The organism is Sphingobium sp. R-21 (assembly GCF_049913335.1).
Lineage (GTDB): Bacteria > Pseudomonadota > Alphaproteobacteria > Sphingomonadales > Sphingomonadaceae > Sphingobium.
Window position 1 is genome coordinate 115,344 of record NZ_CP184376.1, and the last position, 55,645, is coordinate 170,988.

At 61.2% G+C, this 55,645-nt stretch carries 55 protein-coding genes and 4 pseudogenes (2 of these 59 only partly in view); 43 read left to right on the forward strand and 16 right to left on the reverse strand.

The genetic code is table 11. The features are described 5' to 3' along the window. The 7 genes and pseudogenes from ACN9MX_RS22095 to ACN9MX_RS22125 all read left to right on the forward strand — a co-directional run. A protein-coding gene (locus tag ACN9MX_RS22095; protein ID WP_426387760.1) for a branched-chain amino acid ABC transporter permease crosses the window boundary here: on the forward strand, window positions 1-249 show its end. It extends 633 nt beyond the left edge of the window; the window shows 249 of its 882 coding nt (coding positions 634-882); its start codon lies off the left edge, out of view; it ends in the stop codon at window positions 247-249. Between the two features lie 5 nt (window positions 250-254). Further along, entirely contained in the window at window positions 255-1,331 is a 1,077-nt protein-coding gene (locus tag ACN9MX_RS22100) for a branched-chain amino acid ABC transporter permease (RefSeq protein WP_426387761.1), read from the forward strand. 4 nt (window positions 1,332-1,335) lie between these two features. Beyond that, window positions 1,336-2,706, forward strand: coding sequence for an ABC transporter substrate-binding protein (locus ACN9MX_RS22105; RefSeq protein ID WP_426387762.1), 1,371 nt, complete (start codon window positions 1,336-1,338; stop codon window positions 2,704-2,706). Between the two features lie 7 nt (window positions 2,707-2,713). After that, entirely contained in the window at window positions 2,714-3,502 is a 789-nt protein-coding gene (locus tag ACN9MX_RS22110; RefSeq protein WP_426387763.1) for an ABC transporter ATP-binding protein, read from the forward strand. A gap of 54 nt (window positions 3,503-3,556) precedes the next feature. Beyond that, window positions 3,557-3,799 (forward strand): annotated as a pseudogene (locus ACN9MX_RS22115) (transposase); the annotation flags it as partial. A gap of 221 nt (window positions 3,800-4,020) precedes the next feature. Next, window positions 4,021-5,388 (forward strand): IS110 family transposase, encoded by a 1,368-nt coding sequence (locus tag ACN9MX_RS22120; protein ID WP_363829835.1) that lies wholly within the window; start codon window positions 4,021-4,023, stop codon window positions 5,386-5,388. 226 nt (window positions 5,389-5,614) lie between these two features. Next, the gene (locus ACN9MX_RS22125) at window positions 5,615-7,030 is read left to right on the forward strand and encodes an ISNCY family transposase (protein WP_426387469.1); all 1,416 of its coding nucleotides are present in this window, start codon (window positions 5,615-5,617) and stop codon (window positions 7,028-7,030) included. Window positions 7,031-7,400: 370 nt separating this feature from the next. Here ACN9MX_RS22125 and ACN9MX_RS22130 read toward each other — a convergent pair whose 3' ends face one another. Further along, window positions 7,401-8,603, reverse strand: coding sequence for an ATP-binding protein (locus ACN9MX_RS22130; RefSeq protein ID WP_426387764.1), 1,203 nt, complete (start codon window positions 8,601-8,603; stop codon window positions 7,401-7,403). Between the two features lie 150 nt (window positions 8,604-8,753). Between ACN9MX_RS22130 and ACN9MX_RS22135 the strand changes: the two genes are divergently transcribed. Then, window positions 8,754-8,930, forward strand: coding sequence for a DUF6771 family protein (locus ACN9MX_RS22135; protein WP_426387765.1), 177 nt, complete (start codon window positions 8,754-8,756; stop codon window positions 8,928-8,930). A gap of 102 nt (window positions 8,931-9,032) precedes the next feature. On the opposite strand, the gene ACN9MX_RS22140 is transcribed toward ACN9MX_RS22135, so the two are convergent. Beyond that, the gene (locus tag ACN9MX_RS22140) at window positions 9,033-9,239 is read right to left on the reverse strand and encodes a hypothetical protein (protein ID WP_426387766.1); all 207 of its coding nucleotides are present in this window, start codon (window positions 9,237-9,239) and stop codon (window positions 9,033-9,035) included. A gap of 190 nt (window positions 9,240-9,429) precedes the next feature. On the opposite strand from ACN9MX_RS22140, the gene ACN9MX_RS22145 reads away from it, so the two are divergent. The 4 genes from ACN9MX_RS22145 to ACN9MX_RS22160 all read left to right on the forward strand — a co-directional run bounded on the left by ACN9MX_RS22145 (window position 9,430) and on the right by ACN9MX_RS22160 (window position 11,762). Next, a complete protein-coding gene (locus ACN9MX_RS22145) occupies window positions 9,430-9,687 on the forward strand; it encodes a type II toxin-antitoxin system ParD family antitoxin (protein WP_426387767.1) in 258 nt (85 codons plus the stop codon). After that, window positions 9,684-9,980 (forward strand): type II toxin-antitoxin system RelE/ParE family toxin, encoded by a 297-nt coding sequence (locus ACN9MX_RS22150; protein WP_426387768.1) that lies wholly within the window; start codon window positions 9,684-9,686, stop codon window positions 9,978-9,980. The genes ACN9MX_RS22145 and ACN9MX_RS22150 overlap by 4 nt, the downstream gene beginning before the upstream one ends. 118 nt (window positions 9,981-10,098) lie before the next feature. Next, window positions 10,099-11,436, forward strand: coding sequence for an anti-phage deoxyguanosine triphosphatase (locus ACN9MX_RS22155; protein WP_426387769.1), 1,338 nt, complete (start codon window positions 10,099-10,101; stop codon window positions 11,434-11,436). Window positions 11,437-11,525: 89 nt separating this feature from the next. After that, window positions 11,526-11,762 (forward strand): DUF5818 domain-containing protein, encoded by a 237-nt coding sequence (locus ACN9MX_RS22160; RefSeq protein WP_426387770.1) that lies wholly within the window; start codon window positions 11,526-11,528, stop codon window positions 11,760-11,762. Window positions 11,763-11,771: 9 nt separating this feature from the next. Here ACN9MX_RS22160 and ACN9MX_RS22165 read toward each other — a convergent pair whose 3' ends face one another. Continuing rightward, window positions 11,772-12,335 (reverse strand): hypothetical protein, encoded by a 564-nt coding sequence (locus ACN9MX_RS22165; protein WP_426387771.1) that lies wholly within the window; start codon window positions 12,333-12,335, stop codon window positions 11,772-11,774. A 173-nt stretch (window positions 12,336-12,508) separates the two neighbouring features. Here ACN9MX_RS22165 and ACN9MX_RS22170 point away from each other — a divergent pair, with 173 nt between their 5' ends. From ACN9MX_RS22170 to ACN9MX_RS22185, 4 genes are all read left to right on the forward strand, one after another. Further along, window positions 12,509-12,784: an HU family DNA-binding protein gene (locus tag ACN9MX_RS22170; RefSeq protein ID WP_426387772.1), complete on the forward strand. Its 276-nt coding sequence runs from the start codon at window positions 12,509-12,511 to the stop codon at window positions 12,782-12,784. Window positions 12,785-13,181: 397 nt separating this feature from the next. Beyond that, window positions 13,182-14,018 (forward strand): MucR family transcriptional regulator, encoded by an 837-nt coding sequence (locus ACN9MX_RS22175; protein ID WP_426387773.1) that lies wholly within the window; start codon window positions 13,182-13,184, stop codon window positions 14,016-14,018. Between the two features lie 124 nt (window positions 14,019-14,142). Further along, window positions 14,143-14,286: a hypothetical protein gene (locus ACN9MX_RS22180; RefSeq protein WP_426387774.1), complete on the forward strand. Its 144-nt coding sequence runs from the start codon at window positions 14,143-14,145 to the stop codon at window positions 14,284-14,286. Window positions 14,287-14,323: 37 nt separating this feature from the next. Next, window positions 14,324-14,854 carry a hypothetical protein gene (locus ACN9MX_RS22185; RefSeq protein WP_426387775.1) on the forward strand — a complete coding sequence of 177 codons (531 nt, stop codon included), beginning with the start codon at window positions 14,324-14,326 and terminating at the stop codon, window positions 14,852-14,854. Between the two features lie 28 nt (window positions 14,855-14,882). Here the strand turns inward: ACN9MX_RS22185 and ACN9MX_RS22190 are convergent, their stop codons facing one another. Beyond that, window positions 14,883-15,476: a thermonuclease family protein gene (locus ACN9MX_RS22190; protein WP_426387776.1), complete on the reverse strand. Its 594-nt coding sequence runs from the start codon at window positions 15,474-15,476 to the stop codon at window positions 14,883-14,885. Further along, window positions 15,473-16,204, reverse strand: a complete 732-nt coding sequence (locus ACN9MX_RS22195) for a DUF7146 domain-containing protein (protein ID WP_426387777.1) — start codon at window positions 16,202-16,204, stop codon at window positions 15,473-15,475. The genes ACN9MX_RS22190 and ACN9MX_RS22195 overlap by 4 nt, the downstream gene beginning before the upstream one ends. A 241-nt stretch (window positions 16,205-16,445) precedes the next feature. Here ACN9MX_RS22195 and ACN9MX_RS22200 point away from each other — a divergent pair, with 241 nt between their 5' ends. The 20 genes and pseudogenes from ACN9MX_RS22200 to ACN9MX_RS22295 all read left to right on the forward strand — a co-directional run. Then, window positions 16,446-16,736, forward strand: coding sequence for a hypothetical protein (locus ACN9MX_RS22200; protein ID WP_426387778.1), 291 nt, complete (start codon window positions 16,446-16,448; stop codon window positions 16,734-16,736). Window positions 16,737-16,842: 106 nt separating this feature from the next. Next, on the forward strand, window positions 16,843-17,220 hold the full coding sequence (locus tag ACN9MX_RS22205) for a hypothetical protein (RefSeq protein ID WP_426387779.1): 378 nt from the start codon (window positions 16,843-16,845) through the stop codon (window positions 17,218-17,220). Beyond that, window positions 17,220-17,900, forward strand: a complete 681-nt coding sequence (locus tag ACN9MX_RS22210; protein WP_426387780.1) for a lytic transglycosylase domain-containing protein — start codon at window positions 17,220-17,222, stop codon at window positions 17,898-17,900. The genes ACN9MX_RS22205 and ACN9MX_RS22210 overlap by 1 nt, the downstream gene beginning before the upstream one ends. Before the next feature lie 71 nt (window positions 17,901-17,971). Then, on the forward strand, window positions 17,972-18,277 hold the full coding sequence (locus tag ACN9MX_RS22215; protein WP_426387905.1) for a TrbC/VirB2 family protein: 306 nt from the start codon (window positions 17,972-17,974) through the stop codon (window positions 18,275-18,277). Window positions 18,278-18,310: 33 nt separating this feature from the next. Next, window positions 18,311-18,679 (forward strand): type IV secretion system protein VirB3, encoded by a 369-nt coding sequence (locus ACN9MX_RS22220; RefSeq protein WP_426387781.1) that lies wholly within the window; start codon window positions 18,311-18,313, stop codon window positions 18,677-18,679. After that, window positions 18,672-21,062, forward strand: coding sequence for a VirB4 family type IV secretion/conjugal transfer ATPase (locus tag ACN9MX_RS22225; protein WP_426387782.1), 2,391 nt, complete (start codon window positions 18,672-18,674; stop codon window positions 21,060-21,062). The genes ACN9MX_RS22220 and ACN9MX_RS22225 overlap by 8 nt, the downstream gene beginning before the upstream one ends. Before the next feature lie 11 nt (window positions 21,063-21,073). Next, window positions 21,074-21,784, forward strand: coding sequence for a type IV secretion system protein (locus tag ACN9MX_RS22230; RefSeq protein WP_426387783.1), 711 nt, complete (start codon window positions 21,074-21,076; stop codon window positions 21,782-21,784). Further along, a complete protein-coding gene (locus ACN9MX_RS22235) occupies window positions 21,784-22,092 on the forward strand; it encodes a hypothetical protein (protein WP_426387784.1) in 309 nt (102 codons plus the stop codon). The genes ACN9MX_RS22230 and ACN9MX_RS22235 overlap by 1 nt, the downstream gene beginning before the upstream one ends. Before the next feature lie 19 nt (window positions 22,093-22,111). Further along, complete coding sequence (locus tag ACN9MX_RS22240) at window positions 22,112-23,122, forward strand: type IV secretion system protein (RefSeq protein WP_426387785.1); 1,011 nt, start codon at window positions 22,112-22,114, stop codon at window positions 23,120-23,122. Between the two features lie 12 nt (window positions 23,123-23,134). After that, window positions 23,135-23,464 carry a hypothetical protein gene (locus tag ACN9MX_RS22245; RefSeq protein ID WP_426387786.1) on the forward strand — a complete coding sequence of 110 codons (330 nt, stop codon included), beginning with the start codon at window positions 23,135-23,137 and terminating at the stop codon, window positions 23,462-23,464. A 2-nt stretch (window positions 23,465-23,466) separates the two neighbouring features. Then, on the forward strand, window positions 23,467-24,159 hold the full coding sequence (locus ACN9MX_RS22250) for a virB8 family protein (protein ID WP_426387787.1): 693 nt from the start codon (window positions 23,467-23,469) through the stop codon (window positions 24,157-24,159). Continuing rightward, window positions 24,156-25,001 (forward strand): P-type conjugative transfer protein VirB9, encoded by an 846-nt coding sequence (virB9, locus tag ACN9MX_RS22255; RefSeq protein ID WP_426387788.1) that lies wholly within the window; start codon window positions 24,156-24,158, stop codon window positions 24,999-25,001. Before ACN9MX_RS22250 ends, virB9 begins: the two co-directional genes overlap by 4 nt. Continuing rightward, window positions 24,998-26,179 carry a type IV secretion system protein VirB10 gene (virB10, locus tag ACN9MX_RS22260; RefSeq protein ID WP_426387789.1) on the forward strand — a complete coding sequence of 394 codons (1,182 nt, stop codon included), beginning with the start codon at window positions 24,998-25,000 and terminating at the stop codon, window positions 26,177-26,179. The genes virB9 and virB10 overlap by 4 nt, the downstream gene beginning before the upstream one ends. Further along, window positions 26,176-27,189, forward strand: a complete 1,014-nt coding sequence (gene virB11, locus ACN9MX_RS22265) for a P-type DNA transfer ATPase VirB11 (RefSeq protein WP_426387790.1) — start codon at window positions 26,176-26,178, stop codon at window positions 27,187-27,189. The genes virB10 and virB11 overlap by 4 nt, the downstream gene beginning before the upstream one ends. Beyond that, window positions 27,161-28,981, forward strand: coding sequence for a type IV secretory system conjugative DNA transfer family protein (locus ACN9MX_RS22270; RefSeq protein WP_426387791.1), 1,821 nt, complete (start codon window positions 27,161-27,163; stop codon window positions 28,979-28,981). Before virB11 ends, ACN9MX_RS22270 begins: the two co-directional genes overlap by 29 nt. Window position 28,982: 1 nt before the next feature. Next, window positions 28,983-29,747, forward strand: a complete 765-nt coding sequence (locus ACN9MX_RS22275) for an LPD7 domain-containing protein (RefSeq protein WP_426387792.1) — start codon at window positions 28,983-28,985, stop codon at window positions 29,745-29,747. 66 nt (window positions 29,748-29,813) lie between these two features. Further along, a pseudogene (locus ACN9MX_RS22280) lies at window positions 29,814-30,243 on the forward strand (IS481 family transposase); the annotation flags it as partial. A gap of 64 nt (window positions 30,244-30,307) precedes the next feature. After that, window positions 30,308-30,550: pseudogene (locus ACN9MX_RS22285) on the forward strand (transposase); the annotation flags it as partial. 221 nt (window positions 30,551-30,771) lie between these two features. Then, window positions 30,772-32,139, forward strand: a complete 1,368-nt coding sequence (locus tag ACN9MX_RS22290; RefSeq protein WP_363829835.1) for an IS110 family transposase — start codon at window positions 30,772-30,774, stop codon at window positions 32,137-32,139. Beyond that, window positions 32,140-33,030 (forward strand): annotated as a pseudogene (locus ACN9MX_RS22295) (IS3 family transposase); the annotation flags it as partial. Between the two features lie 176 nt (window positions 33,031-33,206). On the opposite strand, the gene ACN9MX_RS22300 reads toward ACN9MX_RS22295, so the two are convergent. Both ACN9MX_RS22300 and ACN9MX_RS22305 read right to left on the reverse strand, forming a co-directional pair. Continuing rightward, the gene (locus ACN9MX_RS22300; RefSeq protein ID WP_426387793.1) at window positions 33,207-35,585 is read right to left on the reverse strand and encodes a TonB-dependent receptor; all 2,379 of its coding nucleotides are present in this window, start codon (window positions 35,583-35,585) and stop codon (window positions 33,207-33,209) included. Window positions 35,586-35,901: 316 nt separating this feature from the next. Then, window positions 35,902-36,321: a nuclear transport factor 2 family protein gene (locus ACN9MX_RS22305; RefSeq protein WP_426387794.1), complete on the reverse strand. Its 420-nt coding sequence runs from the start codon at window positions 36,319-36,321 to the stop codon at window positions 35,902-35,904. A gap of 320 nt (window positions 36,322-36,641) precedes the next feature. Between ACN9MX_RS22305 and ACN9MX_RS22310 the strand changes: the two genes are divergently transcribed. Beyond that, complete coding sequence (locus tag ACN9MX_RS22310) at window positions 36,642-37,649, forward strand: zinc-binding alcohol dehydrogenase family protein (RefSeq protein WP_426387795.1); 1,008 nt, start codon at window positions 36,642-36,644, stop codon at window positions 37,647-37,649. Window positions 37,650-37,804: 155 nt separating this feature from the next. Here ACN9MX_RS22310 and ACN9MX_RS22315 read toward each other — a convergent pair whose 3' ends face one another. Next, window positions 37,805-40,249 (reverse strand): TonB-dependent receptor, encoded by a 2,445-nt coding sequence (locus tag ACN9MX_RS22315; RefSeq protein WP_426387796.1) that lies wholly within the window; start codon window positions 40,247-40,249, stop codon window positions 37,805-37,807. 197 nt (window positions 40,250-40,446) lie between these two features. Between ACN9MX_RS22315 and ACN9MX_RS22320 the strand changes: the two genes are divergently transcribed. Next, entirely contained in the window at window positions 40,447-41,301 is an 855-nt protein-coding gene (locus tag ACN9MX_RS22320) for an enoyl-CoA hydratase (protein WP_426387906.1), read from the forward strand. Between the two features lie 5 nt (window positions 41,302-41,306). Continuing rightward, on the forward strand, window positions 41,307-42,164 hold the full coding sequence (locus ACN9MX_RS22325; protein WP_426387797.1) for an SDR family oxidoreductase: 858 nt from the start codon (window positions 41,307-41,309) through the stop codon (window positions 42,162-42,164). Between the two features lie 58 nt (window positions 42,165-42,222). Here ACN9MX_RS22325 and ACN9MX_RS22330 read toward each other — a convergent pair whose 3' ends face one another. Both ACN9MX_RS22330 and ACN9MX_RS22335 read right to left on the reverse strand, forming a co-directional pair. Next, window positions 42,223-43,443 (reverse strand): acyl-CoA dehydrogenase family protein, encoded by a 1,221-nt coding sequence (locus ACN9MX_RS22330; protein ID WP_426387798.1) that lies wholly within the window; start codon window positions 43,441-43,443, stop codon window positions 42,223-42,225. A 27-nt stretch (window positions 43,444-43,470) separates the two neighbouring features. After that, window positions 43,471-44,517: a phosphotransferase family protein gene (locus tag ACN9MX_RS22335; protein ID WP_426387799.1), complete on the reverse strand. Its 1,047-nt coding sequence runs from the start codon at window positions 44,515-44,517 to the stop codon at window positions 43,471-43,473. Between the two features lie 398 nt (window positions 44,518-44,915). Here ACN9MX_RS22335 and ACN9MX_RS22340 point away from each other — a divergent pair, with 398 nt between their 5' ends. The 3 genes from ACN9MX_RS22340 to ACN9MX_RS22350 are packed head-to-tail and all read left to right on the forward strand — an operon-like array spanning window position 44,916 to window position 47,248. Next, complete coding sequence (locus tag ACN9MX_RS22340; protein ID WP_426387800.1) at window positions 44,916-45,323, forward strand: Zn-ribbon domain-containing OB-fold protein; 408 nt, start codon at window positions 44,916-44,918, stop codon at window positions 45,321-45,323. Window positions 45,324-45,344: 21 nt separating this feature from the next. Then, complete coding sequence (locus ACN9MX_RS22345; protein WP_426387801.1) at window positions 45,345-46,511, forward strand: lipid-transfer protein; 1,167 nt, start codon at window positions 45,345-45,347, stop codon at window positions 46,509-46,511. Beyond that, a complete protein-coding gene (locus ACN9MX_RS22350; protein WP_426387802.1) occupies window positions 46,511-47,248 on the forward strand; it encodes a nitroreductase in 738 nt (245 codons plus the stop codon). The genes ACN9MX_RS22345 and ACN9MX_RS22350 overlap by 1 nt, the downstream gene beginning before the upstream one ends. Before the next feature lie 78 nt (window positions 47,249-47,326). On the opposite strand, the gene ACN9MX_RS22355 is transcribed toward ACN9MX_RS22350, so the two are convergent. From ACN9MX_RS22355 to ACN9MX_RS22370, 4 genes are read right to left on the reverse strand one after another with little or no spacing between them, the layout of a single operon-like run. After that, window positions 47,327-47,842, reverse strand: coding sequence for a nuclear transport factor 2 family protein (locus ACN9MX_RS22355; RefSeq protein WP_426387803.1), 516 nt, complete (start codon window positions 47,840-47,842; stop codon window positions 47,327-47,329). A gap of 24 nt (window positions 47,843-47,866) precedes the next feature. Beyond that, window positions 47,867-48,664: an SDR family oxidoreductase gene (locus tag ACN9MX_RS22360; RefSeq protein ID WP_426387804.1), complete on the reverse strand. Its 798-nt coding sequence runs from the start codon at window positions 48,662-48,664 to the stop codon at window positions 47,867-47,869. A gap of 44 nt (window positions 48,665-48,708) precedes the next feature. Then, a complete protein-coding gene (locus tag ACN9MX_RS22365) occupies window positions 48,709-49,011 on the reverse strand; it encodes a hypothetical protein (RefSeq protein ID WP_426387805.1) in 303 nt (100 codons plus the stop codon). Between the two features lie 19 nt (window positions 49,012-49,030). After that, entirely contained in the window at window positions 49,031-52,528 is a 3,498-nt protein-coding gene (locus tag ACN9MX_RS22370) for an indolepyruvate ferredoxin oxidoreductase family protein (protein WP_426387806.1), read from the reverse strand. Between the two features lie 231 nt (window positions 52,529-52,759). Between ACN9MX_RS22370 and ACN9MX_RS22375 the strand changes: the two genes are divergently transcribed. After that, complete coding sequence (locus tag ACN9MX_RS22375) at window positions 52,760-53,854, forward strand: CaiB/BaiF CoA transferase family protein (protein WP_426387807.1); 1,095 nt, start codon at window positions 52,760-52,762, stop codon at window positions 53,852-53,854. Window positions 53,855-53,879: 25 nt separating this feature from the next. Here the strand turns inward: ACN9MX_RS22375 and ACN9MX_RS22380 are convergent, their stop codons facing one another. Next, window positions 53,880-54,629: an IclR family transcriptional regulator gene (locus ACN9MX_RS22380; protein WP_426387808.1), complete on the reverse strand. Its 750-nt coding sequence runs from the start codon at window positions 54,627-54,629 to the stop codon at window positions 53,880-53,882. A gap of 266 nt (window positions 54,630-54,895) precedes the next feature. Further along, window positions 54,896-55,645, reverse strand: partial view of a zinc-dependent alcohol dehydrogenase family protein gene (locus tag ACN9MX_RS22385; RefSeq protein WP_426387809.1) — the 3' portion only. It continues 258 nt past the right edge of the window; the window shows 750 of its 1,008 coding nt (coding positions 259-1,008); its start codon lies off the right edge, out of view; it ends in the stop codon at window positions 54,896-54,898.

The following is a 55,645-nucleotide window of genomic DNA, read 5'->3' on the forward strand; positions in this document are numbered from 1 at the left end:
GTGCAATTCTCGCTCGCACTTATCGTGCTGAAAGCCCTGCCTGTCCTCATCATCGGTGGGTTCACCTCCGTAGGCGGCGTGATCGTCGCTGGGATCGTGGTCGGCGCAGGGGAGAAGCTTGCCGAGATATTCCTCGGACCAGTCATCGGTAGCGGGATCGAGAACTGGTTCGCCTATGTCCTTGCGCTCCTGTTCCTGATGATCCGTCCCACGGGCCTGTTCGGCCAGCGCGACCTCGCGAGGATCTGACCGGCATGGCGGCGATACTTCCCTCCGATCCGGCAGCAACGCAGGTCGCACCCGTCAGGACGGGCCGACGCTGGCCTTTGTGGCTGCTGGCCTTGTTCACCGTCGCGCTCCTGCCTTTCGCCATCGGCTCGGATTACCTGTTCAGTGCAATCTTGGTGCCGCTGCTGATCCTGTCGTTGGCGGGATTGGGGCTCAATGTCCTGACTGGCTACGCGGGGCAGCTCTCGCTCGGTTCCGCGGCTTTCATGGCGGTGGGTGCCTTTGCGACGTACAATCTGCAGCTGCGCTTGCCAGGACTGCCGATGCCGCTTGCAATGGCGGGGGGCGGCATCGTGGCGGCGGGCACAGGGCTGGTGTTCGGCTTGCCGAGCCTTCGGGTCAAAGGCTTTTATCTGATCGCCTCGACGCTTGCGGCGCAGTTCTTCATCCCCTGGCTTCTGTCCCAATATTCCTGGTTCTCCAACGGCAACGATTCTGGTGTCGTCACGGCGCCCCCGTTAAAGCTTGGGCCGTTGGATCTCGATAGCCCTGCGGGCCGCTATGCCCTGACCCTGACCATCGTCGCACTTGTCACCTGGGGAGCGTCCAACCTGGTGCGCGGGCCGGCGGGCCGGGCGTGGATCGCTGTGCGCGACATGGACTTGGCGGCCGCGGCTATCGGCATCGCGCCCGGTCGCGCCAAGCTGTTCGCCTTCGCCGTGAGTTCCTTCATCCTTGGTGTCGCTGGCGGGCTTTGGGCCTTCACCTATCTCGGGACGGTGGAGCCGGCCGGATTCGATCTCGACCGCTCCTTCCAGATCCTCTTCATCGTCATCATCGGTGGACTGGGAAGTATCCGTGGTAATTTTCTCGGGGCAGCCTTCATCGTTCTTCTGCCGGTCGGATTAAGTATCGCCGCCGGCGTGCTCGCGGGTTCGCAAGTCGATCCTGCCCTGATCGAGAACATTCAGAAGGTCATCTTCGGAATACTCATCATTTTCTTTCTCATCGTCGAACCGGACGGTCTGACAACATTGGTCGACCGAGCGCTCCGTACCCAGTTCCGCTGGATCGGTTCCAGGAAGTCCGGGAACCAGGAGTAACTGCATGAATAATTCTCGTTCGAAGCCCCTGTTGCTGCTGGCCGCCGCCGGCACGCTGCTGACCCTTTCGGCCTGCGGCAAGAAAGCGGAGCCCACCCAGGAGGGCTTGGCGCCCGCGGCGCAGGGCAAGGCGCAATATTTCCCGCTTCAGAGCTATCGCGTCGGTCCCTATGCCGCTGGCGGCAGCGGGTTCTTCGGCGGCTTCATCGACTATATGCAGCTCGTCAATGCGCGTGGCGGCGTTAACGGCGTTCCGCTCAGCTGGGCGGAATGCGAGACCGAATATGATGTCGAGAAGGGCGTTGAATGCTATGAGCGACTGAAGAAGAGCTCGGACGGATCGCCGACGGCGGCGACCAACCCGCTGTCGGTGGGGATCGCCTATGCGACGCTCGATCGTTCGACGTCAGACAAGATCCCGCTGATCACGATCAATCACGGCCGGACGGATTCCACCGACGGCAGCATCTTCCCCTATGTCTTTCCGCTGCAACTCAACCCCTACAGCGAAGTCTCGGCAATCTTCAATTTCATCGGCACCCGTAGCGGCGGGCTCGATCATCTGCGCGGCAAGAAGATCGCCGTGCTCTACCATGGTTCGCCCTATGGCAAGGAGACCAACGGGGTCATCGACAGGCTTGCCAGTCGCTATGGCGTGACGGTCGAGAAGATCGAGGTGCCGCATCCCGGCAACGAGCAGCAGTCGCAGTGGCTCAAGATCAAGCAGTTCGCTCCGGAATGGGTGATCCTGCGCGGCTGGGGGGTGATGAATCCGGTGGCGATCAGGACCGCGCGAAAGGTCGGCTTCCCCACCGATCGCATCATCGGCAACATCTGGAGCAATTCGGAAGAAGACGTCGTTCCAGCTGGCGCGACGGCGAAGGGCTATATCGCCATCACCACCCACCCTTCGGGAACCAACTTCCCCGTTCTCCAGCAGATCAAGGCCGAGGTCATTGAGAAGGGGCAGGGTAACCTCGCGGATCCCAAGCGCTTCGGTACCGTTTACTATAATCTCGGTGTCGTGAACGGCATTCTCAATGTGGAAGCGGTTCGCGTCGCGCAGGAGAAGTTCGGCCACCGACCGCTTACCGGCGAGGAAGTGCGCTGGGGCTTCGAACATCTGAACATCGACGCGGTCCGCCTCCAGGCTCTCGGTGCGGTCGGGCTTGTTCAGCCCCTGAAGCTGAGCTGTGCCGACCATGAAGGCGGCGGCGCCGTGCGCTTCCAGCAATGGGACGGCGCGAAATGGAACCTCATCAGCGACTGGGTGCAGGCCGACCGTCCGTTTCTGCGGCCCATCATCGAGGAGTCCGCACGAAAATATGCCCGCGAGAAGGGCATCAACCCGCGCAACTGCGCGAAGGAGTCGTGAGGCCAGCATGACCGGCGCGCCGATCATCCAAGTGCGGAACCTGGAGGTCTGCTACGGCGAGACCGTCCAGGCCGTGCGCGGCATTTCGCTTGCCGTGCCGGCCGGCGCCTTCGTCGCGCTGATCGGCGCCAACGGGGCGGGCAAGACCACCTTGCTGCGCAGCCTCTCCGGCCTCGTGGCGCTCCAGCGCGGCCGGGTAACCGCCGGCCATGTCCTGTTCGACGGCGCAGACATCGCCGGGCGCTCTCCCAGCATGCTCACGACAGGAGGAATCGGTCAGGTGCTGGAAGGCCGGCGCTGCTTCCTCCCGATGACTGTGGAGGAAAATCTGCGGGTCGCGACCTTCGCTCAGGGCCTGTCGCGGCGCCGGACACGCGACGCGATCGATGGCGCGTATGTGCTGTTCCCGCGGCTCGCCGAGCGCCGCCGGACGCCCGCTGCACTACTGTCGGGCGGCGAGCAGCAGATGCTGGCGGTGGCGCGAGCGCTGGTGGGGTCACCGCGGCTTCTGTTGCTCGACGAGCCGACCATGGGACTGGCTCCGCAGACCGCCGAGGAGATCATCGCGGGTGTCGCCAGGCTCAATCGTGATCAAGGTGTCGCAGTGATCCTCGCCGAGCAGAATGCCGGCCTAGCGCTGGTCCATGCCGATACGGCCCATGTCATCGAAAACGGTGCGATCCGCCTCTCGGGGACCGGCGCCGAACTCGCCGGCCACGGCGAACTCTGGGCGGCCTATTTGGGTCTGCCTGACGCTCCATCTCCAATGCCCTATCATCACGAGTTGGACTTGTAACGGTTTTGTGCCGGTCACCTGAGCGATTAGAGCTCGCAACAGGAGACCGACGAGATGATCAAGCATACAGAAGAGTTCAAGCAGGAGGCGGTGCGGATTGCACTGACCAGCGGGTTACCCCGCGACCGGGTTGCATCGGATTTGGGGATAGGGAAGTCGACGCTGGGCAAATGGGTGTCGCAGTATCGGCCACCTGACCTGGTGGCAGCGCCGCAGGCAGATCTGGCGCGTGAGAATGAGCGCCTTCGCCTTGAGAACCGTGTGCTCCGGGAGGAGAGGGAAGTGCTAAAAAACGGTCCCCGGCTGAGCCCGCCTGTGCAGGGTAGAAACGGGCCGTGCTATGGTGTTGGCTAGGAGGGTCGCGGCCGTTCGCTTATTGGAGGCATGATACCCCGTTAAAAAACGTGGCCCGTGGGCATTTGCGTACTTGAGAGTGGTGACGCCGTGCTGCGGCGATCCCGATTAGGAAGATGACGGTTGGCATAGCCCATACCCTCCGCTTTGAAGGAGGACATGGAATGACAGGAGCAAAATCCCCAGGTTCAGACGCTTTGTCCATGGTCAACCCTGGCGCCGCCGCCATCGATATCGGCTCGACCATGCACTTGGCGGCCATTAATCCGCAGGCGGACGACAATCCCGTGCGGGCATTTGGCACGTTCACCGGCGAGCTGCATGATATGGCCCGTTGGTTCAAGGCGAGTGGTGTCACCAGCGTGGCGATGGAATCCACCGGCGTTTACTGGATCCCGGCCTATGAAGTGCTGGAGGAGCACGGCTTTCACGTCATTCTCGTCAACGCCCGATACGCCAAGAACGTCCCGGGCCGAAAGACCGATGTCAGCGATGCGGCCTGGCTGCAACGCCTTCACAGCTATGGGCTATTGCGAGGGAGCTTCCGTCCTGAGGCGGGCGTGGCGACCATGCGTTCTTACCTCCGGCAGCGCGAGCGTCTGATCGAATATGCAGCGTCCCATATCCAGCACATGCAGAAGGCGCTGATGGAGATGAACGTGCAGCTTCATCACGTCGTTTCCGATATCACCGGGGTTACGGGCATGCGGATCATCAGGGCCATTGTGGCCGGCGAACGCACGCCCATCACGCTGGCGGAAATGCGCGACGTCCGTTGCCACGCGTCCGTGGAGACCATTTGCGCCGCCTTGTCGGGAAACTGGCGGGATGAGCACATCTTTGCACTCTGCCAGTCGCTGGCCTTGTACGACTTTTATCAGACCAAAATCCTCGAATGCGATCGTAAGCTAGAGGTCGCGCTCAAGGCGCTCGAAATCGACAAGGGGCACGATATCCGCCGCCTCCCCAAAGTCCGGACTAAAAGACGGCAGGTGAACGCGCCTGACTTCGAGGTCCGGTCCGCGCTTTATCGCGTGCTGGGCGTGGACCTGACACAGATCCATGGAATCGGACCGTCTCTGGCGCTCAAGCTCGTCGGCGAGTGCGGCACCGACCTTTCGGCTTGGCCCAGTTCAAAGCATTTTACGTCCTGGCTATGCCTGGCGCCGGGTAACAAGATATCGGGCGGCAAGCTGCTGTCATCAAAGACACGGCGATCGTCGAGCCGCGCGGCGGCACTTTTGCGCTTGGCTGCAACCACGATCGGCCGCAGCGACACCGCGCTGGGCGCGTTTTACCGGCGGTTATCTGCCCGAGCGGGAAAGGCGAAAGCCGTGACCGCAACGGCGCGAAAGATCGCTGTCCTTTTTTATAACAGCCTGCGCTTCGGGATGGCGTATCATGATCCCGGCGCCACCCAATATGAAGAGCGGTATCGCAGCCGGGTGATCGGCAACCTCCAGCGCCGCGCCAAGGCCTTTGGCTTCTCGCTTCAGGAACTGACACCGGAGCCTGATATGGCTGTTTCTTAGGAAGGCCACGCAGTTCTTCGCGAGCCAAAGGCCGTGAGGTTCAGTTTTCTGCCATTTGCACATCCAATGGCTCGCTCGAAAGTTAACATAATACTTATTATCGTACTTCAATAGTGTAAGCGCCGGATAGAAATGACACCCCTCTGCTAGATAGAAATGACACCCTCGGGCGTCCTTAGCAGAGTCCGGTGGCATGGTCCTCCTGGCAGTTCGGGAGGACGCGCTTATGACGGTGGTGGCGATGAGCCATGGCGAGCTTTCGCGGTTTGACACATTGTCGCGCGTGGACCGCGGCGAACTTCGGGTTGAGGATGCGGCGATGTTGCTGGGCTTGAAGCGCCGGCAGATTTTCCGGTTGCTTGAACGTCTCCGAGTTGAAGGCGCTTCAGGCCTGGTGTCGCGCAAACGTGGTCGGCCGAGCAACCGACGTCACAGCAATGCCTTTCGCGAGCGGATCCTGTCACTGGTCCGCGAGCATTATGCGGATTTTGGACCGACCCTGGCGCGTGAGTATCTGGCGGAGCGCCACGATATCGCGGTGGGCTGTGAGACATTGCGGCAGATGATGATTGAGGCTGGTCTGTGGCAGGATCGCGCAGCTCGCCGGTCTCGCCCATATCAACCGCGCCACCGCAGGGAGTGTCGTGGCGAGCTGATCCAGATCGACGGCTCGGATCATGACTGGTTTGAGGACCGCGGACCGCGATGCACGCTGCTCGTCTACATAGACGACGCGACCAGCGAGTTGATGCACCTCAAGATGGTCGAGAGCGAAAGCACCTTTTCCTACATGGAAGCGACGCGCGAATATATCGAGCGGCACGGCAAGCCGGTGGCCCTTTATTCCGACAAGCACACAGTCTTCCGCAACGCTAAAGCGACCGCCAAGGGTGACGGCATGACGCATTTCGGGCGCGCGCTCGATGCGCTGAACATCGAGATCATTTGCGCCAACTCACCCCAAGCCAAGGGCCGGGTCGAGCGGGCGAACGGCACATTGCAGGACCGCCTGATCAAAGCGATGCGCCTGGAAGGTATCTCGTCGATCGAAGAAGCGAACGTCTTTCTGCCGAGCTACATGGTTGGGCACAATGCGCGCTTCGCTCGTCCGGCCGCAGACAGTCGTGATCTACACCGCCCTCTGGCACTGCGGGATGATCTGCACTCCGTCATGGTCTGGCGCGAACAGCGGACGGTCACGGCCGCGCTGACGCTGCACTATAACAAAGTGCTGTTCCTTCTGGAGCCGAACCCGATCAGCAAGGAACTGGTGCGCAAGCGCGTGGATGTCTGTGAATATCCTGACGGCACAGTCGAGATCCGCCACGAGGGGCGCTCCCTTCCCTATAGCCTGTTCGACAAGATGCCCCGGATCAATCAACCTGCCATCGTCGATAACAAGCATCTCGACGCGGCACTGGCGCTAGCAAAAGAGATCCAAGCGATCGCGCCGCATCACCGGCAGCGGAACAACTATGCCCCTGCTCGCCGCGACCAGCCCGCGCATCTGTTCCCCGAACCGGAGGCGCCGGTGAAGATCGACGGACGCCGGTTGGGCGGGGCAAAGCTCAAACGTCGTCCCCGGCTCAGCCCGGCGGAGTTACGGGCGCGCGGCACGCTCGAGTTCGTGAAGGCGCGCTAAAGCGGTTCTGACCGAGCCCGCTGCCGTCGCAGCGGGTCCGTGCCCTTCCCCACCACTGTTACGCCATCAGCAGGGTCTGCGCTGCGCTATCCCAAGGGCTCCACGCAGCCCCTGCTGATCTCAAGAGTGTCATTTCTATCGGGGACGGAAAGTGTCTTCTCTAACCGGCAGGAACAAATAGCTACTCGGGTGGATTAGCCGAGGCACCTTTATGTCGTGCGTCGGATCAACTCGTCCTATCTGCACGAACCTCAACTCATGCACCCGGCCAATGTGCAGGCGCGCACCGGGTATCTCCATGCCGTCGAACAACTTTGTCGGATCTTCGAGATTGTGCCGATGCGTCCGCAGTCGGCGTTATGGATGAGTTTCATGAAGGATCCTGCCCCACGGCGATTTCCCTGACCGGCATAGCCCTGCGCATGAAAGCGCCGAACATCGGAACGGTGAAGGCAGTCTCCCCGTAGCCCGGTGTGAAAATCATGCCCTTTGCGATCAGCGATGCGCGCACCGGCCCGAAGCTGGAAGGTTTGCGGCCGATGTGATCGGCGATGGCGGTCGAGGCGAAAGGCCCTTCCCCTAAATCCGCCATGCCGCGCAAATAGCGCTTCTCCGAAGGTGTCAGGCGGTCGAAGCGAACGCGGAAGAAACTGTCGTCGAGCGCAGCGATTGCCGTAGGATGAGCGAGATCGACGTCGGCAGCAGTTATCGGGCAACCGTCGGCAGCATCCCAGCATTGCTTGCCCCATTCCTGCAGGAAATAAGGGTAGCCTTGGGTCACGGCGATGATCTTTGCAACGGCGTCCGGCTCGATGCTGCATTCCTCCGCCTCGATCGGATGAACAATGGCAGAGGTCGCCGCATCGGCCCCAAGCGGACCGATGCTGGTGAAGAGGAACAACCGTTCGGCGTAGGATTTGGCTTTCCCCATTTGCCCCGCCAATTGCGGGAGGCCAGCTGCGACCAGTGTTATCGGGCGGTCGTTCTGGCGGGCACGGTGAAGCGCCGTGATCAGAGCGGCCAGCTCGCGTTCGGCCACATATTGCAATTCATCAATGAACAGTACAAGCGCTGTCCCACGCTCAGCTGCTGCGGCCCCAGCCAGATCGATCAGATCGATGAGATCGGCTTCGAGATCACCGTTATCTGCGATCCCTATCTCTCCCAAGTCAAGCGAGGCTTCGAGTTCGCCATAGCTCAGCTTGAACGCTTTCACGAACCGGGCCAACGCGCCCAACCCGCGTTTAGCCAATGTCATTGCTGCCTGTCCGCGATCAAGCTTCAACATTGCGGTTCTGAGCGCCGGGACCAGCATGGCAGGTAGTGATTGCCCCTCGGGCGCCTCGATCGGCACGCTCACGATGCCTTCGCCCTCGGCGGCCCGTCGCATCGCATTGAGCAGCACTGTCTTGCCTACCCCGCGAAGACCTAGCAGGATCATGCTTTGTGCATGACGGCTATTGCGGATGCGGTCGAGCGCTATGGCGACGGTTTCGAGCACGTCCTCTCGGCCGGCGAGTTCGGGGGGTCGGCTACCTGCACCAGGCGCGAAGGGATTGCGGCGTGGATCCATTCTAGTTCATTTATATGGTTCTAATTGATTCGTATAGAACTATGTAACTTTCCTATAATCTGGACAGTTTGGCCAGTCCGCAGGAGAGACAGGCTGGCCTTAGATATATGCACATTGCATCGCGGCCCCTGCCCGGCCATAGGCCATGGAATGGATGAACAAGCATTGGCGATAATCGCGCATGTTCTTGATCGCGCCCCTCAATGGCTGCGACATGACTTGGCCGCAAAGCATGCGGCCACACGCCAACGCGCTGAAGAAACCCTGGCAGCGATGATCGCCGACGCGCTCGGCAAGGGAAACGCGGAAGCTGCCAAACAGGCTTAACAGGCGCGCCCCTCAGTTCCGCCATCAGTGACGCGAAAGCGCCAGCCGAACCTCAGGCAAAACAGTGTACACAGCTTCACGCTGAGCCCCACGATTGGGATTTCACTGACCAAGCTCATCAAAGAGGCCTTCGATCGTAAGGGCATCGAGATGCCCCACTCCCATACCGTCGAAATCAGCAAAGGCGAGGTGGATCAGCGCGATCCTCCGATCAAATCGTCGTCGGCCTCCGACCGAGGCCGAGGATAATTGGTTGCTCGAGATCAACTCGTCAGGAACGCCGCTGTCCGGCTGTGCGCTGGATCGCATGATTCCCACCTTTTCTCGTTCCTCGGAACCTCATACTCGATCGCCATGCTCCGTTTGCCAGAGAGCTGTGATTCTCTCGCATGGCGGTATTTTTTCGCCGGGCCGTGAAAGCGGGAGCTATGCGCTGCCATCGAAGAGGGCTTTATCAACTGTTGATAAGATACTATTGGCTGGATCAGGAGGTATCCATATGATCAGCGCGGATCTTGGACAGCAGCTTGAAACGTTCGTGGCCAGGTTGGTCGCAACAGGCCGTTACAACTCGAAAAGTGAGGTGCTGCGCGAGGGGGTGCGCCTGATTCAAGACCGAGAAACCCGCCTTGCAGCGCTTGATGCGTCGATCGCGCGCGGGCTTGCCGACGCTGATGCAGGGAACATTACGCCCGCGGAAGCAGTGTTTGATCGCCTTGAAGCCAAATATCGCGCCATGGATGCCGGCTCTAAATGATCGTCCATCTTTCGGCCGAGGCCGAGCAGGATCTTGAGACGATCGGCGACTTTATTGCACAGGACAACCCTGGCCGGGCGATAAGCTTCTTGCGCGAGCTACGCGAGAAATGCCTGAGCCTATCCGACCATCCGGAAAGGTTCCCGCTTGTCCCACGCTTCGAAGGGGTGGGCGTCCGGCGTCGCGGGCATGGCAATTATCTGATCTTCTATCGCGTGGAAGCGGACAAGGCCGTCATCATTCATGTCCTGCATGGCGCTCAGGATTACGGTGCGATGCTTTTTCCAGACTGACTGTTAGCAGCTTCAAAGCCCCGCTATTCTACCATCTGTCTTAGAACCCGGACCAGATCATGATCCCATTGATAACGACCATCACCAGCGCCCGAGCGGGCATGGTCTGCCGCCACCCATGAGTTGGTCAGCGCGCCGCGAGGGCTGGAATCCACAAAGTGAAGATGCTCGCGATGACGGGGATGTCGATTATTCCCGCGTCATCCACTCGGCCGCGTTCCGCCGATTGCAAGGCAAGACGCAGATTTTGAATCTGGGCGACAGCGACTTTTACCGAACGCGCCTGACTCACTCGCTCGAAGTCGCGCAGATTGCAGGCGGCATCGCCCGCCAGCTCAGCAAGAGCTTTCCCGATCATCCCGCCGCCTCACTCCTGCCCGACCGTGGCACCATCCATTCGATCGGCTGCACCCATGATTTTGGCCATCCCCCCTTCGGCCATGGCGGCGAGATCGCGCTGAACTATTGCATGCGCGATGCCGGCGGCTTCGAGGGGAATGGCCAGACACTGAGAATATTGGGGCGACTGGAGCATTTCTCCTCCCATGCCGGAGCGAACCTGACGCGCCGAACCATGCTTGGCATCCTGAAATATCCCGTCGCATTCAGCCGGGTGAATAATCCGGGGATCGTCCCTGCCCTCGTCACCGGCCCGACCACCATCAAGATTCTCGACGGCAAGGCATGCAAGCCCCCCAAATGCTATCATGATAGCGAGCAGGACATCGTCGACTGGATCCTGGCGCCGCTGGACAGGGCGGACCGCGAAACATTCCAGGCGTTCGCGACCCAACCTGGCAAACATGGCAGGTCCATCCATAAATCGTTGGATTGCTCCATCATGGATACGGCTGATGACATCGCCTACGGCGTCCATGACCTGGAAGATGCGATCGCCCTTGACCTCGTTACGCGGGAGAGTTTTGCCGCCGCGTTGCAGGATCGCTGCCCGACCTTTCTCGACGCCCTGAAGGAAAAATATCCGGGCGAGAGCGCCAATGACGTCTTTTCGCAGATGATAGATGGTCTGTTCGGAGGCGCTGCCTCGCGCAAACGCTTCATCGGGCGGTTGGTCCACCATTTTCTCACCGCCGTTGAATATGTCGAACTGGACGCCTTTGCCGAGCCATTACTGCGTTACCGCGTCCGGGTACGCGAAGGCGAGCGTCAGTTCCTCGACGTCCTGCAAAATTTCGTCGTGCGCGAGGTCATCACCAGCGCCGCCGTCCAGCATCTGGAGTTCAAGGGTCAGGGGATGGTCATCGCCGCTTTTGAAGCCATGCAGGCCGATCCCGTCCGGCTGCTCCCTCGTGAAGAGCTTTTGAAGTTTGATGCAGCCAGCGGCGACCTGCGCATCATCTGCGACTATGTGGCCGCGATGACCGACACGCATCTGCTCAAAACCTATGAGCGGTTATTTTCCCCGCGCATGGGTTCGGTGTTCGATCGCCTCTAACGAGGCGACGCGCCTCGCTCCGTCTACTTATTTGCACGCGCGGGGGATGCGTCATGGCGATGTCATGAGAGGCAGGCTATCTGCGTCGCATGAATATCGGTTCATATTTCCGCCTGGAAGGCGTCCTCGTCGCGGGTGCGGTCAGCCTCTATGTCCAGGCGCGCAATGGCGCGCTTTGGGAGGTCGGCCTTCTAAAAAACGTCGGTCATCTGCTTCAGTCGAACGTAGTGGTCGAAGGCATCAGGACGGGCGCGGAGGTCATCGCGGTCAACTGGATTGAGGCGAACGGGCCGCCTCAACGAACCCTTTCTTCGGCCGCCATGTAGCGGTATCGCTCAGTGTCGCCGCAGCGTCCGCCTGACCTCGGCAGTGATTGTGTAGACCGCTTCCCGCCCAGCACCGCGGTTGGGATGATCGACACGGTAGCCCTGATAATGCCGGCGCAATAGGCCGGCCTTGACCAAATCCGATACTGCACGGCTAACGCTGGTCCGGCCGGAACGAATGATACGCTCCTGAATCTGCGCCTCGCATGCGCGCTCCAGCTCGGCCGGATCAGCGCCATCCTGCGCCAGGCCCAGCACCTCGCCGCGCACGGCCTCGACCATGGCGATGCGCCGGCAATCACGCTTCGCAAGCGGGGCCAATGCCTGACAGATCCAGTCGCGAACGGGCACCCTTCCCGCCTCAGTCCTGACATAAGGTCCGAGGCTTCCATTTGGCCCTGCTTCCCGAGCGATCAATTCCAGCACGAGGAGCGCGTAGCGCGGCCGGCGTGTAACGGCCGCAATACGATCTACCAAGTCCGGCTGCGTCGCACTCGCTGGCGCTGCGGCCGACCGCGCCTGTTTCTGCGCGGCCGGCAGCGGGTGCTCAAAAAGGTCAGCCTGATAGAACATATCAGGAATCTAGCAGATCATGAGTCGCTGTGAATCCCCTTTTCTGCGCTGGCGGCAGATAAAACCCATGTGTCACTTTACCGGGCTATGCCCTGTGTTTGGGGGCAAATCCTCCCTTCCGGCAGGGGATTTTCCAGTTTATGCCCTGCGCATCACCAACGGGAGAATGCCCAATGAACAACACCGAGCTCGCCGAAGCCCTGGCTGCCGACCATGGCCTCACCAAGACCGATGCCCGTAAATATGTCGACGCCGTCTTCGGCTCGATCGCCGATGCGGCTGCCAGGGGGCAGGAAGTATCGCTGAACGGCTTTGGCAAGTTCAAGGTGAAGGACAGCCCGGCCCGCGAAGGCCGTAACCCGTCGACGGGCGCGACCATCCAGATTGCAGCGTCGAAGAAGCTGACCTTCACGCCTGGCAAGGCGCTCAAGGATCAGGTGAACGGCTAAGCCGCGAAGGGCCGCCGAACGACGATTCAGCGGCCCTTCTCCTATCGCAAGATTGCGTGTCACATTTTCAACGCAGGTAAAGTGACACATGAGACACTTCAGAACCGTCTGGCTCGGCCAATGCCACGGGCTCAAACTGTCCGCACCTGTTCAGTGCGGTTGCGCCCCGCGAATTAACTCATCGCAATCTTGAGTGCGCGCTGTCGTCGTCGGGAACTTCGACAGCAGCGGCAATTATGCGCAATCCATTAGGTAGGAACAGAGGTGTCTTCCGGCACGGAAAGCGTTGCTGGAGACATCAAATCAGATTTCGCCACGGTGCAGACGAAGCACGACATTTACTTTTTGGATCAAACAGATTTAGAAGCCCGTATCTCTTTCAACACGGGTTATCATAATGGCTGAGAACAACTCCTCCGACATCACCGCTCTCACGGTGCAGCTGCTGAGTGCGTTCGTTTCGAAAAACGAGGTGTCGAGCGAGGGTCTTGGCGAACTGATCAAGGCCACGCGTGCGGCATTGACAGAGGATCTTGCTGCACCGGCGTCCCCGCCCGAACCCGAATACGTCCCGGCTGTAACCGTGCGCAAAAGTCTCTCCTCGCCCGATCATATTCTGAGTTTGATCGACGGACAGCCCTATAAGACGTTGAAGCGCCACCTGGCCGCCAATGGTCTGACGGAAAAGGAGTATCGGGAACGCTATAGTCTTTCTGCCACCTACCCAATGGTCGCACCCAATTACTCGCAGATGCGCAGGGCGGTTGCCGAAGCCAGCGGCCTGGGCAAAAAGTCTGCAGCGCCAGACGCTGCATCCGCAGCCGCTATTGAGACAGTCACTGCCGATGCCCCGCCGGCCACGGCGAGGAAAGCGCCTGCGAAGGCCCCCTCCAAGAAGACGAGCGGCAAAGGTGCTGCGGTGAAGACTGATCCTTCCTCCGCCGTTATCGTGGGAGCAACAACAAGCCCGGCCGCAAACGCGCCGGCACCGCGCAAAAAACTCTCGATGTTCGGCGACAAGTCGAAGGACACCCCCTCTTCCTCAACGCCAAAGGACGAGAAAGCCGCTGCCGCAAAAGGCGCCGCTCCGGCGGAGAAGCCAAAGGCCGCCAAAAAGGCACCCGCCAAGGCCAAAAGCGCTGCAAAGTCCAAATCGCTCAAATCAGCGCTGAAGGCCGCCGGTGCGCATCTCGGCAGCTCTGCCGACAAGCAAAGTGACGAGCCCGCGGCATAAGCAGCGCCATGGAGAGCGCGGTCCATCTCGGCCGCGCTCTCCACACTCATGCAACTTGGTTCCAAAGGTCTCAGATTGTCACCGCGCGTCGCCTCGGATATGGGCGCTCGCGAGGAAATTAGCCATGCCGCAAGCCAGTCGTGCCTTCTCCCTCCAGGACCTGTCGGTCCATTCGCCCCTATATAAAGCGGGGGGGACAGCCACGCCTGTCGCAGTGGCGCTCAACTTCCGAGGCGCGTCGCTGTCCGCCTGGATGAAGCTGCGTTGATGTCGGCCTGCTGGTCCTTTGTCGTGGCGGGGGTGTAGTGGCACCCGCCGAGCCGGAGGGCATCGCCTTCCTCCCTCCGCGCGACCCCCCGACCGGTCAGCGTTACCGCCTGTCCCTCACCAAAGTTGGGCAGGAACTGGAAAATTATCTGCCTTCGGCTCGCGCGGAGGCGGCAGGCCGCATCGACAAGCTCTTGAAGGAAGGCGCTCCAGAGAGCCAGATCACATATGCCAGGGGCGAGCTGACGTATCTCGAACACAGCCGCGGCCCGGCCTATCAGACGCAGTTGCTCAAGCAGCTGGGGCAGCGCGACGTCGACGCCGTCGTCACAGCGCAGCAGACGCCGCTCGAGCGCGTGCGCGAAATTGGAGCCGCCTTGGGCACGCGCCTTAAAAGCCAGCAGCCTGCGCTGGTTCAGCGTGCCATCCGCGCGTTGGAACAGGGCATGTCCGAGAGCTCTGGCCCCGACACCGGCTCTCCAATCGGCAAAGGCGTGGAAAGCGGTGCCGTTTCGCGCAAGACGCAGAGCCCTGCGCCTGCACCACGGGATAAAGGCCGCATTCGGTAACGGTGGGCCTGCCGCTCGCCGACAGCGTCTATGTTCGACCCGAACAGCCGCCGCGCGGAAGCTGCGCTCGCGTGACGGCCAGTTGGCGCATGGCATCATAGTCCTGACCCCAAAGACCCAGCCGTTGCCGCGCCGCCTCCTGCATCAGCTTGACATAGGCGCCCCCCGAATAGCGACGAAAATCCACCGCATAACCCTGCGCCACCATGGTCGCCGCGACGCTGGCGTTGTTGGCTCTGAAACGGCAGGAGAGATTCAGTCTTCCAAAACTGGTCGCCGGACTACCGCAACCTCCCCCCTCCGCCACAGTGAAATCATAGAGGCTGCGGGCACATTCCAAACCACCATCTCGCGCAACCAGGGCTTTGAGGGCGAGCGCTGATACGGCTTTGAGCGCGGGTCGATCTTCATCCGGGGCGTCTACCCCAACTATCCTCACCCTGGATCCGCTCACATCGATCGTGTCACCATCCACCACCCTTGGCTTTGGATTGATGAGCCGCAATGACGCGATTTGTTCCACCCGGTTCTTCTGCGCTGCCAGCGCATAGACCGAGACGGTGCCGAACATGACGGCGATCATCACACGTTGATGCTGCGGAAAGTTGCCCAGCAATTTCATCGCTCCCTAATCTCCTGAAGGAGATCGTTCCAGTCCCCCTCATGCGGCGGTAGCTTGACGCCCAGCTCTCGATTATTGGCCGTCAAATGCGGGGTGGCGCGTGCAACGGCCCGTTCCGCCTCTGCCCCGTGCTGGCTGTAGATGATGATTTTGTGGATGCTCTCAGGAATGGAAAGGGTCTGGTAGCGCTCGATGCCGAGTACAGGCCAGACGAAGGTGCCTGGTTCAGACAAGTTCATGACGCTGGCGGCATCTTCAACGCCTTCCGCCAACCGCAGCACGCCATCGCTGGGAATGCCACCCCACCGCACGGCACCGCCGCCAGGATTACCGAGCATGCGCTTCGGCCTGGAAATCGCGGCCTTGCCGCTTCCATCTGCTGTTAAAAACGTACGGTGGATGGCAACGACGCCGGCATCCTCCTCGACGGGAACCAGCAGCGCCGGCGCGAAGCGCTTTTCCTTGCCGGCTCCATATTGGCAGTGCGGATCGTAGCGCGCTGTGATGCCATCAGGTACAATGGACCGGCCGCGCAAATAGCGTTCGCCCAGACTGCCGTCAAAAGGGTCAGCAAATCGCCACAGGGACAGGGCGAGCTTGTTGAAGTCGCCCTTCCCTTGGCTGCTCCGGCGCCCTGGATCGTGATCGCGGCCAGCGAAGGACGGGATCGTGCGCAGAGCATCGATAATCGCGTCGGATGTGCAGCCGGCAAAGCAATGGAACAGCACCGCTCTTGTCCCCACTCGGACCGAGAGACTTGGATCGCCATCGGCATGCGCGGGACAGCGGCACATCGCATAGTCGCCCTGCCACTTGCCCCCAAGCTGGCGAACAAGACGGTCGGCATCGCGCGCGACAGCGTCAGATTTGCATCCGCTCACTGGACCTCCTCCCACTTGCCACTTACCCTAGGGACAAGAACACAAACAAAGAAAACAGTGAAATCAGTATAAATCACTTTGGGGTGAAATGGAACTTGAACTGATCCTTGAACGCGAGCTGACCTCTCTGCGTCCGGTAGCAGGCGTCATCACCGACGTTCAGGTGCATCAAAGGGAAAGCGACGGCAAGTGGTACATCAACGTTCGCGCGAGCTGGCGCGGGGCGGCCGCTTACCATGTCGGCCATTATGATAAAAAGAAATTGCGTTTATATTCAAGGGTTTCATCTGCCATCCGGCATATCATCCTTTGCTATGATCACCATGCTCTAATCTCGATCAACCCGTCGCCTCTGTGGAACGACCCATCGCGTTTTTGAGAATGAATCTCAATAAATCCGTGACTTGGTCCAAACCGGTCCGGAATGTGGGCTAGGCAACCAAGTGATTGCGATTTAAGGTTGTTTTCACTTGAGAGGTGAAAACATGCGAAATCGCTTGTGCACTTCCGTTGCTTCTGTGGTGCTTCTTTTGGGCTCCGGCTCCATGATGCCCGCGCGCGCGGCGGACAATGGTTGGGCTTGCCAGGTGCTTTTATGCGCCAGCAATCCTGGCGGCTGGATGCAATATGCCCAATGCGTGCCACCAATCCGCAAGCTGCTTCGCACCCTTGCTTTCGGCGGCGGCTTTCCGACCTGTAGTGCCGCAGGGGTGAAGTCCGCCCGATACATCAAGCCGGATGATGGCAGACCGGGCCGGGTCATCATGACCATGACGGATGGCAGCCGAACAACCTACAGAGTTCCGAGCGAGGCTGAGGTTGCGCAGGCTGAAGCGGCAGCGCCACTGGGAAGTGTGCAGTAATGCAATTCACGACCGCAGCCATTTTGGGGATCGCCGCACAATGCGCCCCGGGCGTCGCTCCCTCCACGATCGCGGCGGTGGTCCATACCGAGAGCAAGGGCTTTCAGTTCGCGCTCAATGTGAATGGTGTGGCGCGCCAGCCCGTGCGTCCATCCAGCGCAGACGCGGCTGCCAAAGTGGCTCGCGCTTATATTGCTCGCGGCTATTCAGTCGATCTCGGCCTCGGCCAAATCAATTCGCGCAATATGGCTGCGCTTGGCCTTTCCTGGGAAAGCGTCTTCGATCCCTGCATCAACATCGGGGCGGCGGGCAAAGTTTTGGCGGGTAACTACCAGCAGGTGAGCCGCGGGAGATTGCCGCAGGAGGCCCTGCGCGTCGCGCTCTCGATGTACAATACGGGTTCGCGCAGCGGAGGATTTCGCAACGGCTATGTTAGCCGCGTGATGAACAACGCGGGCATATCCAGCGGTGTTGCCGCGGTGAACTATAGTCCTGAGCCACCATTGTCCGCCAAGCCTGAAAGAGCTGTGCCGCCGCGGATCATGCTGGCTGATCTTGTTGCCGAGAATATCGGCAACACTGAGCCAGTGGCTGCAGCCGATGCGCCACCCCCCACATGGGATGTCTTTGCGCGCGCTGCTTATGAAAGCCGGCGCGCTTCGGAAATAGGAGGAAGCTAATGCACCCAATTGCAATCGTGCACTCATCGTCACTGTCCATACGCGCGAATGTTCAGCACCGCCTCGCGGTGATGAAGCCTGGACACCGCAAGATAGCGGCGATCGCGGCGGGTTTGGGGGTCGCGGGCACTGTGGCTTTGGTCACTCCCGATCCCGCCTTTGCCCAATCCGCCAATTTGGAAGGCTTCGCCAACAATGTCCTTGGGCTGCTCAGCAGCGGCCTGCTGCGGGCGCTTGCCATTATTGCGGTGATCATCGCGGGCGCGGGCTGGCTTATGGGGCGGGTGAACACCGGCGGCCTGGTGACCGTGATCATCGGCATCGCCATCATCTTTTCGGCGCCCTGGATCGTCGATCAGATTGCAGGTTCTGCGTGATGCTGAACCCGCTCGGCCAAGTGCCGGCTGGTCATGACATGCAAGATGGAGGATGCGTTGTTAGAGGAACGGGAAGAGATCGCACGCGACACGCTGTTCCTCGGCCTCACTCGGCCCGCCCTTTGGGCAGGCATCCCGATTGAGGCCGCCGTGCCCATCCTCCTCGTGTCAGCGATCGTCCTGATCGGGACCAACAATCCCGTCTATGCGCTGGTGATGGCGGCCGTCAGCTATGGCCTCGCCCGGTTGGTCGTCCGGCAGGACGTCAATGCCTTTCGGCTGATGTTTCTGTTCTTCCGAACCAAGGCTGCCAGTCGCAATCGCGTCTTCTGGGGCGGATCGAGCTATACACCCCTACCGCTGAAGGGCATTGCCCGAAAGGGCTTTGGCCGTCATGAATAAGTCGATCCGCCTTTCTGCACAGGTGCCGATGAAGGTGGCCCTCAAAGAGGTGCTGCCCACAAAATTTCTGCCTTATGCGCGCCACGTCAACGACGAGATGGTCATGCTCGATTCCGGCGCGCTCATGCTGAGCTTCGAGCTTCAAGGCCGCGCCTTCGAGACCGCCGATGTTCGCGACCTCAATGACTGGCACGGCAAGCTCAATGGCATGCTGCGTAACCTGGCGGACGACCGGCTCTCGATCTGGACCCAGTTGGTGCGGGCGCGGGTCGAGCAATATCCCGGCGGTAACTTTCGCTCGAAATTCGCGCAGGATCTCGATGCCGCCTATTTCGCGCGGATCAACCGAGAGCGGATGTTCATCAACCGCTTCTTCGTGACCCTGCTGGTCCGGCCAGCGGCCCACGGCGCCGACAAGCTCATCCAGCTCTTCCGATCGAAGGCAGCAGCCAGTGCGGATGCCGATGCGGTGGATCAGGATCTTGTCGAGTTCCTGGAGGACAAGGCCCATGATTTTGAGAAGCTGATGGCCCGATGTGAGCCGCGCAGGCTTGCAATCTATGGGCATAGAGGCCTCAAATTCTCTGAGCCGCTGGAGGTCGCTGAGATGGTCATGACCGGCCGCCATCGCCGCGTGCCGATCATTCGCGGTCACCTCGGGAGTGCGCTATACCGCCAGCGCGTCATCTTCGGTGGCGAGACCGTCGAGGTGCGCGACGCGGATCGCAGTTCCTTCGGCGGCATCTTCGGTATCCGCGAATATCCCGCCTATACGACGCCCCGGCAGTTTGAGACGCTGCTTGCCGTCGATTTTGGCTTCGTCCTCACCCAATCCTTCTCCTTCCTGGGGCGCGCGACTGCGGCCGAGCGGTTCCGCCTGCGCCAGCGGCAGATGGAGAATGCCGATGATCGTGCGATCAGCCAGATGCACGATCTGGTCGATGCGGCCGACGATCTCATGTCCAATCGCTTCGTGCTGGGCGATCATCATTTCACGCTCGCCGTTTATGGCGAGAGCCTGAAGGCGCTGCGCGACCATATGTCGATCGCGCGGGCCGCTCTTGCAGACACCGGCATGGTCGCTGCCCGCGAAGGCGCCGCCCTAGAAGCTGCCTATTGGAGCCAACTCGTCGGCAATTTCGCCTGGCGGGCACGGCCCGCGCCCATCACCTCGCTTAATTTTGCCGCCTTCGCCCCCTTCCACACCTACCCGGCGGGTCGCGCGGAGAATAACCACTGGGGCGACGCGATTGCGCTGCTCAAGACCAGCGCGCGCAGTCCCTATTTCTTCAACTTCCACAAGCGCGATGTCGGTCACACGATGGTGATTGGGCCGACCGGCGGCGGCAAGACCGTGCTGGTCAATTTCCTCATGGCGCAGGCCGAGAAGACGGGTGCGCGCCAGATCTTCATCGACAAGGATCGGGGTGCGCAAATTTTCGTGGCGGCCAGTGGCGGCACCTATCTGACGCTCGCCAACGGCACCCCGACGGGCTTTGCTCCATTAAAGGCGCTTGCCGACACGTCCGAGGATCGGGCCTGGTTGTCATTATGGATCCGGCAACTGGTGCGCGTTGAAGGGCGCCCAATCTCTGTCGCCGAGGAGCGGCGGATCGACGAAGGCATCGCCGCCGTCATGAAGCTTCCGCCTGCCGCGCGTTCGCTCGATGCGCTGCGAACAATGCTGGGCATGGCGGACGATAGCGGCGTCGGAGCCCGGCTGGAGAAATGGACCTCACGCGGCTCCCTGGGCTGGGTCTTCGACAATGAAGCGGATGAAATGCGGCTGGACGCCCGGTTCATCGGCTTCGACATGACTGATTTTTTAGATAACGGCGACATTCGCACGCCACTGATGCTCTATCTCTTCCATCGCATCGACAAGATGCTGACCGGCAATCGCACGATCATCGTGATCGATGAATTCTGGAAGGCACTGGGTGACAGTGCCTTCCGCAGCTTCGCGCAGGACGGACTCAAAACTTACCGCAAGCGCAACGCACTCATGGTGTTTGCCACCCAGTCGCCAGCCGACGCGCTCAAAAGCGACATCAGCCATTCCATATTGGAGCAAGTGGCAACCAAGATCATGCTGCCCAATCCCAACGGACAGCGCCGCGACTATATCGACGGCTTCTCCATGACCGAGGCAGAGTTTGCCCTGATCCGCGAGGAACTGCCGCCTGAATCGCGCAAATTTCTGGTGAAGCAGGGCCATGACTCGGTTGTCGTCGAGCTCGACCTTTCTGGCCTGCATAATGAGCTGGCAGTGCTGTCGGGCCGCGCAGAGACCACCGCACTCGCATGCGAGGTCATTGCCGAACATGGCCCTGCGCCAGCCACGTGGCTTCCAATCTTCCACCAGCGCCGGCGCGCGAGCTGAAGGAGAGTTTTATGGCTTCTTACAGGTTCAGGCATCTCCTGGCGGGGGCATCGCTCCTCGCCTTCGCAGGCAGTGCGCAGGCGCAGGGCATTCCAGTCACGGATACGCGCAGCCTGTTCCAGCAACTGGAGCAGGTTCGGCAAGGCGTGTCGATGTTGACGCAGGGCGCAGCCCAGCTTCGCCAAGCACAGGACCTTTACCGCGACATAAACAAGGCAACCGACATCGGACGCATTGCGGGCGGACTACAGACGGACGCCATGCGCGAACTCAACGTATCGTCATCGAGTCTCGACGGATATGCCAGCGGCGACCTCAATTTGATTGGACGGCTGCGCGGTCGGTCCGACAGCGTGTTCCAAGGTTTGATGGACCAGCTATCGCCAGACGCGTCATCAGACATCCGGGCAAACTATGAAACGGGTGCCCGGCAAGCGGCCGTAACCGCGGGCCTGGCAGGGTCGGTCGGGGACTCAGTTACGAGCCGGCGCGAGGGGCTGGAAGAACTCCGTTCCCGGCTCGGCAGCGCGAATTCTGCCGCAGAGCGCGCGGACATGAGCGCAAGACTTCAGCTGGAACAGGCGCAAATGACCAACGACATGATGGCCCTTCAAGCTGTGGACCTGCAACGTCGGGCCAAGGCTGAAGCTGACTACCAAAGCTATACAGCACAACGGCAAAAGCAACTTGCGAACCTCAAATCCCAGGCAGGCATAGACTGATGCGATACACCAATGCTTTGACAGTTTTATCGGTGACGACGTTGCTGGCTTGTACGCCGTCTGAAAAGCAGCAGACTGGAGACGATCTCAGGTCAGACCTGCCACTTCGCTCAATTAAATACCTTGCCGAAAATCCCAAGGAAGCTGGGAAGGTTGAAGCAATGTGCGAAAAATGGAAATCTTCGCAACGGACAATTTCGAGCTGGCCTGCCGTTGTAACGGAAAACTGTAACAATGCCAACGCAGCGCGATACCGCAATCTTCAGGCAAAGCAGCGGGAAAACATGAAGAAGCAGATAGGCATTTAACGCAAACGGATTTTTAGAGATGAATTTCCCAATCTTTGAAAACATGATGGACGCAGTGAACGGAGCCCTGACAGGGATCATCGGACTGTATTCGTCTGTGATTGGGATAATTTCCGGCCCGCTCAGGGTTGGCATTACTATCTACATCATTTTGCTGGGTGGCGCGATCCTTCGCGGAGCTGTGCAATATCCAGCCCGTGAGTTCGTCTACCGTGCGCTGAAATTGGCGGCTCTCAGCTGGGCTGTAAGTTCTCTTTACGGAGCCTCGATCGGTCTGTTCACTATGAACGGACTTCCAGGACAATTTGCCAATGCTCTCGGCGGCGCTGACGTAAATGGGTTGGGGGGATATTTCGACACACTTCTGCAAGGAGCATTCCGAGCGATTACAAAAATAGAAGAAATCGTTCAGGCCCACACTGACGCAGCAGGTGTCAATCTGGTCGGGTTACCCAATAACTTCGTTGAGATCATCTTAGCCGCTTTCGCAAATTTGACGATCCTCCTCGTTGCTCTCCTGTCATGCGCGCTGGGATTCACGATCTGCGCGTTCGCTCTTTTTGCCCTCGCCCTCCTCGCCGTTGTGGGGCCGCTTTTTGTGGCAGCACTGCTGTTCGATTCCACGCGCGGTTGGTTCTTCTCGTGGCTCGGCTCCGCGATCAGCTACGTCATGCTGGTGGTTTTCGCCCTGCTGGTGACCCTCTTCATCTCACAAACGACCGATACGTTTATAAATTCGATATCCGACGGAGACGAAGTTCTGATTGCAGCAATGAAGGCCCTGTCCTTCTACGTGCTCGGCTTTTTCTTCTTCCTTCAAATCCCAGGCCTGGCGTCCGGCTTGGGCGGCGGCGGACCGGCATTGGCAGCGCAGTTTGCCAACGCGGTCACCGCTAACTTTGTCCCCGCCGCTGGTCGCACCATGGCGAGCATTCCCATGCAGGGTATGCGCATGACCGGTGACAGTGCCCGCCGGCTTGGCGGCAGCGGCAATGGCGGCCGGGGCGGAACGCTCACCCGGACGCGATAGGAGAACCACGCCATGCACATTAAAAAAACTATCGTCCTTGCCGCGCTACTCTCCCTCTCTTGCGCGACGGTCGCCTTCGCGGCGAAGGAAGCCAAGGTTCCGCGCTGCAACGGTCAGTCGAAGCGCCCCGCCAATCCCTATGGAACTGTCCTCCCTAGCCTCCCATCGCGCGCAGCGGGAGGCGCTGCATCCACGGCCAAGCCGACACAACTATTCCCGTCATCGGTATCGCCGAGCGCCAGCGGATCGACGACCGACGACAGCAATGTCCCGCCGATCAGCGCTGCGTCCCCCACCCCTGTTCACGATGGGCGGCCGCAGCCCGTCTATGCGAGTTGCTGACCATGGCCATCGGAGTCAAAGATAGCGCCGAGGATCTCAAATCCTATTTCGCTGAAGCGCAAAGCTGGGACCGTGAGCGGTTCGTTGCCGCGAACCGGTCCAAGCGCTTGGCATGGATCGTCGCCGGTGCCGCAAGCGTGATCGCGCTGGTGGGCATCGGTTCGGTCGCAATGCTCTCGCCCCTCAAAACGGTCGTGCCTTATGTGGTCACGGTCGATCGCTCGACCGGGGCGACCGAGGTGACGCAGCAGCTTCGCGGCGACAAGTCGATCACCTATGATGAGGCGGTCCGAAAATATTTCCTCGCAAACTATGTGAGGGCACGCGAAGGCTGGATACCGCAGGCTCGGCAGGAATATTTTAATCAGGTTTTGGCGCTATCCGCGCCTGAAGAACAGCACCGCTGGATCGCCTTCTACAAGAAGGACAACCCGGATTCCCCGCAGAACCAGCTGTCCGCAGGTGACACCGTATTCGTGTCGGTGAGAGCCGTATCCTTCATTTCGCCCAGCGTCGCGCAGGTCCGTTTCACCAAGCGCTTAGAACGGGAACGCCAAGCGACTGAAACGCCTGCGATAGCGACCATCACCTTCGATGTGATGTCCAAGCCGGAATCCGAGGCTGGCCGTTACGCCAATCCGCTGGGTTTCCAGGTCAAATCCTATCGCGCAGATGCGGAGGTGAGCGGAAAATGAAATCTAGCATTCTGCTCGCCGCCGCCATTTTGGTCACGCCAATCGTTGCCATCGCGGAAAACACCCCGCGCCCAGTTCTCGCTGACCATCGCGTGCGCGAGGTCAATTATAGCGATCAGAACGTGATCGCCATTCGCAGTGCCTTCCGCACCGCCACTCAGATTGAATTTGCGCAAGGCGAAACCATAAAATTCGTCGCAATGGGCGATACTGTGTCCTGGGAGGTTGCCCCGGCCGAAAACTCCCTGTTCATAAAGCCGCGCGAGAGGGCCGGTGGAACCAACCTCATCGTCGTCACCGATTATGCTGGGCAGAAGCGCAACTATACTTTTGCGCTCTCTGCGGTAGCAAATTCTAGAGGCGCGCAAACCTTTTTCAAGGTCCGCATGCGCTATCCAGAACAGGAAGCCGCAGCCCGCCGTGACGCCGTTGCCCGCCAACAACTGGCGCAAGTGCTGGCGCAGCAGAACGGTGCGATCAAGACAGCTCTTGACCTTGGCGTGCTCGAGGGCAAGCGCAACCTTGCCTATACCGTGCAGGGATCGTCAGAAATCCAACCGTCGGAAGTGACAGACAATGGTCAGTTTACCGTGCTGCGCTTTCCCAATCAGCGCGGAATCCCAGCGATCTTCACGATCAACCCCGACGGCAGCGAAGCGACCGCCTCCTTCGACGTGCGCGACGAGTTCGTCGTCATCCATGGGGTGTTCCGTCAGCTGCGGCTGCGCCGGGGGAAGGTGGTGCTCTGCATTTATAACGACAATCCCAGCTTCTACGGCCGCGATCCCAAGACGGACACCGCGTCTGAAGTGGCCCGGCGCACGACGGAGGACGAGAAGTGAACGACAAGCGGTTCGACGTCGACGCGACGCCCGACATCAATGAGATCGACCGGGAGGCCCCGGCGGTCGACCGGCCCAATCGTATCCCGTCCCTCAAGAGCGTCCAGTGGGACACGAAGAAGATGATCGTCGTGGGGGCCCTGGGCGGGTCGCTCCTTTTCGCTGCCCTCACCGTTGCTGCGGGCATTGGGGGCAATGACAAAATGCCGCAGATCAAGGCGAAGCCCCCTGCTCCAGATGTCGCCTATGATCCGGAAACCGTGATCGCCCCTACCCTTCAGAACGCTCCCCACGATCCGAACGCGCCTGTTCATCTCACCGGGGAGCAGGTTCCTGCCATCGCGGGTACCGGAATAGGCGGAAGCACCGCGCACAGCTCAGCACAAACCGCGGCCCAGCGCCGCGCCTCTGAGGCGCAGGAATTGCAGGATTCTGCCCGCCGTTCAACGCTGATCGCCTATAATGGCACTTCGGGTCAGCAGCTTGGGGCTCGTTTCGGCATGCCCGGCGATGAGATGCCCCAGCAAGGCGAACCACAAGGCGCAGCCAGCAACGCGACGCCGCTCGATGCCCTAAAGCGCACCTCGGCAGTGGGGCGAACCAGCGCCCGCATGATCGGCGATCGCAATTATCTGGTCACTGCCGGCAGCATCATCCCCTGCACGCTGCAGACCGCCATGGATAGCAGCGTGCCCGGCTATGCCACCTGCATCATTCCCCGCGACATTTATTCGGATAATGGCCGCGTCGTGCTGATGGAGAAGGGAACGCGGGTCTTCGGCGAATATCAAGGTGGCCTCAATCGCGGGCAATATCGCCTGTTCGCCATGTGGAGCCGCGCCGTCACACCGCGCGGTGTGTCCATCGACATCGCCTCGCCCGCTTCCGACAGCCTGGGGCGTGCAGGTATTGGCGGCAAGGTTGATCGTTTCTTCTGGGACCGGTTCGGTTCGGCCTTGCTGTTCAGCATCCTGGATGATGCGTCCACGGTCGCATCGACCGCAGTAGGCCGCTCGGGTAGCAATGTGACCCAGGTACCCTCGGATTCCGCCTCGACCATCCTTCAGGACACACAGCAGATCAAGCCCGTGCTGCGCGTTGCGCAGGGCACAGACCTGTCCATCACCGTGGCGCAGGATTTCGACTTCTCGCAAGTTTATGGACTGGCGCTGCGATGAGCATCACCCATTTCCGCAACACCGCCATCCTTGATGATGCGATCGCGCCCCTGCGCAAATATCTCGATGACGACGCGGTGACGGAGGTCGTCATCAATCGGCCGCTCGAGGTGGCGGTCGAGCGCCAGGGCGGATGGAATTGGGAGGTCGAAGAGGAACTCACCCTCCCCCGCCTCAACATCTTGGCGACCGCTGCCGCCGCCTTCACCTCGCAGGATGTAACTCGCGAAACCCCGATTTGCTCGACGATCTTTCCGACCGGCGAACGTGTCCAGATCGTCGCACCACCGGTCGCGCCGGACGGAACGGTGTCCATCACCATCCGCAAACCCTCCACCAAGACGCTGAGCCTGTCTGACTTTGAGGCAGGCGGCCTTTTCGCTGACACGAAGGTCGCCGCGAGGGGCATGAGCGAAACCGAGGACCGGCTGCTGGCTCTACTCAGCGAAGGGCAGCATAGCGCCTTTTTCGAGCTGGCAGTGCGCAGCCGCCTAAACATTCTCATTTCCGGGGCGACCGGCTCGGGCAAGACAACCTTCGCCAAAGGGCTGATCCAGCTCATTCCCGAAGAGGAGCGGCTGCTGACGATCGAGGACACGCGCGAGCTGGTCGTGCCCCACCGCAACGTGGTCCACATGACTTATAGCAAGGATGGCCAGGGCACGGCCAAGGTCACCGCCAAGGAATTGCTGGAAAGCGCGCTGCGAATGCGGCCCGATCGCATATTGATGCAGGAACTGCGCGACGGGACCGCGTTCTTCTACCTGCGCAATGTGAATAGCGGCCATCCTGGCTCGATCACAACCATCCACGCCGCGTCCGCCGAACTGGCGTTCGATCAGCTGACCCTGCTGGTGAAAGAGAGCGAGGGCGGCGCCGATCTCGCGCGCGACGACATCCGCTCGCTGCTCAAGATCCTGGTCGACGTGGTGGTCCAGATGAAAAAGGTGCAAGGCAAGTTTCGCGTGACGGAGATCTATTATGACCCCGCCGGGCGGCACGCAGCCTAATCGCGGCTGGGCGCTGGCGATCGGCACGCCGATCGCTCTGCTCCTGCTGCTTCTCACCGGGTCCATCGTCGCCTGGTTCATATTGGGTCTGCCGGCAACCACCTATGATCCGCTGCAGATGCCACGCTTCTTCTGGTATTACCGCGGCGACCCCATTGTTCGGCAAGCCCTGCTCGGCGGGCTGGCGGCCGGGTCACTGCTCGCTGGCCTGCTGCTCTACTGGTTCGTCACCCGCAAGCCGCCGCTGCATGGCGCAGCACGTTTTTCCAGGGAAAGTGAAATCCGCCGCAATGGCTTCCGCGGCGATGATGGCATTGTGCTGGGAAAGAAAGCCGGGCGCTATCTGATCTTCGCTGGCAATGAGCATTGCATCGTGGAAGCCCCGACCCGGTCGGGCAAAGGCGTCGGCATCGTCATCCCCAATCTGTTGAGCTGGCCCGGCTCGGTCGTCGTGCTCGACGTGAAGCGCGAGAATTTCGCGGCGACAGCCGGCTTCCGCGCGAAGCATGGGCAGACCGTCTACCTCTTCAATCCGACCGACCCTGAAGGTCGGACGGCACGCTATAATCCGCTGTCCTATATCGACCGGAACGATCCCGACCAGGTGATCATCGAGCTTCAGAAGATTGCCAGCATGTTGTTCGTGCCGCCGGAGCGCGGAGAACCCTTCTGGACCGATTCTGCACGCACGGCCTTCGTCGGGGTCGGCGCCTATCTCGCGCAGTCCGACAAGCCCTTCACCATAGGCGCCATCTATCGGCTGATGACCAACGGGGACACGCGCGGTTATTTCCGTAGCGCGCTTGATGATCCCACGCTGCGGCTATCGACGGGATGCCGCAATGCGCTTGCCGATTTCACCTCAGGCGCTGAAAACACCTTTGCCGGCATCGTCCAGACGGTGACCTCCAAGCTCAGCCTTTGGCTCAATCCGCGCGTCGATGCCGCCACGGAAGAAAGCGATTTCGACCTTCGTGCGCTGCGCGTGCAGCCTATGTCTATCTATCTTGGCGTTTCGCCTGATGAGCTGGAGAGGGTGGCCCCCCTTTATAACCTGCTGTTCCAGCAGCTGATCGACCTTAACGTGCGCGACCTTCCCGATGCGCAAACGCCGGTTCAGGTGCTGGTGCTGCTCGACGAATTTGCCCGGCTCGGCCGCGCCCAGGTGATCGCGAACGCCTTTTCGTATGTCGCGGGCTACGGGATCCGCTTGTTGCCGGTGATCCAGTCGCGCTCTCAGCTTCGTGCCGTCTATGGCGAGCATGTGGCGGACGAGATTGTTGCCAACTGTGGGGTGGAAGTCGCGTTCACGCCCAAGGAACTGAAGGTCGCCAATGAGCTGTCGGAGCGGATCGGCTATATCGGCCAGGAATCGGTCACCCGATCGCTGACCATCCACGGTATCCTCGCCAATCGGTCCAAATCCATGTCGGACCATCGCCGGGCGCTGCTGCTGCCGCAGGAGCTGATGCAATTCCCTGCCGACGAACTGCTGTTGCTGCGCGGCGGCATGCCGCCCATTCGCGGCGACAAGATCCGCTATTTTTTTGACCCGCATTTCACGCGGCGCCTCATGCCAACACCCGTGGTCGAGCCGATCGTCAGAATTGTTGAGGATGACGAGGAGCTTCCTCCCTGCGTGCTGCCCGATGCCAGCCAGCTGGCCAACCCCGACCCACATACCTTCGCCATGGACTGCATCATCATCTCGGATTTTCCCGACATGCTGATCGACGTCGAAACCGACCAACGCGACCACGGTACCGTGGGCTTAATTGAACAGGAGCGATGAAATGGCTGATGACCCAACGACCGCCCAGGACCAAAAGCCCGGTGCCCGCAAACGCCCGGATATGGAGATGCCGCAGGAACTGGAGAGCCGGTTTCTGCGCGTGGGCGACAAGCTTTACCGGAGCGCGCACGACCGCAATCCGATCGCAACTGTGACGCCAGACCGGATCAAGGCCCGCGATTCCTCGGCCCTCCCCGATCTGGTTCGCCTTGCCAAGGCCAATGGATGGACCTCCATCAAGATCAACGGCGACGCGGACTTCAAACGGGCAGCCTATCTGGCAGCCGCGGCGCAGGGGCTGGAGATCGAAGGCTACAAGCCGGATGCCAAAACGCGTGCCGCCGCCGGTCGGGATATTGCGCGGCAGGCTGGGACGGTGGTTATACGCCCGCAGGCAGTCGAAGAACGGAAGCAGCCGCCGCAGCGAACCATAAACCAGGTGCGGGATAGCAAGGAGAAGCCGGACCAGAGCCTCGACCTGGCCGAACGATTCCGGCGGCAATCCCACGCAGAAAACGCCAAGGATCCTGCACTTCGGCGCGCGCAGAGCCATGTGGCCCACGCCTTGGTCATCGCGGCGGGCAGGTTCCCGCAGGATGAGGATCGGCAGCGCGGGTTTGTCGACAGGCGCAAGGAAGAGGTGGCGGTCAGGATCGAAAAAGGGGAGCAGATCGCTGGCGTACAGGTGCGGCAGCAGCAGAATGAGCGCGTCCGCTCTATGGAGCAGAACCAGATTCTTCAGCGGAATAGATCGCCCAGTCGGTAAGGCGCCTAGTTGTTTGATCCCACGGTTTGATGGTGCGATCCTTTCGTTGGAATGGAAGGAAGCATTATGGGACAGGTACGTCACGGGAGCGCCGCGACCACGCACGCCGTCCGAGCAGCAATACAGCGATCGCAGGCTTCGCTTGCGACGCTGAGCCGGGAGTTGGGGATCAATCCCAAGACGGTCGCGAAGTGGCGCAAGCGAACGACGGTTGACGATCTAAAGACCGGGCCGAAGGCCCCTCATTCAACGATCCTGTCGGAAACCGAGGAGGCGATGGTTGTGGCGTTCCGACGACACACACTGCTGCCGCTGGACGACTGCCTCTATGCCCTGCAACCGTCGATCCCGCATTTGACCCGGTCAGCGCTGCGCCGCTGCCTCCAGCGGCACGGCATATCCCGTCTGCCGGACATCGAGGGCGATAAGCCAAAGCGTCAGCTTCAAGCGCTACCCCATCGGGTTCTTTCACATCGATATTGCCGAAGTACAAACTGGACTTGTAACGGTTTTGTGCCGGTCACCTGAGCGATTAGAGCTCGCAACAGGAGACCGACGAGATGATCAAGCATACAGAAGAGTTCAAGCAGGAGGCGGTGCGGATTGCACTGACCAGCGGGTTACCCCGCGACCGGGTTGCATCGGATTTGGGGATAGGGAAGTCGACGCTGGGCAAATGGGTGTCGCAGTATCGGCCACCTGACCTGGTGGCAGCGCCGCAGGCAGATCTGGCGCGTGAGAATGAGCGCCTTCGCCTTGAGAACCGTGTGCTCCGGGAGGAGAGGGAAGTGCTAAAAAACGGTCCCCGGCTGAGCCCGCCTGTGCAGGGTAGAAACGGGCCGTGCTATGGTGTTGGCTAGGAGGGTCGCGGCCGTTCGCTTATTGGAGGCATGATACCCCGTTAAAAAACGTGGCCCGTGGGCATTTGCGTACTTGAGAGTGGTGACGCCGTGCTGCGGCGATCCCGATTAGGAAGATGACGGTTGGCATAGCCCATACCCTCCGCTTTGAAGGAGGACATGGAATGACAGGAGCAAAATCCCCAGGTTCAGACGCTTTGTCCATGGTCAACCCTGGCGCCGCCGCCATCGATATCGGCTCGACCATGCACTTGGCGGCCATTAATCCGCAGGCGGACGACAATCCCGTGCGGGCATTTGGCACGTTCACCGGCGAGCTGCATGATATGGCCCGTTGGTTCAAGGCGAGTGGTGTCACCAGCGTGGCGATGGAATCCACCGGCGTTTACTGGATCCCGGCCTATGAAGTGCTGGAGGAGCACGGCTTTCACGTCATTCTCGTCAACGCCCGATACGCCAAGAACGTCCCGGGCCGAAAGACCGATGTCAGCGATGCGGCCTGGCTGCAACGCCTTCACAGCTATGGGCTATTGCGAGGGAGCTTCCGTCCTGAGGCGGGCGTGGCGACCATGCGTTCTTACCTCCGGCAGCGCGAGCGTCTGATCGAATATGCAGCGTCCCATATCCAGCACATGCAGAAGGCGCTGATGGAGATGAACGTGCAGCTTCATCACGTCGTTTCCGATATCACCGGGGTTACGGGCATGCGGATCATCAGGGCCATTGTGGCCGGCGAACGCACGCCCATCACGCTGGCGGAAATGCGCGACGTCCGTTGCCACGCGTCCGTGGAGACCATTTGCGCCGCCTTGTCGGGAAACTGGCGGGATGAGCACATCTTTGCACTCTGCCAGTCGCTGGCCTTGTACGACTTTTATCAGACCAAAATCCTCGAATGCGATCGTAAGCTAGAGGTCGCGCTCAAGGCGCTCGAAATCGACAAGGGGCACGATATCCGCCGCCTCCCCAAAGTCCGGACTAAAAGACGGCAGGTGAACGCGCCTGACTTCGAGGTCCGGTCCGCGCTTTATCGCGTGCTGGGCGTGGACCTGACACAGATCCATGGAATCGGACCGTCTCTGGCGCTCAAGCTCGTCGGCGAGTGCGGCACCGACCTTTCGGCTTGGCCCAGTTCAAAGCATTTTACGTCCTGGCTATGCCTGGCGCCGGGTAACAAGATATCGGGCGGCAAGCTGCTGTCATCAAAGACACGGCGATCGTCGAGCCGCGCGGCGGCACTTTTGCGCTTGGCTGCAACCACGATCGGCCGCAGCGACACCGCGCTGGGCGCGTTTTACCGGCGGTTATCTGCCCGAGCGGGAAAGGCGAAAGCCGTGACCGCAACGGCGCGAAAGATCGCTGTCCTTTTTTATAACAGCCTGCGCTTCGGGATGGCGTATCATGATCCCGGCGCCACCCAATATGAAGAGCGGTATCGCAGCCGGGTGATCGGCAACCTCCAGCGCCGCGCCAAGGCCTTTGGCTTCTCGCTTCAGGAACTGACACCGGAGCCTGATATGGCTGTTTCTTAGGAAGGCCACGCAGTTCTTCGCGAGCCAAAGGCCGTGAGGTTCGCCTTTGTGCATAGTTGGCGGCACCGTTGGCCGGTGGAATTGATGTGTCGCGTTTTGGGGGTCAGCGAGCGTGGCTATCGTTCCTGGCGTTCACGCCCGATCAGTTGTCGGGAACGGACAGATATGAAAATGCTGGCCCATATCAGGGAACAGTATCGCCTGAGCCTTGGCAGCTACGGTCGTCCGAGGATGACGATGGAGTTGAAAGAGGTAGGGCTCGATGTTGGCGAGCGCCGGGTCGGGCGGCTTATGAGGATCAACGGGATCAAGCCAGTCCGCACGCGCAAACACAAAGTTACGACGGACAGTCACCATCACTTGGGTGTTGCGGCAAACTGGTTGGATGGCGATTTCGCCGCCGATGCACCCAATTGTAAATGGGCGGGCGACATCACCTATATCTGGACGTCGGAAGGCTGGCTCTACCTTGCCGTCATTCTCGACCTGCATAGCCGTCGCGTCGTTGGTTGGGCAGTCAGCGACAGGATGAAGAAGGACCTGGCGATCAGGGCATTGGACATGGCGGTGCGCCTGCGCCAGCCCCCAGAGGGCTGCCTTTTCCACTCGGATCGCGGTAGCCAATACTGTTCTTACGATTATCAAAAGAAATTGCAGGCCTACGGCCTGCGTCCTTCAATGAGCGGCAAGGGAAATTGCTACGACAATGCGTCCGTCGAGACGTTCTTCAAATCTCTGAAGGCCGAACTCATCTGGCGGCAGAGTTGGCCGACACGGCGTCAGGCAGAAGCCGCTATCTTTCAGTACATCAACGGGTTCTACAACACCCGCCGCCGACATTCATATCTGGGCGGCATCAGCCCGCTCGCCTTTGAGGCCAAGGTCGCATAATGAGATAGGTGACCGGCGCAAAACCGGGACAAGTCCAAGATGCCGGGACTGAACACCTAGGGACCTATTCAATTCTCCCTCATTTATCTGCTCCTTTGTTGGGGCAGGCTCCACATCACATCGAGGGAGACAACGGGGGACGGCCCAATGCGTCCAGCCCCCCGTTCAATACCAGGTTAATATTTGAACCCCGCCCGGAACATAACCTGGCGGCCACGGCTGACAACCGCAATTGTGTCTGCCAAGCGCGTAGGTTGAATGGCCGCCGAGGGCGTGTCGATACCACGGACGAACGTATATTTGTTGGTAAGGTTCGTACCGATGATCGCGAATTCCCACTTATCGTCCACCTGCACCAGCCGCAATGTGGCGTCAACAGTCGCGAACTTCGGCTGCCGGGCGCGCGGCTGTGAAACCGGGCTGGTGATATAGCTGGTACTGTAGTTCACGCCGCTGCTCAATTCCAACTTCATGTTCGATGACACAGGCGTGTCGAAAATGAAGCCGGCATTACCCGTCCATTCGGGCGAGCGAACCAACTCCGTACCGCTCAGATTCTGGAGCAAGCCGACGATGTTGCTGTTGTTCGGGTTGGGTTGTTGAGCGCATTGCCCGATGCCTGTGCCGGGACGTAGGAACGCCTGCCCGGCATAGCAGGTGGCGTAATATTCATCATATCTGCCCTTCTGATACGCCACGTTGCCGTAAAGGCTGAGGCCATCGAGGGGTGGTCGATAATTCAGGCTGAATTCAGCGCCTTTCGATGACACCTTGCCGGCGTTGCGCAGTTCCTGGATCGTGCCCTGGGTCGTGATCTGAACCTGAAGGTCATTGATCTTGTAATCGTACAGCGCCAATTCGGCGGATAGCCTGCCGTTCGCCGTTCTCGCCTTCACGCCGGCTTCCCAGCCCTCAACGCGCTGCGGACGATAGGACAGGTCGCCATTGGCGTTGAACGACCCGCCGTTGAAACCACCCGACAGGAAGCCCTGCTTGTAGGTTACATAGGCGGTGAGATTGTTGGTCGGACGGTAGCTAACGGTCACTTCCGGTGAAAAATCGTCAAAGTCCCGTTTGTTGCGCCCGTTCGAAAGACTGGGCACGGCTCCGATCAGTTCGTGGTTGAAATTGATGACCGACGTGAGCCGCTTCGTTTCCGAACTGAGACGACCGCCCGCCGAAATTTCCAGTTGCTCGATCGGCTTGAATTGCAATTGCGCGAATACCGAATAGGCATGGCCCTTCTGCTTAAGATAATATTGCGCAGCAGGGAAGGGCGAAGGACGGGCTGCGCCGAACAGTGAAGGCTGTCCGGCGATAGCGCCGAACGCCGCCAGCGACGCCGACTCCGCCTGGCTCTTTTGAAACTGCCCGCCCGCCATGAAATTGATGGGACCATCAATGTCGGTTTCGAGCCGCAGTTCCTGACTCCACTCCCGAATTTTCAGCGCCTGAATACTGCCGAGGATGAAGCTGGGTATGCTGGCGGCATTGAAGTTGGATCGGTTGATGAGGTCGAGGTCATAATAGCCGGTAACCGACGTGATCTTGACTTCGTCACTGATGCGATAGGTCAGTTCAAGACCACTCAGCCACTGGCTTTGGCGATTATAGCCCTCGCCGTCCCCATAGTCGGAGGGACTGAGAATGCCACCCATGTTGATCGTGGACGGAAGCTTGGCAAAATCCGGCCCGAGCGAGGCGGTCGTAATGCGATTATTCGCCTTGCAGTCATCGAACGGGGCGCCTTGAGCGACGCCTGCCGGGCAGTCGACGAACTGATAGTTCGCGGCAAAGCCCTGCCCTTTGGCGCGGTTGTAGGACAATTTGAACCTTGCGGTAAACGGGCCACCCTGATCATATTTCAGGGTTCCGCGCAGGGCATATTCCTTGTTTTCAGGGCCATAGGGGTCACGGGGCTTGAACTGCGTGCCGTCGGGCAGCGCATTCTTGACCCAACCCCGCATGTCCGAGCCATAGAATGCAAGGCGCGCACCCAATCCGTCGGTGAGCGGGCCGGAGACATAGCCCTCCCCCCGCCACTCATGCCCGACAACTTCGTAGCCCAGTTTTCCACCGGCCTCGAAGCGATCAGTAGGGTCATTGGTGCGCATCGAAATGATGCCGCCCGGGCTGTTCTTGCCGTAGAAGAGCGCCTGCGGCCCCTTCATGACATCGACTTGAGCGACGTCGAAATCTCCCATCCGGCGGATCGACGCGCGGGCGACCTGCACTCCGTCGATGTTGAAGGACACGGCTTGGTCACCGAGCGGGTTGCTGTCCGCCGCGCTTATGCCGCGCAGCGAAATGCTGCCGCCCTGTATGGTGCCGCCGCCTTCGCCGACGATGAAGCCAGGCACCTTGCGAGCCAGGCCGTCCACGCCGTTGATGCCGCTGCGCGACAATTCTTCAGCGCCCACGGCGGCGATGGCGACGGGAACCGCGATCAGCGATTCAGACCGTTTGCGCGCCGTGACGATGATGTCGTTGGAACTGGCTGCATCCGCCGGCGCATTCTGCGCCGCCGCATCTGCACTGACAACGACAGCGATCAACGCCGCGGATCCCAGCAATGCGCGAGCAAATTGCTGCCTGTTTGATGATGACGCCAATTGGCCCTCCCTTGATTATGATTTGAAGTTTCTCTGTGCTGCCCGGCTTTAGGCGCATCCCTGTATAACGCATCGAATTGACCAGCATGGAACGTCCTCTTGCCATGAGCAGAAAAATGAACACGGCCAGCCGGGACGTCGGAACACAAGGGCGGCGGAAGCGCCCATATGACGCACAGTTCCCTGCTGACCCGTCGGACGATCTCGCGAAGGTGCTTTAGATATCGGAAGGATTTCTTTCCTTCAGCGCTCCCAAAAATCAGTCCGGTCGCGCGCCATCGAAGAAAACATCTGTCAGATGCAAGCTGTCGAGATATTCATGGCTACGCTCGATTTTCCCGTCTTTGAAATAGAGCAGGAAATGATAGCGGTTCTGATACATCTTGCCTGACACGTGCCTGGCATCCGAATGCGCACGGACAGCGACGCGGTTCTCTTCCGCCGTGACGTCGTCGATGATGATCCGCAGACCCGTTTCCGGGAAAATCTGCGGCAATGAAGCGATGACGGCGCGAATGGCGTCCTTGCCCCGCACTTCCGGCGGCAGCAACGTCTTGCTCTCCACGATAATGGCGCCATCGTCGGTGAAGAGATCGACGACGCCGTCGACATCTCCCGTGCCGATCCGCTCCAGATATTCGTGTGCAAGTCGTTTGTTGGCCACAAGATCGTCCATCATGCATTCTCCCGTCGAGGCGCGCGCCGGGCCGATCGCCTGACCGCGCCCGGATTAGATTTTCCATCCCGTGGGTTATCGTCAACGCGTAACGGTGGAAGGAACAGACATACCCATAGGGGGCAAGATGGCGGTCATCTTTGGGCAAGTCTCCTGATGGACGTCATTCGCCCTGCCGCACCCCGTTCCAGGGATGCTTTGGGCGTCATGACCCAACTCTGCTGGAGAGATGGCGGGGTGCGGGTCCAGGCTATATCCGCGCATCATCAGGCGTCACTCCACACCGTACCAAGGGGGGTAACGCGATGCTGCGGAGAAGGAAAATGAAGGCGATCGGATATTGCGAGCCGGGCGGGAGTGACGTGCTACGGGAGTTTGACGTGGCCGAGCCCCTTCCCGGTCCCCGCGACCTTCTGGTCGACATCCGGGCCGTCGCCGTCAATGCGGTGGACGTCAAGCTCCGCTCGAAGGCTCGGCCCAAGGGACAGCCACGCATATTGGGGTTCGATGGCGCGGGCATCGTCACGGCGGTAGGCTCCGAAGTGACCCTGTTCGCACCGGGCGACCGGGTGTTTCACGCCGGCACTATCGGCCGCCCTGGCACGAACGCCCGGCTTCACCTGGTCGATGAACGGATAGCAGGCAAGATGCCAGCCTCCCTGTCCTTCGAGGAAGCCGCCGCATTGCCGCTGACGGCGATTACCGCCTGGGAACTGTTGTTCGATCAAATGGGCGCGACACGAGGAGCCCCCGCGCGCGCCGGCAGCATCCTCATCATCAACGGCGCGGGGGGCGTGGGCTCCATGCTCGTCCAGCTTGCCGCGCGGCTGACCCACCTTCACGTCATCGCCACCGCGTCGCGACCCGAAACCGCCGCATGGGTCCGTTCGCTGGGCGCAAACACGGTCATCGATCATAAAGACGATCTGGGGGCGCAGCTTGATCGCGCCGGGATTTCCCAGGTTTCCCATATCGCGGCATTGACCGGGACCGACCGCCACTGGCCCACCATCGCCAGGATTATCGCTCCGCGCGGTCGGATCGGCATCATCGACGATCCCGTCTCGCTGGATATCGTTCCGTTGCGGGCGAAGGCCGCTTCGGTAACCTGGGAAGCCATGTTCGTGCGATCGCAATTCGCCACATCCGACATGATCGAACAACACCGGCTGCTCTGCGCCGTCGCCGATCTGGTCGACGCGGGCCGGATTCGTACGACGATGCACGATCATTTCGGCCCGCTGACCCCCGCCAACCTTGCCCGCGCGCATGACCATGTCGCAAGCGGCAGGGCGGTGGGAAAAGCGGTTTTGGGGCCGATGCCGGGCTGAATCGTCCACCCCGCCGCCGGCCATGCGATGGGCATCATGGCAGCGTGCGTCGAAATGCATGCGGGAGGCCTGCGCGATCCTCATCGGCCCGGTCCTCCCTGTCCGCAGTCGGCCGGCCTATAGCGAACGGCCGACGCCCATACCGTCGTAGGTCCTCAGAATTTCGCCGACAGTTCCATGCCGTACATGCGCGGGCGACCGACATTCGCGGAGTTCACGCCGAGCGACGGTCCCAACGCGAGGCCACCCACATAATATTTCTCGTTAAAGGCGTTGCGCATCCAGACCCCCAGACCAAGACCCGAGCCGGCGACATTGTCCCAGTCGATGCGAAAGTTGGCGAGCCTGTAGCCGGGCAGCTTGGTTTGCGGCGATACCGAACTGGCCGTGTTCGAGAAATAAAAGCTGGTCTGGCCGTAGACGTCGCCGCGAAGCCGCAGGTCACCCATGTCGTTCCCCAAGGGAACCGTCACGACCGCATAGGCGGAACCCGACCAACGCGGCGTATCGGCCACAGGGCCGAACAGGGTCGGATTGCCGAACACCAGCGCCTGATCCTTGGTGAACTTGGCATCGGTGAACGCACCGGACACGCCGACACTCAACCAACGCGCGGGTTCGATGCCCGTATCGAGTTCCAGCCCCTTGATCCGCGCCTCGGGCACGTTGACCGTGACCGCGATCGAGCCGAGCGCCGGATTGATGGGATTGGCGGGGAACAGGGTGCGCTGAACGTTTTTCACCTTCATGGAGTATGCTGAGAGATAAAAGTGCGTCCTCGCCTCGCCCACGCGCCCGTTGTACTTCAGGCCCGTTTCGAAGTCCTGTGCGACTTCGGGCTTGAACTTGTCGGTGTTCGTCAGCGTGGCGCTGAGCGCGGGCGGCGCCACGCCGTTGACGCCGCCGGCACGCCAGCTTTCACGCGCTACGACATAGACCAGGACATCGGCCGTCGCCTGATACTCCAGCCCCAGGTTCCAACTCGCCCGGTCGAACTTGGCGTCCGGCGTCGTGAGGCCGAAGAAGGTGCCGCCGGGCTGGTGATCCAGGCTGATCTTCTCCCACGCATAGCGAACCCCCGCACTGAATTTCAGGCCCGTGAGACCCGCCAGGGTGCCGAGATCGAAAGTGCCGTGCGCGAAGACGGCGGTCGAACGATCCCTGATCTTGAAGTTGGAGGTCGTGGACGCCGGCGGGATTATCGGCGCAAGATCGAAATAGCTTTGCGGGAAGATGGTATGGTTCCTGATATCCTGGAAATAACCACCCAGAATATATTCAAGGCCATCGTTCAGCAGCGATCCCTGCAATTGCAATTCGTTCGAAACAGACCGACTGGTGACTTCATTCGCCAAGTTGCGCAGCCCCCCGGTGAACGGTCGATTGATGTCGTAATTGGAAATCAGCAGATAGGGCGTGCCCGACTGTTCCGTGGAGTCAATTGCCCTTGAATAGGAATAGCCAAAGACATTCTTGATCGTCATGCTGTCGTTCAGCTTGATCGTGCTGTTGTTGACCACCGCGATGTCCTTGCCGCTGTGGAAGGACGGCGCGGCGGAATTGACCTGCCAGAAACCCAGCTGGTTTTTCTGACGGTCGAGAACACCCTGGATTCCCCTGGGGTCATAGCCGGGATGCGCCGCCAGGACCGCTGCCCATGCTCCCGGGAACCCGATGTTCGCATCCAGTTGGGGTCCGAAGAGAAGCTGCGTGCCGCACGGCAGCGGGGTGCCGTTTGCGCCGACAGCGCCGCAGCTATTGTAGCTATATATACTCGTTCCCGAATTGTTACCGCGCGAGCGCTCATACTGCACCATCAGCAGGTTCTCGACTCCATCCGACGGCTTGAGCAGCAGCGATGCGCGGTAGGCCTGGCGATCGACCTTGCCGAGTTCCCGATTGTCGTTACCGTTGAACACTGGCCCCCTATAGACATTGTCGATATAGCCGTTGCGCCGGGCGATCTTGAAAGCCGCGCGGAACAGGACGGTGTCGCCCACGAGAGGCACATTGGCGAACCCCTCGACATCGACCGCCTCGTAATTGCCATAGCCCAGCTTCAGGCTGCCGCCCGGCTCGGCGGTCGGGCGCGCGGTGGTCGAAAGCACCGCGCCGCCGGTGGCGTTCCGGCCGAACAAAGTGCCCTGCGGCCCCTTCAGGACCTGAACCGACTGAAGGTCGAAAAAGGATGCGATACCGCCGGCGACGAACGGCACTTCGTTCAGATAGGGGACAACGGCGGTCGACGAACCCGAAAAGGCATCGACCGTCTGTCCGCGGATCGCGTAGTTGAGATTGTTGTTCGACTGCGTTTCGCGAACGATGAGTCCCGGCACCGCCATCTGAAGGTCCGCCTGCGTCGAGACGGACCGCTGGGTAAGCGCCTCGGCCCCGAGCGCCGTCACGGATGTGGGGACGCGCGAGATGTCCTCCGCTCGGCGGCGCGCCGTCACGACGATATCGCTCGTCGGTGCGTCGGCGTTCTGGCCCCCGGCGGACGATTCGGCAGCCGTTCCGCTCGCTTGCGCAAGTGCGGGGATGGCGACGGAGGTGGCCAGCGCGGCCGCTGCGCAGGTACTGAAATATCGCGAAACCTTCATGCATGCCTCCCAATTTGCTCTTCGGGCGGCATGGTCCTTCCGCCTTCAAATCTTGTGGCGATGCCATAGGACAAGTAATGCGATGCCGGCTGCAGTGCGCATTGCCTCCAGTTGCGATTTCGCGCGAAAACCGCCCGTCGCTACTTCAACCAGTTCTGGAATGCTGGCTTGTTCGGTCCGCACCGTAGAGGAGGCGCATCTTGAGCAAGCAATTAGAACCCGTGATCTACGAAATGGCCGCTCCTCGGGTCGCCCGCCTCGTGCTCAATCGGCCTGAACGCCGCAACGCCCAGAATACCCGGCTCCTTTATGCCTTGAATGCGGCGTTCGACCGCGCTGCCCGCGACGATGGCGTTCACGTCATCATCCTGGCGGCAAATGGACCGCATTTTTCATCGGGACATGACCTGGACGAAATCGGCTCAGGGGACACTCACCGGAATATCCGGTCGGAAACCCCGGTCGGCACCTGGTGCGGCTTCGGCTGCGCGGGCGCTGAGGCGCAGATGGCATATGAAAAGGAAGCCTATCTCGGGCTGTCCGAACGCTGGCGAAATATTCCGAAACCGACGATCGCGCAAGTTCAGGGAAAAGTGATCACGGGCGGATTGATGCTGATATGGCCTTGCGACATCATCATCGCCTCGACCGATGCGACCTTCCAGGACACGGCCGTCGATCTGGGCGTGTGCGGGGTCGAGTTCTTCAATCATCCCTATGAGCTTGGCGTCCGCAAGGCCAAGGAATTCCTGTTCCGTTCGAACGTGCTGACTGCCGTCGACGCCGAAGCCGCCGGGATGATCAACCATGTCGTCGAACGCGACGCGCTCGAAACATTCACATTGTCGATCGCGGAGGAAATCGCCCGCAAACCGCTCTTCGCGCTGAAACTGGCCAAGGAAGCGGTCAACGCTGCGCAGGACGCGGCCGGTCGGGGCACGGTGCTGAACGCCGCCTTCGGTCATCACCAACTGACCCACGCCCATAACATGCTGGTGCACGGCATGCTCATGGACCCCACAAATCTGAAAGAGCAAAAGTCGAGGAGTTAGATCAGATGTCAGATAAGGTTCCCCATGTGCTGTCCCGCAAACCCGTTGCCATCATCACCGGCGCCGCTGGCGGCATGGGCAAAGCCTGCGCCCGCCGCCTGGCCAACAGCCACGGCCTGATCCTTACTGATTTCAAAGCCGGCCGGCTCGATGCGATCTCGGAAAGCTTGCGCGAGGAGGACAATGCCGACATCGTGGCGAGCATCTGCGGAGACATTGCCGAAGACGGGGTGATCCAGGATATCGCAGGGGCGGCGGCCGATATCGGCGATCGTTCCAAGATGCTCATCCATACGGCCGGCCTGTCGCCGGCGCTCGCCGGGTGGGCTGCCATCGTCAAAACCAACCTCGTGGGTACGGCCAAGCTGATCGAGGCGATCGAGCCGCTGTTAACGCAAGGGTCGGTCGGCATCCTGCTGTCATCGACCGCGCGCTGTTTCGTACCGGCGGCGGAGCCTGCCCTGACACAAGTGCTCGCGCAGCCGCTCGTGCCCGATCTGCTGGACCGGATCGCACCGCATCTGGGGGACGACGACGAAAGACGGACCGCCAGCGCCTACGCCTATTCGAAAGCCTGGACGTGCGACCTGGTGCGGCAGCGGGCGACGCGCTGGGCTAAAAAGGGGGCACGGATCGTCAGCCTATCGCCAGGGTTCATCCGCACCGGCATGACGAAAAAGGAGGTCGTCGATCGCCCGGAGATGAACGACATGCTCAAAGCCACGCCCGTCGGCCGCTGGGGCACCGTCAGCGACATTGCCAATGTCGTGGAGTTCGTCCTGTCGGACAAGGCCTCCTATATCACCGGAACCGACATCGTCATCGACGGCGGCCTGTCGGCCCGCATCCTGACGCAAGGATGATGTCCTTGCCACCTGCGGTTTCGAAGCGGATCAGCGGGTGGCGCAAATGCGCGGCGGGTCAGCCGGAATATTTCTTTTGCTCCAGCCTGGCGATTGTGCGCGCATGCACCTCGTCGGGGCCGTCCGCGATCCGCAGGGCGCGCACGCGCGCGAACAGGGCGGCGGTGCCGGCATCGCTATCCAGCCCACCGGCGCCGAACGCCTGAATGGCATTGTCGATGATGCCCAGCGCGGTGCGCGGCGCCATGACCTTGATCATCGAGATTTCGAGCCGCGCCACCTTGTTGCCGACCTTGTCCATCATGTCGGCGGCCTTGAGCGTCAGCAGGCGCGATGTCTCGATATCGATCCGCGCGTCGGCGATGCGCTGTTCCCACAGCGAGTGATCGATGAGGCGCTTGCCGAAGGTGCTCCGGCTCATCAGCCTGCGGACCATCTTTTCCAGCGCGACCTCGGCCATGCCGATGATCCGCATGCAATGGTGGATGCGCCCCGGCCCCAGACGTCCCTGCGAAATCTCGAACCCCCGCCCTTCCCCCAGGATCATGTTGGACGCAGGCACCCGGACATTCTCGAACGTCACCTCACAATGGCCGTGCGGCGCGTCGTCATAACCAAAATTGGTCATGTTCCGGCCGATCGTGATGCCGGGCGTGTCCATGGGAACGAGCAGCTGGGACGCCATCTGGTGCCGGGGCGCGTTCGGGTCGCTGCGGCCCATGACGATCATGATCTTGCAGCGCGGGTCGAGCACGCCCGATATCCACCATTTGCGCCCGTTGATCACATAATCGTCGCCATCGCGGCGAATTTCCGTCTGCATGTTCGTGGCGTCGGAAGAGGCGACGTCCGGCTCGGTCATCGCATAGGCCGACCGGATTTCGCCCGCCATCAGCGGCCGCAGCCAGCGCTCCTTCTGTTCGCGCGATCCATACATGTGCAGCAGGTCCATGTTGCCGGTATCCGGCGCGCTGCAATTGAAAACCTCCGACGCCCAGGTGATGCGGCCCATCTCCTCGGCAAGCGGCGCATATTCGAGGTTGGAAAGCCCGGCGCCGCGAAAGTCGTCCTCGTCGTGGCTCGACGGGCACATGAAGAGGTTCCAGAGCCCCTCCTTGCGTGCCTTGGCTTTCAATTCCTGCAATATCTGCGGCTGCTGCCAGCGATTGTCCGCGAGTTGGGCATAGTAAGTGGGAACGGCCTGATAGACCTGGTCAGCCATGAACTGGCGAACGCGGTCGAGCCATTCTGACTGGCGGGGTGAAAAATCGAAATCCACGGATTTACAACTCCTGTCGGATATATGTCAGGCTCGTGCGATGATAGATCGTGCTTCCTGAAGCAGGGACACGGCGGAACGGTGCAGGCGCTTGCCGGTTTCCATCTCGGCCAATCCCGTCTGCGCACGGGCGTGCGTGCCCTCCAGGATCAGCCCGAGCTTGTAGCAGGCAAGGACCTCGAACCACGGCAGATGGGCGAGCGACCGCCCGGACCGCTCGGCATAGCGCGCGATCATCTCGGCCGGCGTCGCAAAGCCATCCAGCGGCGCGACGCGCATGGTCTGCGGCTTCGCCTGACCCTCCATAGGCCAGCTCACCAGCAGGCGGCCGAGATCGACCAGGGGATCACCGAGCGTCGCCATTTCCCAGTCGACGATAGCGTTGAGACGCCCGTCTTCGGCGAAAATGCAATTCCCGATATGATAGTCGCCATGAATGATGCCCGGCTGCATGTCAGGCGGCACATTTTCCGCCAGCCATTGTCCGACGCCCGCGACGTCACCCAACGCATCCGGCCCTTCCCAGCCCGTGAAACGCGCATAGCTTTGCAATTCCCCGGCCCAACGGCCGACCTGTCGCTCAAGGAAGCCGTCCAGCTTGCCGAAATCCTCCAGGCCCTTGGCGATGGGATCGACCTTGGAGAGGGCAACGAGGCCGTCGATCATCTCAAGCCCCATGCGGTGACGGACCGGCGCGGAGGCCGCGACATGCTCCGGCATGACCACGGTGGGATTGAAGCCATCCAACGCCTCCATCACATAGAACAGGCCGCTCGCCACCGACAGATCGGTGCAAACGGCGACCACCGCCGGGTGCGGCACGTCACTGCCGCCCAGCGCCCTCAGCAGCCGGACTTCACGCTCCAGCAATCTGTTGCTATTCGGGCGCGGCTTGGCCGGAGGATGGCGCAGGACATAGTCACGCCCGCCATTGCTGAAGCGCATGACGATATTCTGGGTCCCGCCTGCAAGCTGCCTTACATCGTCAAGACCCGGACGCGCCAGAACGCCATTGGCCAGCAGCCAATGCTCGATGGCTGGCAGGTCCAGGGAATATTCCGACGCTGCGTGCAATGACTTTGCCTCCCTATAGCTGTGCCCGCCATACGCTGGCCATGCCAGCTGTGCATCCCCGCAAGCGGAACAGGCAAGAATCCAGCGATCAGCAGGCAAGAGGCAACCGGCGCGCAAGACAGCCGCCCACTAGCCCGTGCAGGCTCCATATCGGCGGTTGCTCGCGCGCGTGACAACGGCAGGCACCATCTATTGCAGCAGCGGTAGCTTTAGGCCCGTGGCGTGCCTTGTTGTCACGCGCGCGTTTTCCCATAGATGCTCGGGAGATACGGGAAGGGGGGATGTCAGCTGCTCCCTATCGGCCCGGATAAGGAACAGATTATGGACGGAACCCGTCATACGCCGCTGCAAACGATCCTCATTGCGCTCGACATCATCTCCATCATCGAGGAACCTTCATGACCGATCCCAACGCCAAGGGCCATAATGCGCCTTGCTCCAATCGAGACTTCGACTTTTTTTATCGCGGGCTGGAGGAAGGGAAGCTGCTGGTCCAGAAATGCACGGGCTGCGGCCAGTTGCGCGGCCTGCCCTCCCCCGGCTGCGGCCATTGCGGATCGCTCGACTGGGAGCCGGTCGCTCTGTCGGGCGAGGGCGAGATATATAGTTACGTGACGCACTATCACCCGCCCCTGCCCGGTTTCGCCGTGCCACATCCGATGGCCGTCGTCGCCATGGACGAGGGCGTGCGCCTGCTCGGCGCGATGGATGGCGCCGATCCCGCGCACCTGTCCATCGGCCAACGCGTGAAGACGCAATTCGTGCGACGCGACGCCGTCGCCGCCTTTCGCTTTCAAAATGTCTAATCCGTCGAACCGGAACCCAGCATGACCAGCATTTCCAACAAAACCGCGATCGCCGGCTATGGCGCGACCGAATTTTCGAAGAATAGCGGGCGCAGCGAACTGCGCCTTGCGGTGGAGGCGACGCTCGGCGCGCTCGCCGATGCCGGCATCGAGCCCGCCGAGGTCGACGGCATGTCGACCTTCACCATGGACAATAACAGCGAGCAGGAGATTTTCCGCGCCATCGGCGGACGGGACCTGACATTCTTCAGCCGTATCCCGCAGGGCGGCGGCGGCACATTGGGGCCGGTGCAGCAGGCAGCGATGGCGATCACCACCGGCATCGCCAATGTCGTGGTCGTCTACCGCGCGATGAACGAGCGGTCGGAATATCGTTTCGGGCAGCCGATGCATTCACTCCCGCCGACCAGCGACAATGTCGTCTTCGCCTATCATGGCTTTGCCGGGCTGATGACGCCGGCCGCGATGATGGGCATGATGATGCGGCGCTACATGCACGAGAGCGGGGCGACGAGCCTCGACTTCGCCAATTATGCGGTACTGGCGCGCAAGCATGCATCCACCAACCCCAAGGCCTTCTTCTACGGCAAGCCGATCACAGTGGAAGAGCATCAGGCATCGCGCATGATCGCCGATCCGCTGCATCTTCTCGATTGCTGCCAGGAAAGCGACGGCGGGGTCGCCCTGGTCATCGTCAGCGCCGAACGCGCGCGCGACCTGCGGCAGAAACCGGTCTATATCCGCGCCGCCGCCATGGGCTCGCCCAAGGGAACGGTCAGCCTCGGCGGGTTCTACAAGGACAATATCTTGCCGTTCGACGAGTGCGCGGCGGCCGCCCGCCAGCTCTACGCGCAATCGGGCATGTCGCCGCTGGATCTGGACGCCGCGATCCTCTACGATCATTTCGGCCCATCGGTATTCCCCGGGCTGGAGGCCTACGGCTTTTGCGCCAAGGGCGAAGCGAAAGACTTCGTCAAGGATGGCAATCTGGAGATCGGCGGCAAGCTGCCGATCAACATGCATGGCGGCCAGCTTGGCGAGGCCTATATCCATGGCATGAACGGGGTGGCGGAGGCGGTCCGTCAGCTGCGCAGGACGGCGGCCAATCAGGTGCCCAATGTCCGCAACATGCTGGTCACCGCCGGCAGCGGCCTTCCGACGACCGCCGCGATATTGGGAGTGGACTGATGGCATCGGTGGAACGCGAAGAAATCGACAATGCGCCGGGAATGACGGCGGACGCGCAGGTCATCTCACGTCTGCTGGCCGATCGGTTCAGTTGCCGTGCCTATCAGCCCGATCCGGTCCCGCACGACGTCGTCCACACCATGTTCAGGCTGGCGCAGAGCGCGGCATCCTGGTGCAACAGTCAGCCCTGGCAGGTCCATGTCACCGAAGGCGAAGCGACCGAGCGTTTCCGGGAAGCCTTCTACAGCCGCGCGCAGGCGGACGCCGCAGCCGGGGCGATGACGGCCAGCTCCGACTTCCCTTTTCCCGCCGCCTACAAGGGCGTGTACAAGGAACGGCAGCGGGAGGTTGGCTGGCAGCTCTACGAAGCGGTAGGCGTGGCCTATGGCGACCGCGAAGCATCGGCGCGCCAGGCACTCGAAAATTTCCGCCTGTTCGGCGCGCCCCACGCGCTCGTGCTCACGACGGAGCGGGATCTTGGCACCTATGGGGTGCTGGATTGCGGTAGCTATCTGGGCACGCTGCTGCTCGCGGCCCAGTCGCTCGGCATCGCCATGATCCCGCAGGCGGCGTTCGCCAACTACAGCCCGCTTCTGCACGAGTTTTTCGGCATCCCGGACCATCGCGCGGTGGTGTGCGGGGCATCCTTCGGCTATGCGGACATGGAGCATCCCTCCAACAGTTTCCGTTCGCGCAGGGCGGCGACCGACGACATTGTTGCATGGGTCAGCGAATAAACTCAGGGTCGGTAGTTCACCCGCCGGAGCGGGAGGATCTGCGGCGGGGAAGGAGAAGATTCTTCCCCGCCGCATCGGTCATTTGGTCAATGCGTTGAAATAACGCACGCGCCCCGCCAGCCGTTCGGCGCGAAGGGCCGTGAGCGGAAGCTGGAACTTCACGCCGGGCACGGTTTCGTTGACCAGCGGATTGCCGCCCCACCAGATGATCCGGCAGATGCGGGTGGAAATGCGCCAGCCCTGCGCGGTGCGGACCAGCTCGTCATCGTACCAGCCCGTGCCCTCCCAGAAGTCGCCGCCGGGGAGCCCCAAGCGGATGAGCCGCCATGTCGCGTAGGTCAGGGCATTGGCCCTGTCGCCATCGACCTTGACCATGTGGTGCATCATCGTGTGCTGCGTGCCGTCGAACGGATCATGATAGACCTCGAACTCGGACTTCAGTGTGGCAAGGTCACGCCAGTGCGACGTTTCGCTATAGTCGGCATCGATATCCTGCGTGAAGACACTGTCGAACAGATCCCAGGCCTGCGTATCGACGGCCAGACCATAAAGGTTTACGACGTGCTTTATTTCATTTTCGTCCTGTAGTGACATCGACTTCTCCTTTGCTCTTATCGATTAATAGGGCGTGCCGACCAAACCACCGTCGACCATGACCACCTGGCCGGTGATGTAGCTCGCCCTCTGCGAGCACAGGAACGCCACGGTCGCGCCGATCTCCTCCGATGTCCCCTGACGTTTGAGGGGGATGGTGGCGTCGAGAGCAGCCGCCGCCGCCGCGGGGTCCTGCCCCTGTTCGCGAGCCAGCTCCGCCATCCAGGCCAGCGCCATTTCGGTCGCGATGAAGCCCGGCGCCACGGTGTTGACGGTAATGCCGTGGCCGCCAAGCTCGTTGGAGAGTGACTTGTTGAGCGCCGCCGCGCCGGCACGGGTCACATTGTCGACGATCAGCGGAATGTGCCAGTGCGGCTTCTTCACGCAGAAGGACCCGATCGTCACGATACGGCCCCATCCCCGTGCCTTCATGCCGGGCACGACCGCGCGCGCCAGATACATGGCGCTGAGAACGATCAGATCATAGCCCGCGCGGAAATCGTCCGTGGTAGCGGTGTCGAAGTTCAGGCGCGCCGTGCCATAGACATTGGCGACGGCGATGTCAGGGTCGCGGCCGAGCCGCTCCTTGCAATACTCCACCGCTCCCGCGATCGCTTCGGGATCGGTCATGTCGGCGGACAGCCCCTCGGCCACGCCGCCTTCGGCGCGGATCGCGGCCACCGTTTCGTCAATGGCGTCCTGCCCCCGCGCCAGGATCAGGACATGAGCCCCTTCGCGGGCCAGTTCCTCGGCAGCCCCGCGCCCCATGCCCTTGCTGCCGCCGCTGACGAGCGCGATTTTTCCCTTTAGTCCAAGTTCCATCTTTCTCTCCCGAATATGTTATGCGGGCGCCGCAGCGCCAAGCGTCAGATGTAGGCGGTGCTGGCCATCACCGAGATGGCTTCGGATTCGACCAGATCAGCCATGGGCCGCAGGATTTCCTGGCCTTCAGGCCCCGCACAGGCGTGCAGCCCGCGCTCCACGTCGGCAAATGCGTCGAGCTTCCAGACATGGACAAGCTTGCGAAAGTCGCCCGTGACGGGTTGCAGCGCCTGCACCATATGCCAGCCATTGCGCGCCATGAACGGCGCAAGCCTTTTCATCATTGCCGTATAGTCCGGCAACTTCCCTATCTTCAGCACCACGTCAGTGTAGATGAAATAGCCCAATTCCTATCCTCCTGCCCGGTCAATTATCCTGGGATGCCAGCGCCCTTGGCTGCGTTTGCGCGCTGCCGCCCTTGCGAAAGGTTTCAAGCAGCCTCGCCCTGACCACCTCATATTGTTCGAACGCCGCATGCTTGACCGGCCCGTACCCACGCACTTCCTGGACGGCGCCCGCCAGTTCGATCGCGGTATCCAGGTTCGTTGCATCGACCTGCGGCAGGATATCCTTGATCATGGAGCGATAGTCCGCGATCAGCGCCCTCTCCATCCGGCGCTCCGCCATGTAGCCGAATGGATCGAACGGGGTGCCACGCAGCCCCTTGAACTTGGCCAGCACCCCGAACGCGCGGAGCATCCAGCCGCCGATTTCGCGCTTGCGCGGCCGGCCGTTGGCGTCCTTGCCCGTGAACAGCGCGGCGGAGGCCAGATGGAAGGACAGCTTCAGGTCGCCGTCGAACTGCTCCCGCAACCGCTCCATGAACTTGGGATCAGTATAGAGACGCGCGACCTCATATTCGTCCTTATACGCCATCACCCGCGCGAGCGAGATGGCGATCTCCCGCACGAGCAGATCGCCGCCCTCGACGGTCCGACCGGCGATGACCGAAGCCGCATGGGCGACGAAGTCGCCATATCGCTTCGCATAGTCCGCATTCTGATAGGATGTCAGCAGCGCTATGCGACGCTCGACAATCTCGTCCAGCGACATATTGGCCAGGCTGACGGGCGAAGGGGCGATCATGCGCGAAAGCTCGTCCGGCGCCACCGCCGCCAATCGACCGATGGCGAAGATGCGCAGATTGCCCTTCACGAAGGTGCCGTTGAGGCGGATCGCCTCTTCCAGCGCCGCGATCGATACCGGCAGCAATCCCTTCTGTGCTGCGTAGCCCAGCATCAGGACATTGGTGCCGATGCTGTCGCCCATCATCGCCGTCGAGAGGCCGCTGGCGTGAAGGCTGAACAATTCTCCATCCTTCAGGGCCCGCGCGACGGCCGCGACCAGCGCGGTATCGTCATAGCTGGCATCGCGATTTGTCTGGAATTCGCCGGTCGGGCTGACGTCGGCATTGACAACGGCCTTCGAACGGCCCGGCTCCAGCGTCTTGAGCACGTCCGGGCTCGATCCCACGATGGCGTCGCAGGCGAGCAGAACGTCCGCATGGCCGAAGCTGAGGCGCGTTGCGCTCAACTCCGCCGGGCTGGACGCGACGCGGATATGTGCGGTCACGGCGCCGCCCTTCTGCGCCATGCCCGTCATGTCGAGCACGGTGCAGCCCTTGCCCTCGACATGGGCGGCCATCCCGATCAGCGCGCCCACGGTGAGCACCCCGGTCCCGCCGACACCCGCGACGATCATCGAAAAGGGGGTGTCGAGCGCGACGGTCGCCGGCGCGGGAAGTTCGGCGAGCATGGCGTCCAGCCGGGTCGCATCGCCGGCGATGCGGGTCGCGACCTTCGCGCCCTTGATCGTCACGAAGGACGGGCAGAAGCCCTTCACGCAGCTGAAATCCTTGTTGCAGGTCGACTGGTCGATCCGGCGCTTGCGACCCAGTTCGGTTTCCAGCGGCGTGATCGAGATGCAGTTGGACTGCACCGAACAATCGCCGCATCCCTCGCACACGTCCTGGTTGATGAAAACCCGCTTGTCGGGATCGGGGAAGGTGCCCCGCTTGCGCCTGCGGCGTTTTTCGGTGGCGCAGGTCTGTTCATAGACGATCGCGGAAACACCCGTGGTCTCGCGCAAATCCTTCTGCACGGCGTCGAGATCATCGCGATGGCGCAACGCGACCCCCTTTGGCAGCTTTGCGGCGTCGAACTTTTCCGGTTCGTCCGACACCAGCACGACCGGGTTCACGCCTTCGGATACGAGCTGATTGACCATGTCGATGGGGGATATGTGCATATCGACCGGCTGTCCGCCGGTCATGGCGACGGCGTCGTTGAACAGCAGTTTGAACGTGACGCGCGTGCGCGCCGCGACCGCCGCCCGGATCGCCAGGATACCGGAATGCGAATAGGTGCCGTCGCCCATGTTCTGGAACATATGCTGTTCCTCGACATAGGGTTCGACCGCAAGCCATGGCATCGCTTCCCCGCCCATGTTGACAGGCAGCATCGTCCGCCGTTCGGGCATGACATAGGCAGCAAGGCCCTGGCACCCGACGGCGGCCATCGCCTTGCTGCCTTCGGGCACCTTGGTGCTCGTATTATGCGGACAACCCGAACAGTAGAAGGGTGGCCGCACCCGGCCGCCGCCATAAAGCGCCGCCTCCACCTCCATCGCCGCGAATCGCCGGCCCGCCGCCTCCATAGCATCGTCCGCCAGGCCGAGTTCGCGCAGCACGGTCAGCAACGCCTTGCGGATCAGCGCGGGGTTGAGTTCGCCCACCTCGGGCAGCAGCGCCTCGCCCCGCAGCGAGCGTTTGCCCAGAATAGCGGGGCGATCGGCGGCGGCGAGGCCATAGAGCAGGCGCGCAAACTGATCCTCGATCACCGGGCGCTTTTCCTCGACCGAGAACAAGGCCCTGAAGCCGGTGGCGAAGCGGGTCGCTCCCTCCGGTTCGAGCGGCCAGACGAGACCGGGCTTCCAGAGCCCGATACCCAGTTCGCGGCAGCGTTCCTCCGTCAGCCCGAGGTCGCCGAGCGCCTGCCGAAGGTCGAGATACGCCTTGCCCGCCGCCACCAGGCCCAGTTCGCGTCGCGGTCCGTCCATCACGACGCGGTCGAGCGCGTTCGCGCGGACGAACGCCTGTACCGCCGGCAGGCGGTGCTGCACGGTCAGCGCCTCCAGTTCCAGCGGCGCGGGTGTGTAGCGCACGTTGAGGCCTCCCGGCGGAACCGGATAGTCGGGTCTCGCGAACACGCGATGGATGTCAGGCAACTCGATCGATGCAGTCAGGTCGAGCGTGTCGGTGATGCACTTCAGCCCGGCATAGGCGCCGCTGAAACGAGACATCGCCCAGCCGTACAGGCCGAACTCGATGATCTCGTCGATGGTTGAGGGATAGAGGACCGGGATCATCCCCGCGATCAGCGTATGTTCCGATTGGTGCGCGCTGGCTGAAGACTTGCCGCCATGATCGTCGCCGGCCACGACCAGCACGCCGCCTGTCGCCGAAGCGCCTTCCAGATTGCCGAGCTTCAGCGCCTCGCAGGCACGGTCGACGCCCAACCCCTTGCCATACCAAAGCGCGAATACGCCATCGTAGGAGGACTTGCCGAACCAGGCCAGTTCCTGCGTCCCGCGCACCGCGGTGGCCGCAAGCTCCTCGTTCAATCCGGCCACGAACCGGATGTCGTGCGCGTCGAGCTCCTTCTGCGCCGCCCACAACGCCGCGTCATAGACGCCGAGCGGAGACCCGCGGTAACCCGAGATGTAGCCGCCGGTCTTGAGGCCTGCGGCGCGATCGCGCCGCGCCTGGTCCAGTGGCAGGCGCACTAATGCCTGGTTGGACGACAGGAACACCCTTCCCGACAGAAGGTCGTACTTGTCGTCCAGAGATATCACTGTCTTCGTCATGTCGTTACCGTCATAAAGGAAAGGTAGACGGGCTCATCGCGCTACGAGCGCCGCAACGGCCGATAAGGCCTGTATTATGGCAAGATGGTGGACCCGGCGGCACAATGCCACCCTATTGCACCCGTGGACCAGCGCGCGATCAATTAGCGCACAATGTCGATTTGCGATCATGCATATATGCGACGAACCGGCGCCATGCCGGCTGTTATGTGTCGAACGAGGGAGGATGAAATGGCGAGCGGACCGTTGGTCGGGATAAGGGTCGTCGAGTTCGCCGGCTTGGGTCCTGGCCCCTTCGCCGGCATGTTCCTGTCGGACCTTGGCGCCGAGGTGATCGAGATAGCTCGCGAGGGCACGCCTCCCCCCCCGGCATTTCGCGGCGAGTCCCGAGGCCGCAAGCGCATCTGCCTAAACCTCAAGTCAGCGGACGCGGTCGAGACTTGCCTCAAGCTGATAGAAAAGGCCGACCTGGTGTTCGAGGGCAACCGGCCCGGCGTCATGGAGCGACTTGGCCTGGGGCCGGAGGTCGTTATGGCGCGCAACCCTGCCGTCGTTTACGGACGCATGACCGGGTGGGGTCAGTATGGACCATTGTCCGATGCGGCCGGACATGACCTCAACTATCTGGCGATCACGGGGCTGTTACACGCCATCGGACCGGCCGAGCGCCCGGTGCCGCCGCTCAACCTGGGGGCGGATTATGGCGGTGGCGCGATGTTCCTCGTCGTCGGCATGCTCGCCGCGTTGATCCATGCGCGCACGACGGGCAAGGGACAGGTCGTCGATACCGCAATGACCGATTGCGCATCCTATCTCGGTTCGCTTTTTCACCATTTCCAGGCGGCAGGCGTATGGGACGACCGGCGCGAAGTGAACCTGCTGGACGGCGGCGCGCACTTCTACGGCAATTATGAATGCGCCGATGGGCGTTTCGTCGCGATCGGGTCGATCGAGCCGCAATTCTATCAATTGCTTTTGGAAAAGACGGGCGCCGCCGATCGATTGCGGCACAAGCAGATGGACAAGGCCCACTGGCCGGAGATGCGCGCGGTTTTCCGCGACCTATTCCTGACCAAGACGCGGGATGAGTGGTGCGCCCTGATGGAGGGCACCGACGTCTGTTTCGCGCCAGTCCTAAGCCTTTCGGAAGCACGCGAGCATCCGCATCAGGTCGAGCGACAGGTGTTCGTCGAATCGGGCGGCGTTCTGCAGGTCGCGCCGGCGCCCCGCTTTTCCGAAACGCCTGGCGCAATCCAGTGGCCGCCTTCGGATCGAACATGGACCGCCGACGATATCCTGGCCGGGTGGTCGACGCCCAGGCCGTGAGAGGCGGCCAGCGACCCTGGCGCGGTTACCCTGCCGCGCCCTGTTCGCATCCAAGCAGGTGGCGATGAATATCCTGCTTCAGGCGGGCCAACGCCATTCCGATGGCTTCCACCTTCTGGCTATCAATCTGGTTGCTGAGGTGGACAGCCGACAGCCCGAAGCTGGGCTCTCCCAAGGCATCCTTCAGGATAGTTGCGACGGTCGTGACCCCAGGCGCGAAATTTCCCAGGTCAATCGCATAGCCGACGCGCAGATATTCGCTCACCTGATGACGATAATCCTCAAGATCGGGGGAGTCCTGCCAGCGAAGCTGCGAAAATTCCCGCTGTATGTCTTTTTCAGAGAGACCAAGCTCGCCGGCAAAAGCGCGTCCTACAGCACCGATGAAGAGTGGGATGCGTTGGCCCACCGACATATGAATTCGCAAGGGATGCGGCGATTCTATAAAGCCCGCTAACACGAGTCGATTGCGATCAATCCTTCGCCAGAAGCATAGCGACGTCTGGGTTTCGGCGACGAACCGGGTCAGACGGGGCTGGATCAGGGCAAAAGTATTGGCCGGATCGAGCGCCCTGCGCGCAAGCATGACAGCCGCGCTGCCCAAGGAATAGCATTTCGTGTCACGGTCGAACTGCGCATAGCCCTCTTCCGCCAGTTGCTTGAGTATTCTGAAACAGGAACTGGTCGGCAGGTCCAGCCCCCGCGAAATGGCGTTGACGCCCAGCGGAACCGACATATTGGCCAAAAACCGCAGCACCGCGATGGTCTGCGCCACCGTACTCATCTTGTGAGGAGAGGCATCGCTGGTCCCGGGCAGAGCCACTACTTGCGCTGGATCATTGGCCATAGTCTGGTTTACCTCTGGAATCTCGCATTGCGTGGCCTCCGGGACCGCCTAGCATATCGATAACGAACCACAACGTCTGGCTGACCATATCAAGCGTCGCCCTTTCATTTCTCAACGGGAAGCGACCTTGCATCTTTTTCCCGCTGGGACGGACCTCATTACAGCCTTGGATATCCTCCCTGTTCATGCCGACTTCAGCGGTAATCTATCGCAATTTTGCCGAAATGCGCCTGCCGCGCAAAATGTTCGAAGGCCTCTTGCAGCGCGGCAAAATCGAAGACAGAGTCAATTACAGGTTCGATCCCGTTCAGTTCCACCGCGCTGATCATCGCCTCCTGATGTTCCTTGCTGCCGACCGTCACGCCACTGATGCGCCGGTTCGCGTGGATCATATGGGCCGGCCCGAACTGGATGGGGCTGCGGCTGAGGACGCCAACGAGGCAGAGCCTGCCGCCTACGCGAAGCGATTGAAGCGATTGTTCGAGATTGCCGCCGGCCACCTCGACCAGATGATCCACGCCTCCGTCCGCAGCTCTCCTCGTGGCCTTTCCCCATTCCGGGTCCATTCGGTCGATTACCGCTGCGGCGCCGAGCGCCAGCAATTTGTCGGCTTTGTCAGGCGTGCCGGTGGTTGCGATGACGCGCGCGCCGGCCATGCGCGCGAATTGCAACGCGAACAGGGAGACGCCACCGGTGCCCTGCACCAATACCGTCTCGCCGGGCTTCAAATCGGCTTCGACAAAGAGGGCACGCCAGGCGGTGAGCGCCGCGCAGGGAAGCGTCGCGGCAGCGATCGGTTCCAAATTCGCGGGCGCGCGCGTGAAGCCCGTTTCGGACATGGTCACCATGGTCGCGGCGAAGCCATCCACATGCTCCCCGCGCATCTTGGCCACCGCCTGCGCGTCCGCCGATCCTCCCTCCCAACCGGGGAAGAAGGTGCCGAG

What these genes read in the sequence shown, in the direction of transcription:
- ACN9MX_RS22100 (WP_426387761.1), top strand. Translation starts at nt 255, where the DNA reads ATGGCGGCGATACTTCCCTCCGATCCGGCAGCAACGCAGGTCGCACCC.
- ACN9MX_RS22105 (WP_426387762.1), top strand. Translation starts at nt 1,336, where the DNA reads ATGAATAATTCTCGTTCGAAGCCCCTGTTGCTGCTGGCCGCCGCCGGC.
- ACN9MX_RS22110 (WP_426387763.1), top strand. Translation starts at nt 2,714, where the DNA reads ATGACCGGCGCGCCGATCATCCAAGTGCGGAACCTGGAGGTCTGCTAC.
- ACN9MX_RS22120 (WP_363829835.1), top strand. Translation starts at nt 4,021, where the DNA reads ATGACAGGAGCAAAATCCCCAGGTTCAGACGCTTTGTCCATGGTCAAC.
- ACN9MX_RS22125 (WP_426387469.1), top strand. Translation starts at nt 5,615, where the DNA reads ATGACGGTGGTGGCGATGAGCCATGGCGAGCTTTCGCGGTTTGACACA.
- ACN9MX_RS22130 (WP_426387764.1), bottom strand. Translation starts at nt 8,603, where the DNA reads ATGGATCCACGCCGCAATCCCTTCGCGCCTGGTGCAGGTAGCCGACCC.
- ACN9MX_RS22135 (WP_426387765.1), top strand. Translation starts at nt 8,754, where the DNA reads ATGGATGAACAAGCATTGGCGATAATCGCGCATGTTCTTGATCGCGCC.
- ACN9MX_RS22140 (WP_426387766.1), bottom strand. Translation starts at nt 9,239, where the DNA reads ATGCGATCCAGCGCACAGCCGGACAGCGGCGTTCCTGACGAGTTGATC.
- ACN9MX_RS22145 (WP_426387767.1), top strand. Translation starts at nt 9,430, where the DNA reads ATGATCAGCGCGGATCTTGGACAGCAGCTTGAAACGTTCGTGGCCAGG.
- ACN9MX_RS22150 (WP_426387768.1), top strand. Translation starts at nt 9,684, where the DNA reads ATGATCGTCCATCTTTCGGCCGAGGCCGAGCAGGATCTTGAGACGATC.
- ACN9MX_RS22155 (WP_426387769.1), top strand. Translation starts at nt 10,099, where the DNA reads ATGAGTTGGTCAGCGCGCCGCGAGGGCTGGAATCCACAAAGTGAAGAT.
- ACN9MX_RS22160 (WP_426387770.1), top strand. Translation starts at nt 11,526, where the DNA reads ATGAATATCGGTTCATATTTCCGCCTGGAAGGCGTCCTCGTCGCGGGT.
- ACN9MX_RS22165 (WP_426387771.1), bottom strand. Translation starts at nt 12,335, where the DNA reads ATGTTCTATCAGGCTGACCTTTTTGAGCACCCGCTGCCGGCCGCGCAG.
- ACN9MX_RS22170 (WP_426387772.1), top strand. Translation starts at nt 12,509, where the DNA reads ATGAACAACACCGAGCTCGCCGAAGCCCTGGCTGCCGACCATGGCCTC.
- ACN9MX_RS22175 (WP_426387773.1), top strand. Translation starts at nt 13,182, where the DNA reads ATGGCTGAGAACAACTCCTCCGACATCACCGCTCTCACGGTGCAGCTG.
- ACN9MX_RS22180 (WP_426387774.1), top strand. Translation starts at nt 14,143, where the DNA reads ATGCCGCAAGCCAGTCGTGCCTTCTCCCTCCAGGACCTGTCGGTCCAT.
- ACN9MX_RS22190 (WP_426387776.1), bottom strand. Translation starts at nt 15,476, where the DNA reads ATGAAATTGCTGGGCAACTTTCCGCAGCATCAACGTGTGATGATCGCC.
- ACN9MX_RS22200 (WP_426387778.1), top strand. Translation starts at nt 16,446, where the DNA reads ATGGAACTTGAACTGATCCTTGAACGCGAGCTGACCTCTCTGCGTCCG.
- ACN9MX_RS22205 (WP_426387779.1), top strand. Translation starts at nt 16,843, where the DNA reads ATGCGAAATCGCTTGTGCACTTCCGTTGCTTCTGTGGTGCTTCTTTTG.
- ACN9MX_RS22210 (WP_426387780.1), top strand. Translation starts at nt 17,220, where the DNA reads ATGCAATTCACGACCGCAGCCATTTTGGGGATCGCCGCACAATGCGCC.
- ACN9MX_RS22215 (WP_426387905.1), top strand. Translation starts at nt 17,972, where the DNA reads ATGAAGCCTGGACACCGCAAGATAGCGGCGATCGCGGCGGGTTTGGGG.
- ACN9MX_RS22220 (WP_426387781.1), top strand. Translation starts at nt 18,311, where the DNA reads ATGACATGCAAGATGGAGGATGCGTTGTTAGAGGAACGGGAAGAGATC.
- ACN9MX_RS22225 (WP_426387782.1), top strand. Translation starts at nt 18,672, where the DNA reads ATGAATAAGTCGATCCGCCTTTCTGCACAGGTGCCGATGAAGGTGGCC.
- ACN9MX_RS22230 (WP_426387783.1), top strand. Translation starts at nt 21,074, where the DNA reads ATGGCTTCTTACAGGTTCAGGCATCTCCTGGCGGGGGCATCGCTCCTC.
- ACN9MX_RS22235 (WP_426387784.1), top strand. Translation starts at nt 21,784, where the DNA reads ATGCGATACACCAATGCTTTGACAGTTTTATCGGTGACGACGTTGCTG.
- ACN9MX_RS22240 (WP_426387785.1), top strand. Translation starts at nt 22,112, where the DNA reads ATGAATTTCCCAATCTTTGAAAACATGATGGACGCAGTGAACGGAGCC.
- ACN9MX_RS22245 (WP_426387786.1), top strand. Translation starts at nt 23,135, where the DNA reads ATGCACATTAAAAAAACTATCGTCCTTGCCGCGCTACTCTCCCTCTCT.
- ACN9MX_RS22250 (WP_426387787.1), top strand. Translation starts at nt 23,467, where the DNA reads ATGGCCATCGGAGTCAAAGATAGCGCCGAGGATCTCAAATCCTATTTC.
- virB9 (WP_426387788.1), top strand. Translation starts at nt 24,156, where the DNA reads ATGAAATCTAGCATTCTGCTCGCCGCCGCCATTTTGGTCACGCCAATC.
- virB11 (WP_426387790.1), top strand. Translation starts at nt 26,176, where the DNA reads ATGAGCATCACCCATTTCCGCAACACCGCCATCCTTGATGATGCGATC.
- ACN9MX_RS22270 (WP_426387791.1), top strand. Translation starts at nt 27,161, where the DNA reads ATGACCCCGCCGGGCGGCACGCAGCCTAATCGCGGCTGGGCGCTGGCG.
- ACN9MX_RS22275 (WP_426387792.1), top strand. Translation starts at nt 28,983, where the DNA reads ATGGCTGATGACCCAACGACCGCCCAGGACCAAAAGCCCGGTGCCCGC.
- ACN9MX_RS22290 (WP_363829835.1), top strand. Translation starts at nt 30,772, where the DNA reads ATGACAGGAGCAAAATCCCCAGGTTCAGACGCTTTGTCCATGGTCAAC.
- ACN9MX_RS22305 (WP_426387794.1), bottom strand. Translation starts at nt 36,321, where the DNA reads ATGATGGACGATCTTGTGGCCAACAAACGACTTGCACACGAATATCTG.
- ACN9MX_RS22310 (WP_426387795.1), top strand. Translation starts at nt 36,642, where the DNA reads ATGAAGGCGATCGGATATTGCGAGCCGGGCGGGAGTGACGTGCTACGG.
- ACN9MX_RS22315 (WP_426387796.1), bottom strand. Translation starts at nt 40,249, where the DNA reads ATGAAGGTTTCGCGATATTTCAGTACCTGCGCAGCGGCCGCGCTGGCC.
- ACN9MX_RS22325 (WP_426387797.1), top strand. Translation starts at nt 41,307, where the DNA reads ATGTCAGATAAGGTTCCCCATGTGCTGTCCCGCAAACCCGTTGCCATC.
- ACN9MX_RS22340 (WP_426387800.1), top strand. Translation starts at nt 44,916, where the DNA reads ATGACCGATCCCAACGCCAAGGGCCATAATGCGCCTTGCTCCAATCGA.
- ACN9MX_RS22345 (WP_426387801.1), top strand. Translation starts at nt 45,345, where the DNA reads ATGACCAGCATTTCCAACAAAACCGCGATCGCCGGCTATGGCGCGACC.
- ACN9MX_RS22350 (WP_426387802.1), top strand. Translation starts at nt 46,511, where the DNA reads ATGGCATCGGTGGAACGCGAAGAAATCGACAATGCGCCGGGAATGACG.
- ACN9MX_RS22355 (WP_426387803.1), bottom strand. Translation starts at nt 47,842, where the DNA reads ATGTCACTACAGGACGAAAATGAAATAAAGCACGTCGTAAACCTTTAT.
- ACN9MX_RS22360 (WP_426387804.1), bottom strand. Translation starts at nt 48,664, where the DNA reads ATGGAACTTGGACTAAAGGGAAAAATCGCGCTCGTCAGCGGCGGCAGC.
- ACN9MX_RS22370 (WP_426387806.1), bottom strand. Translation starts at nt 52,528, where the DNA reads ATGACGAAGACAGTGATATCTCTGGACGACAAGTACGACCTTCTGTCG.
- ACN9MX_RS22375 (WP_426387807.1), top strand. Translation starts at nt 52,760, where the DNA reads ATGGCGAGCGGACCGTTGGTCGGGATAAGGGTCGTCGAGTTCGCCGGC.